Here is a 57,671-nt window from a genome sequence, read left to right as displayed (position 1 = left end):
CAGCATTTTCACGAATCGCACAAGTATTTAATAAAACTACATCTGCATCCTCAGTTGAAAAAGTTGGTTCATATCCAAGTGTTGTGAAAATACCTGCCATTACTTCCGTATCATGCTCATTCATTTGACAACCATATGTACGAATATAGAACTTTCGGCCTGTACCAAAATTGCGAAACTCTTCAGGTAATCCAAAATCCCGTTCAATTTTAACTTCTTCTTTCCCGCGCTTTTTCGCATCCTTTAAGGAAGGTGGTTGATATACACTTTCAAAGTATTTACTATAATCTTTCTCTTCTTTTTTCGTAGAGGAATTTGCTTGTTGACTTGCTAATCGTTGTTGCTCGTTCATCGGTAATCTCCTTTCACCCTTAACTATACACACTCTATAGTCCATTTTAATGCGCTTAGACTCACCTCAAAAATGGTTAGATAGCTTGGAGATAACTTGTCCTTTGAAACTTGAGTAATCAATCTAATCATTCATAAGAATGAAGTCTTCCCCACGCAAATAGACATTCCCTTTTTATCATTTCTTGTTGTCCTACCCAAAAGCATATTGCTTTATCCCTATAAACATTACCATAGTATGACGTGTTTCGCCAATTTTAACAATTCAGAGGCCCTTTATTATCTTACATTTCATAAGCAATGAACTTGCCATTTTCATACAACGATTTACATATTATTTTACCATTCTGAATTTTCTAAGTAAATAAAACTACCCTATATTTTTTGCACATAAAAAGGTTGCCAAATCGGCAACCTCCTCTTCTTACATTACATAAATTCAGCAACAAGCTCATCAAACATTTTCTGATCCATATTTAAATCAGATTTCACTAAAGGCTCTTCACTATAGCCTTTAACAAGTTCTTGATATGATGGTTGCTTAGTATTTTGATAAATCAAACCTGTTACTAAACCGTTATTTTCCATTAACGTTTGCATAGCCATCATGCGATTAGATGGATCATATCCCTCTACTGTGCTTAGTTTCGTTAAGTTCTCTTTAAACCAATCGTAAGTATTTACTTTATTATAAGTAACACATGGACTGAATACGTTAATTAATGAAAATCCTTTATGGTTAATACCAGCTTCAATAATTTGTGTTAATTCTTTTAAATCACTCGAAAAGCTTTGCGCCACAAATGTCGCACCAGCTGTTAAAGCCATTTCCATTACATTTAGTGATGGTTCAATTGAACCTTGTGGTGTGCTTTTCGTTTTAAATCCCGCTTCACTACGTGGTGAAGTTTGCCCTTTTGTTAACCCGTAAATTTGGTTATCCATTACGATGTAGGTAATGTCGATATTACGACGAATAGAATGGATTGTATGTCCCATACCAATCGCAAATCCATCACCGTCACCACCTGAAGCGATAACTGTTAAATCACGATTTGCCATTTTCACACCTTGTGCAATTGGAAGGGCACGACCATGAATACTATGCACACCATATGAATTAATATAACCTGAAATACGGCCTGAACAGCCGATACCAGAAATAACAGCAAGTTCATCTGGATTTAAGCCAACGTTAGCTGCTGCACGTTGAATTGCAGCTTGCACTGAGAAGTCTCCGCAACCTGGGCACCAGTTTGGCTTTACACTGTTACGAAAGTTCTTAAATGTTGCCATTTAATACAACCCCTTTTTTGCATTCGTTGTAAATCTCTTTCGGCAAGAATGGGTTTCCATCATATTTTAAAAGACTAGAAATTTTCTCACCATTACCAAGATTCATTTTCATAATGTTAGCAAGCTGACCTGTTGCATTGTTTTCTACTACTACAACACGCTTCGCCTTTTTCACAAGTGGATCGATTTCAGCTGTTGGGAACGGGTGAATTAAACGCACATGAGCATGGTTTACTTTCATACCCTCTTGTTCTAAACGCGTCATTGCCTCTTCGATCGCACCACGAGTTGAGTTAAATCCAACAAGCAATACATCTGCTTCTTCATGCTTAACATTTTTATAAACAGGGGTATTAAACTTCAAGTTCTCCATTTTACGGAAACGTTTGTCCATTTGATCTTTACGGTTTATTGCTGATTCCGATGGCTTTCCAGTTTCATCATGTTCTACACCTGTAACATGGTGAACACCATTTTTCATACCAGGTAAAACACGCGGCGAAACGCCGTCTTCAGTTACTTCATAACGCTTGAAGTATGCTTTATTTTCACGTTCTGGTAATTCTGCTTCTAAATCAAGCTTACCACGACGGATTTCCACTTTATCTAATTTAAGTGGTTCTACTGTTTGTTTTCCTAACGAAAGCTGTAAATCTGTTAAGAAAATAACAGGAACTTGATATTCTTCAGATAAGTTAAATGCTTCTACAATGTCATAGAAAGCTTCTTCAACTGTACTTGGCGCCATTACGATTTTTGGAATTTCACCATGCGTACCGTAAATCATCGCCATTAAGTCAGACTGTTCTTGTTTCGTTGGTAATCCCGTACTTGGACCACCACGTTGTGTATCAACAATTACTAATGGGGTTTCTGTAATACCTGCTAAACCGATTGCTTCCATCATTAATGACAGACCAGGACCAGCAGATGCAGTTAATGTACGAACACCAGCATAGTTTGCGCCGATTGCCATTGTACAAGCTGCAATTTCATCCTCAGTTTGAATTACTGTTCCGCCGACTTTCGGTAATTTTTTAATTAAGTATTCCATAATTTCTGATGCAGGTGTGATTGGGTATGCTGACATAAAACGAGCACCACCAGCTACCGCACCAAATGCGATTGCATCGTTTCCAATCATAAACATGCGTTTTTTACCATCAGCTTTTTCAAGCTGCATCATGTTTACTTTCTCACCTAGTAATTCTTTCATATATTGAGAGCCGCGTTTAATTGCGTCCATATTCTTTTGAACGACTTGCTCTCCTTTACGACCAAAGATTTCTTCAACAACATCTAAATAAGCTGTTTCGTCTAATCCTAATACTGCACTTGATGCTCCAACAGCAACCATGTTTTTCATTAATGATGTGCCTAATTCTGAAGCAATATCTGTAAACGGTATCACATATAGATTTACATCTGTATTGTCGGGTATTGTTGGATTAAATTTCGCATCCGCAACTACAATTCCACCTGGACGTAGTTCGTGGAAGTTAAAATCAATTGTTTCTTGGTCAAAAGCAATTAAAATATCTAAATCATCTGAGATCGCGCGTACTTCTGTTGTACTTACACGAATTTTATTATTTGTATGGCCGCCTTTTATACGTGATGAGAAGTGGCGGTAACCGTATAGGTAATATCCTAATCGGTTTAATGCAATACAGAAGATTTCTCCTGTACTTTCAATTCCTTCACCTTGTTGGCCTCCAACTTTCCATGAAAGTTGACTAATCATCTCCTACACCCCTTTTGGCTGCATTCATTGTAGTGTATTTTTTTACAGTAATAGTTTAGCATTTTTTATGCAAATAAACTACAACGGACGCAAATTATGCCTCTTCTGATTTCCCTGAATCTTTAGTATAAAGCTATTTTGTTTTTCATTCTAGTATTAGGTCTTAAAAAAAGCAATAAAATCAAATGAATTAATTCCGAGTTTTCTGTATTTTTAAAACAAAAATCTTAAAAGCTTATATGTTCAACAAAATTTTCATATAAAAATCGCTCTACAGTAGATGCAGAATAGTGTTTACAAAGCTCATTCATTACATTTTCATAATCTCGATAAGCTGATACATTTACAACTGTTTCTAAAATCCCATCAAAATCTGAACCAAATCCTATATTGTACTCTCCACCTAATGAACAAATATATTCGATATGTCTTACTATATCTGTTATATTTGCTTCATTTTCATTCGTTAGAAACTGCGGTACAAAAGTGACACCGATCATGCCATTTTTCTTTATAAGAGCTTTAAGTTGTTCATCGTTTAAATTACGTGGGTGCTCGCAAAGTTTCATACAATTTGAGTGGGAAGCAATAGGATTTTTTGCAATCTCTATAACATCCCAAAAACTTCTTTCATTCAGATGAGACACATCAGTCCATACATGTAGCGCATTCAGTTCTTGTACAACCTGTTTACCAAAATTCGTTAAACCCGCCCGACGTGTCTCTAGCGCACCATCAGCTAAGAGATTGGCATAATTCCATGTTAGTCCAAAAGAACGTACTCCTAGGCGATACAACAACCGTAATTTCATTGCTTCTTTTCCAATTGCTTCGCATCCTTCTAGTGTTAATATCGCTCCAACCTCGTCCTGTTTTAACATGTTAATATCCTCTTTTGTCTGAATAAACTTTACACCCGATAGGGATAAAATTTCATTATAAAAAATATCTACCATTTGTAATGCTGCTTCAAATCGGTTTTCATATGCCACTGTTTCTGGTACATATATAGCAAAACATTGTATACTTCCTTTTCTTCTCTTTAACTGTTCAAATGTAATATGTAATTGTGAATCATCGTTAAAATTCCTTTTCCCTTGTGCACTCCATAACTGAAGAAGCACGTCACAATGAGCATCAAAAATTTTCATTTTCATTCCTCCATTATAAAAACAACCTGTTTGCATACTGCAAACAGGTTGTTTAAAACTTAACGAGGTTCTACAATTAATTTTATTGCTGTACGCTCTTCGCCATCAATCATAATATCTGTAAACGCTGGGATACAAATCAGGTCCAAACCACTAGGCGCTACAAATCCTCTTGCGATTGCTACTGCCTTTACCGCTTGGTTCAATGCACCTGCACCAATAGCTTGAATTTCTGCTGTTCCGCGTTCGCGAATAACACCTGCAAGTGCACCAGCTACAGAATTAGGGACCGACGTTGCTTTAACTTTTAATATTTCCATTCCGCGTTTCCTCCTCGTTTCTTTAAAAAGTATTAGCAATTATTTCACTTTAACTTATATTCACGAGGAATGGCGCGTATTCCTGCTAAATTTTCGTAATTTTTCTAAAAAATTAAAATATAATAACTTATCTAAAATTTAACGGAAATTTACTCAAAAAATGGTTGATCGTCATTAATTAAAATGCGCTCAATTTTCTTTGCTTTTCCTGTATTTGGATCCACATCAATTAACACTGCACTTAATTGCGTTCTGCCATTTGTTACTTCAAATCGTACTGGTAAGTTTGTTAAAAACTTCTTCAATACTGCTTCTCTGTCCATACCTAATATTCCGTCATATGGCCCTGTCATCCCAACATCTGTAATGTATGCTGTTCCGCTTGGTAAAATACGGTTATCTGCTGTAGGGACATGCGTATGCGTACCTACTACTGCTGTAGCACGCCCATCTACATACCAACCTAGCGCTTGTTTTTCACTTGTAGTCTCCGCATGGAAATCAACAAAGATAATATTCGTACGTTTTTTCGCAATATTAATTAATTCATCCACTTTACGGAATGGACACTCAATCGGAGGAAGGAAAGTACGTCCTTGTAAGTTAATAACTGCAACTTCTGTTCCATTACAGTTCACAAAGATAAGTCCTTTTCCTGGAGTTCCTTCTGGGAAGTTAGCTGGTCTTGCAAGATATTTTGCATCATCGATGAATTCAAATACTTCACGATTATCCCAAGCGTGGTTTCCAAGTGTAACTGCTTGCGCCCCACATTCTAAAAAGTTTCGATATATTTTTTCTGTAATCCCACGGCCACCTGCTGCGTTTTCTCCATTAATGATTGTTACTGTAGGTGTATATTTTTTCTTTAATGCCGGTACGTATTGTTGAATCATACCTCTACCAGGAGATCCTACTACATCCCCAACAAATAATATTCTCATATGTCTTACCCTTTCTATGTACTGCATTTTTTATTGCTATAGCATTAAGGAAATTCCTTATAATATGTTTATTATAAGTTTGTTTCACTTTTACGCTATATAACTAACTGTCTTTATTTTATCCAATTCCAACACAAAAAAATAAAGTGGTGTTTCACCACTTTATTTTGCGTATTCCACTGCACGTGTTTCACGAATAACAGTTACTTTAATATGTCCTGGGTAATCCAGTTCATTTTCAATACGTTTTCGGATATCACGAGCTAAACGATGAGCTTCTAAATCATCGATTGTATCTGGTTTTACCAAAATACGAACTTCACGTCCTGCTTGAATTGCAAATGATTTTTCAACGCCTTCATAAGACTCTGAAATCTCTTCTAACTTTTCAAGACGACGAATGTAGTTTTCAAGCGTTTCACTACGAGCTCCCGGTCTTGCAGCTGATAAAGCATCTGCTGCTGCAACTAAAACTGCAATGATAGAAGTTGGTTCTGTGTCACCATGGTGAGATGCGATACTGTTTATAACTACAGGATGCTCTTTATATTTCGTTGCGAGTTCAACACCAATTTCAACGTGGCTACCTTCTACTTCATGGTCAATCGCTTTTCCGATATCATGTAATAGACCAGCACGTCTTGCTAGTTTTTCATCCTCGCCAAGCTCTGCTGCCATAAGTCCAGTTAAATATGCAACTTCCATAGAGTGTTTTAAGACGTTTTGTCCATAACTTGTACGGTATTTTAAACGACCTAAAATTTTAATTAAATCTGGGTGTAATCCATGAACACCCACTTCAAACGTTGTTTGCTCTCCGACTTCACGAATATACTCGTCCACTTCACGTCTTGATTTTTCGACCATCTCTTCAATACGCGCTGGGTGAATACGTCCGTCCTGTACTAGTTTATCAAGAGCGATACGAGCTGTTTCACGACGAATTGGATCGAATCCAGAAAGGATTACCGCCTCTGGTGTATCATCGATAATTAAGTCAATACCCGTTAACGTTTCTAACGTACGAATATTACGACCTTCACGCCCGATAATACGTCCCTTCATTTCGTCATTTGGAAGATTTACAACCGAAACGGTTGTTTCAGCAACATGATCAGCTGCACATCTTTGCATTGCAAGAGATAAAATCTCTTTTGCTTTCTTATCCGCTTCTTCTTTCGCGCGAACTTCACTTTCTTTTACCATAACAGCGATTTCATGAGAAACTTCATTTTCTACTTTACCAAGAATAATTGCTTTCGCTTGTTCGCGTGTCAGATTGGAAATGCGCTCTAATTCTGTTTGTTGCTTTTGAACTAACTCTCCCACTTTGCTTTCCAACTCTTCAATCTGTTGTTGTCTCGCTACAAGAGAATCCTCTTTCTTCTCTAACTGCTGCTCGCGTTTATCGAGCGTTTCGTCTTTACGATCAAGGTTCTCTTCTTTTTGCATTAAACGATTTTCTTGTTTTTGTAATTCGCTTCTACGGTCACGAATTTCTAATTCAGCTTCTGTACGAAGTGTATGAATTTCATCCTTTGCTTCTAAAAGCGCTTCTTTCTTAAGTGCTTCAGCCTCACGATTCGCTTCGTCTAGAATACGTTTCGCTTCATTAGCCGCACCATTAATCTTCGCTTCAGCAATAGACTTTCGAACAAAAAAGCCAACAACTGCACCGACTGTTGTTGCAAGCAAAATGGAGATGAGTATCCAAACTGTACTACTCATGATTTCACCTCCCCTTGCTATGAATGAAAAAAGACTGTCGGCATGTACATTAAATTACAACATACAGCAAAGACCGTCGTCCCGCTTTTTTAAGGGACTTTCTTCATTTCACAATTAAAATGTCATATTATTATTTCGGTAAGTTTTAAACCTTACTCCGAATATTACTTCTCTTCTTGAGAAGAGTATATCGTATATAAGAAAAAATATACATTCTCATTGTATCTATCGTAATTTTCATTGTCAAGCGTTGTCTACTTTTACTTTCTTTACCTTCAGTCCTGAATGTTATCTGAATTTGAAAAATTGATAGCATATTATCCTGGAAAACCTTAGTAAATACCATTTTATTCCCTTAAAACGCATGAATATTCCTCTTTACACATCCCATTTGAGTCAAAAAAATATTTTAACCACTACGATAGATACCCCTTTAATAGAAGGTAAAAAATAAAAGACACGGGACCCGTGTCTTTTATTTTTTAATCTTGAAGAGTTGAATCTTCCGTGTCTTCCACACCAGAATCTTCACCAATTCCGTGATGATCACGAACAAAGAAGGCAATTTCCTCTCTTAAGTCCGTATTCTCTTTTAAGAATTGCTTCGAATTTTCACGACCTTGTCCTAAACGTTCTTCATTATAAGAATACCAAGCACCGCTCTTTTGAACGATATCAAGCTCAGAAGCCATATCCAAGATTTCACCTTCTCTTGAAATACCTTCTCCGTACATAATATCAACTTCAGCAACACGGAATGGTGGCGCTACTTTATTTTTCACTACTTTTACTTTTGTTTTATTACCAACGATGTCGTTACCTTGCTTTAATTGCTCCGCACGACGCACTTCAAGACGGACAGTTGAATAGAATTTCAACGCACGACCACCTGGAGTTGTTTCTGGGTTTCCGAACATAACCCCAACTTTTTCACGAATTTGGTTAATAAAGATTGCAATTGTTTTTGATTTGTTGATTGCTCCTGAAAGCTTACGAAGTGCTTGTGACATTAAACGTGCTTGTAAACCTACGTGTGAGTCACCCATGTCTCCTTCAATCTCTGCTTTCGGTACAAGAGCTGCTACAGAGTCAATTACGATAATGTCAACCGCACCACTTCGTACAAGTGCTTCTGCGATTTCTAATCCTTGCTCCCCTGTATCAGGCTGTGATAATAGTAATTCATCTATGTTAACGCCTAATTTTTGTGCATATACAGGATCCATTGCGTGCTCCGCATCGATGAATGCTGCTTGTCCACCTTGACGTTGTACTTCTGCAATTGCATGTAATGAAACTGTCGTTTTACCTGAACTTTCAGGTCCGTAAATTTCGATAATACGGCCACGTGGGTATCCGCCTACCCCTAGCGCCACATCAAGTGCTAAAGAACCACTTGAAATTGTAGAAATTCTACGTTCCGCTTGTTCTCCTAATTTCATAATTGAACCTTTACCGAATTGCTTCTCTATTTGTTTTAACGCCATATCTAATGCCGCTTGACGATCACTCATTCAAAATTCCTCCTTAACTGAATTGCTAATCTTATTATACCTATTTTCAATTCAATTTGCCAACAAAAATCGAACGTTTATTCGATTTTTTTATTTTCCATCACACAAATACGGAATTTAACTATAAAAAAGCTAGAAGAAACTTATATCTCTTCTAGCTTTTTATATAAATGATAAAATCCATATTTTGCTGATCGTTCTCTAATTTGTTGACGACTTCCACTTAAATTAAGAGGAAAGACTGCAGTTTGTTCACCTTTAATCGCTAATCCAACAAATACTGTTCCTGGCTCTTTCTGTTCTGAAGCATCTGGCCCTGCTACCCCAGTGAAACTAATTCCGATATCCGCTTTTAATAAATCCTTAACATTTTCAGCAAGATAACGAGCACATTCCTTACTAACTGCACCATCAGTATGCAATACTTCTTCAGGCACACGTAAAACATGTTGCTTCACATCATTATGATAACAAATGACACCGCCCTTAAATACAGAAGAAACACCAGCATTTTCAGTTACTTGATTTCCAAAAAGACCACCTGTTAAACTTTCTGCACATGCTAAAGTTAACCCTTTTCTCTTCAATAACTCGATTGCCTTATAATGCAAAAATTCTTGGTCATATCCGTAGAAAAATTCTCCTACTCTTTCTAAAATCAAATCTTCCACATGTTGAATTAGTTTCTCCGCTTCGCTAACATTTTGATGCTTAGCGGTTAAACGTAATGTCACTTCTCCATCATTTGCTAGCGGGGCAATTGTTGGGTTTGTTTGTCCATCAATTAAATCTTGAACTTTCACCTCTAATTGGGACTCCCCAATACCGAAGAAACGAAGCACACGTGAATAAATGTTTTCTCCTGTTGTAAAATTACGTAAAAAAGGCTCTACGTAACTTACATACATTGGTTTCATTTCTTTTGGCGGCCCTGGTAATAAAATATAAACTTTTCCGTTCTTATTTACCCCCATACCCGGCGCCATACCGTGGTCATTTGCAAATACTGTTGCTCCATTTAAAACGAGCGCTTGCTTTTTATTATTCTCCGTAAATTCACGGCCTGTACGCTTAAAGTAATTACTTATTAAGGCTAATGCCTTTTCATCATACACAAGCTCTTCATCTAAACTAGCAGCTATCGTTTCTTTCGTTAAATCATCTTTTGTCGGTCCTAATCCACCTGTGAAAATAAGTATATCAGCACGTTCTTCCGCAGCTTCAATCGCCTTTTGCAGTCGCTTATTATTATCACCAACAACAGTATGATAATACACGTTAATTCCGATTGAAGCTAACTTTTCAGATAAAAACTGGGCATTTGTATTTGCAATTTGTCCAAGTAATAATTCAGTTCCAACCGCAATAATCTCAGCATTCATCCCAATTCCCCCATAAACTTCTATTTTGAGTTTACAAAAGCAGCTCTATTTTTCCAGAAATAATCCCATCCTGAAATAACAGTAAAGATTAATGCAATCCATATGAAGATATCAGCAACTGGAATATGGATTAAATTTAAAGGTACATCGTGTAATAAATATGCTGCAATCGCAATAATTTGTGTCCATGTCTTAATTTTCCCTAGCTGATTTGCCGCAACTACTTCCCCTGTTCCAGCAAGTACAAGACGTAAACCTGTTACAGCAAACTCACGACTGATAATTACAATAACAATCCAAGCCGGTACATATTGCATCTCTACCAATGTAATAAGTGCTGCCGAAACAAGTAATTTATCAGCTAACGGGTCAAGAAACTTCCCTAAATTCGTTACAAGATTATACTTTCTTGCGTAATGTCCATCAATCCAATCTGTAGCTGAAGCAATGATAAAGATAAGTGCCCCTACTAAATGTTGAATTGGCAAATCAACATCACCAATTTTGTATGAACCCCAATCAAAGGGCGCTAACATAATTACCATAAAAATTGGAATTAAGAAGATTCTAGATATTGTAATTTTATTTGGTAAATTCACAGCTATTCCTCCATCATATCAAAAACATTTGTTCATCGAAAAAAAGTCATCGAAGCGATGACTGTTATTGTGCAGGTTGCTCTATCCCTTGGTTTTTAATCACCAATCTTTGGTGATATTCTTTTTGTGGATCTAACGGGAAAGCAAGCACTTGGCCATTCAGTTTAATTTCAACATTCGGTGCACTTCCAATATTAAGTCGTACTTCTTTTAATGTTGATACATCGCGTTTTTCTGTTTGACCGCTTTGTACTGTAGTGTTTAGAATTTCGTTACCCGCATCATCCTTAACATCTACATAACTTGCACCCTTCGCTGAAATTTCCAATTCTAACGTTTTATTATTATGAATTTCCAAAGTAGATACCTTACCAGTTGTTCCAACTACTTTCACTTCTTGCTGTCCAGTTGGTGGTGCTGGTTGCTCCTCTTTCTTTGGTTCTTCTTTCTTTGGTTCCTCTTTTTTCGGCTCTTCCGCTTTCGCTTCATCTTTCTTCGTATCTAACGGAGAATCTTTTGCTTTTTGAACTTCAATTTTCTCACTTTGAGCACTCGGAACTTTTTCATCATCTTTTCCAGTTAACGCTTGAAACACAAACCAGATTACGACTCCAACTGCGATTACTAACAGCGCAACTAAGATTTTCGGCATGTGATCTGCAACTGGCCATGATGAAGATTTTTGCATTGTTTCTTGTGTTTTTTGTCCCGTTGATACTTGTGGAACTTCACGCTTTTCAGATTGTGGTATCGTACTCTGATGTTCTACAAGCAGTTCCTCTCCATGTAATCCAACCGCATCTGCGTATTGTTTAATGAATGCACGCGCATAAAAAGCTCCTGGCAATACATCATAATTGCCTTCTTCAATTGCCACTAAATGGCGTTTTTGAATTTTTGTAATCTCATGCAGCTGATCAATAGTCAAGCCTTTTGCTTCTCTTGCTTCTTTCAGCTTTTGTCCCAATTCCGTCACTACTAACACCTCAATATTTCTTTAAAAGTCAAACATAGAGAAATTATTTTGCGTACCTTGCTCAATTTCATCTACTAAATTATATTGAATTTCTTCATCATAATCGTTACGCAACTCGATAATATAATCAAAATCATCCAATGTGTATTCTGACTGACTCACAAATACATCAGGATGTTCTACAACTTTCGTTGCAGGCAATCTCATAATTTCACGAACGAGCTGCCAATGTCTTTCGTTAGCACGCTTCGTTGACACAATTCCATCTAGGATGAAAATATTGTCATCGCTATACTCATCTTCAATTAATTGACTACGAACAGTTTGCTTAATAAGAGTAGATGATACAAATAACCACCTTTTATTTGCACAAACACTTGCAGCAACAATGGATTCTGTTTTTCCGACACGAGGCATTCCGCGTATCCCAATTAGTTTATGGCCTTCTTTTTTCATAATTTCTGCCATAAAGTCTACCAGTAAGCCTAATTCATCACGCACAAATCGAAATGTTTTCTTATCATCTGCATCTCGTTGTATGTACCTACCATGCCTAACTGCTAGCTTATCTCTTAGCTTGGGCGGACGATATTTCGTTACCGTTATGTTATCCATCGTATTTAAAATTGATTCAAGTCTAGAGATTTGCTCTTGATTATCACACATAAGAAGTAACCCACGTCGTGCATTATCTACACCATTAATTGTGACAATATTAATGCCGAGCATACCGATTAACGAAGAAACGTCACCAAGCAAGCCAGGTCGGTTTTTATGTATTTCATATTCAAAATACCATTCAATCATCCAAGATCACTCCCCTTGCTTACTTTACACCTACGTACTATATTATATGATTTCACCTTAATAGGGAAGCTAAATGTATAATCTATCCTGTGTAATTATTATACAAAAAAGTAGAGAGGAGAATCTCCTCTCTACTTTTACTTATGTTGTACAAACTTAACCATTAAGTTTGCGATTGTATGTTGCTCCTGTTCATCAGCAACTTTCCAAAGCTCAGCTAATAATTTCTCTTGGTCATTGCGTCCTTCTACTTCATTAGCAAGGTAGTCGCCAACACGAAATGCCATATCTGATACCGCACCGCCGTCTAAACCTTTTCCTTGCGCTTGCTCTAAACGATCTCCTAAAAAGCTCTTCCACTGATCAAAATTATCTAATACTGACATAATTAAGCACCTCACTATTGAGTAATAAAATCATGCTTAATTTGTGCAACTATTCATTTTTTATGTAAGAAATTTTTAACAATGCCAACCGCCATTCACTCCGATGATTTGTCCAGTTATGTAAGATGCTCCTGGTGATACGAGGAATGCAACTGTTTTTGCTACTTCTTCTGGTAACCCTATTCTACCTAATGGTATATCTTCAGCAATTCCCATTTTATCTTCTTCAGAAAAAACACTTAACATTTCCGTTTCAATTGCTCCTGGTGCTACCGCATTCACACGTAATCCACTTAAAGACACTTCTTTCGCTAAAGCTTTCACATATGAATTTTGCGCCCCTTTTACCATTGAATAAAGCACTTCACAAGAAGCCCCTATTTGTCCCCATATAGATGAAACAATTACAATATTACCACTTCTCCTCCCAATCATAGGCGGAAGTGCCATTGAAAGTAATTTATATACGTTCTTCACTTGAAGTTCTACCATATAATCCAATTCATCGTTTGTTACATCTGTTACTAGTCCAAAAATACTCTTCCCAGCTGCATATACAATAACATCAATAGGATGTTCAATTTGTCTCCACAATTGCTCAGCTCCATCACTAGAAGCCAAATTCGCTTGCACAGGGATAACTTCCCTCCATGCTTTCTGCAATTCCAATACCTTTCCTTCACTGTTATTGTAATGAACATAAACTGTATATCCATCTTGAATTAATTGTTTCGAAATAGCAGAGCCAATCCCTCCGCTCCCTCCAGTTACTAACGCATACTTTTTCATAAATTCCCTCTCTTATCTCTACAAGTTCACTTTTTACACAACTAAATAATACCCTCATCTTACAATTTTTCAATGATAAGATGAGGGTATCTTTAAAATGTTATTTTTTCGGTAACACCTGACAAACACTCATTTTTTCTTCTGATAACAATAATTTTGCTACTTCTTGTAAGTCTTGAACGGTTAGCCCTTCTAATACAGTCAATGCATCAAATAGACTAGATTCATTAAACGCATATCGTGTAAATTGATTTGCAATATATTCTGGTGAATTCAACGAGCGTAAAAAACCACCAATTTTCTTTTTCTTCACTCGTTCTAATGCCGCCGCATCTAATTGATCATAATCTGTTTTTAATAAAATATCTTTTAAACGATCTGCCAATTCATCAGGTTGTTTCGTATCACCGCCAACCATTGCAAAACCGAAGTTATTTTCTTCTGTATAGTCATACGAGAATGAATCATCAATAAGCCCTTCATTATATAAAGCTTCGTAATGAACAGAACTTTTTCCAAATAAATAATCTAAAAGTAACGTAAGCGCAATTTCTTGTTTTAAAAGCGCTTGCCCTTTTTCTTTTAAATTAGTCGCTTTAATACCAACTAAACATTTCGGTGTTTGCACAGGCATTGATATAATTTTTTTCTTTTCATTTACCTCATTTGGTTCCTCTTCAAATGAACGCACAATTTCTGGCTGGTTTTTATAATCTTTTTTCGCTTGATTTTCACGTACTAAATCCATTGTTTTCTCTGGATCAATTGCACCCACAACAAATAATAACATATTGCTCGGATGATAAAATGTTTCATAACATTCATATAATAAATCTTTCGTAATTTTACTAATAGATTCGATTGTCCCTGCAATATCAATTTTAATTGGGTGTTTTACAAACAAGCTATCAATTAACCCAAAGTACAAACGCCAATCTGGGTTATCTTGATACATTTGAATTTCTTGCCCAATAATCCCCTTCTCTTTTTCAACTGTTTTTTCAGAGAAATAAGGCTCTTGCACAAAGTTTAGTAATGTATTTAAATTTTGTTCTACGTTTGAAGTACATGAAAAAAGGTAAGCTGTTCGTGTGAAGGATGTAAAAGCATTTGCCGATGCTCCTTGTTTACTAAACAATTGGAAAGCATCGTGATCTTCTTTTTCAAATAATTTATGCTCAAGAAAATGTGCAATCCCATCAGGTACACGAATCATTTCTTCTTTCCCTAATGGTACAAATGTATTATCTACTGAACCATATTTCGTCGTAAACGTCGCAAATGTTTTATTAAATCCTTGTTTCGGTAAAACATATACATCTAATCCATTAGGAAGTTTTTCATAATAGAGTGTTTCTTTTAATTGCTCATAAATAATTTTCTCCATTTACTCTCCCTCCGTTCCTTGTAAAAAGTAAATTGTATCTAGTTCAATATTTTTAGCAACTTTTACAATTTCTTCTTTTGTCACACTTTCTATACCTGTAAGCCATTCTTCAACTGGACGTGTACGATCTGAAATAATACCATGATATAGCATTTCTACAAATCCACGCGGTGTATCAATCGCCTCTAATATTTGATTTTGGATGACACTTTTTGTTTGATGTATTTCTTCTTCAGAAAACTCTCCGTTTTGCATCGCAAGCATTTCTTCTTTAATAATTTCAACTGCTTTTTCATAATTTTTCGCTTCAATTCCTGACATAACAAATAATAAACCTTTATGACTTTCAAAGCGCGATGCTGCATAGTACGCTAAACTATTTTTTTCACGCACATTTACGAATAACTTCGAATGAGAAAAACCACCAAACAATCCATTGAACAATTGCAATGCAAAATAATCTTCATCTTTATATGTGACAAATGTACGATAACCGATGTGTAATTTACTTTGTTTTAATTCTTGTTTTTCAACAACTTCTTTTTCTTCATTATTTCGTCTATGAAGGAGTACATTTCTTTCTCTCACTGGACGAGCTGAAATAGAAAAATACTTACTTACAAGATCAACAGCATTTTCTGAAATATCACCAATAATATATAGATCCATTTCATCTTCCGCTAACACCTTTTGATAATATTGATACAGACTTTCATTTGTAATAGAAGTAACACTCTCTTTTTTTCCATTTGCACTTAAACGATACGGTTCTACTTTGCACATTTCTTCAATTAAACGTTCGTTTGCATAACGCATTTTATCATCATAAGTAGCTTCAATGCGCTGTAAAAGTGCTCTTTTTTCACTTTCTACGATAGAAGGTAGGAAACCGTTCCCCTCCGTTGCTGGATGTAACACAATATCCGATAACATAGAAAGCGCTTTTTCAAATAACGGTGGTGCATCATGTAAATATACTTCATTTGCAATGTCTACATAAATGGAGATGATATGGTCTTCTCCTTTTTTACTTACATCTACCGCTAAAGAAGACCCGTATAATTCTTCTAAATATTGACGAAGACGAATTACAGAAGGTAATTTTTCTGTCGCACTTTGCAATACGTATGGCAATAGGGCACGCTCTGTCACCGTCTCTTCATTTAAAGGCGCTTTAAAACGAAATACAAACGTATTCGTTTTATATTTATCAGTCGGAATAATATGTACGCGTAAACCACCTAACTCATGTAGTTGTTGTTCCATTAGTTTCATTTATAGCCCTCCTTTACGTATATAGGAATATTCCTCTTCAATATACAGTTTTTAGAAATGAAAAATCAACTTTTCTTCCTTATTATGCTTACATATGATCTTTCTAAAAACTTTAATATGTAAGGAACATAGTAAAATTCCGTATTAAATATATTCTATGTAAAAAAGCCCACACTAATGTGCGAGCTTTTTTATACTTATAAAATACTTATCGTTTTCCTTTTTCATAAGGAGTTCCTAATGCTTTCGGAGCTTCAGAACGGCCTACAAAACCGACAAGTGCTAATATTGTGAATACATATGGTAATATCGTTAATAAAACACTTGGAATTTGATCTAATACAGGAATTGTTCCGCCCGTTACACTAAGAGATTGCGCAAAACCAAAGAATAGAGCTGCACCTAGTGCGCCTAGTGGATTCCATTTCCCAAAAATCATAGCCGCTAAAGCTAAGAAACCTTGTCCTGTAATAGTTGCCCCTGAGAAGTTATTAGAAATTGACATTGCAAATATCGCTCCACCAATTCCAGCAAACACTCCTGATATACAGACTCCAATATAGCGCATTTTATATACGTTAATCCCCATCGTATCCGCTGCCATGGGGTGTTCACCAACAGCACGTAGACGAAGACCGAACGGTGTTTTATAAATAACATACCAAACAACGAATGCTAAAATAATGGCAATATACGAAGTTATTGGTACGTTCGAGAAAAATATTTTCCCTAAAACCGGAATATCCGAAAGGCCTGGAATATCAATCTTTTCAATACGATACTGAATAAAGTCAGTCTGCCCTTTATCAAAAATCTTCTTAATTGCAAATACTGTTAAACCAAGAGATAAGAAGTTAATTGCTACACCACTTACAACTTGATCCGCTCGGAATGTAATAGAGGCTACCGCATGAAGTAATGCAAATAATCCACTACCAATTGCCGCAAATAATAACGCAATCCATGGAGTCATCGTTCCCCAAGTATCACCCATTAATAAGTTTGTAACTACTCCAATAAATGCACCAAATAGCATTAGTCCTTCTAATCCGATATTTACAACACCCGATCTTTCACTAAATACACCACCTAATGCTGTGAAAATTATAGGTGCTGATGTATATAACGTACCCGTCACAAGAATGGCTAATATATCTAAAAAGCTCATTTATTTCCCCTCCTTGCTCATGCGTGTAAGCGCCCATCTTAACACATAACTACATGCAACAAAGAAGATGATACATGCAATAATTACATTAATAAGCTCTGATGGTACATCTGCCTCAAAGTTCATTTGAGGGGAAGCACTTTTCAAACCACCAAATAATAAAGCTGAAAGGATTATACCAAACGGATTATTCCCTCCAAGTAATGCTACAGCAATCCCGTCAAATCCTACTCCTGTAAACGAAGACATCGCTGTCATACTCTGGAATGTTCCTAACCCTTCCATCGCTCCACCAATCCCCGCAAATGCACCAGCAATTGTCATGGAAAATACTACATTACGAGAAACTTTCATACCCGCATATTGAGAAGCATGCTGATTAAATCCTACCGACTTTAATTCGTAACCTAAAGTTGTTCTATCTAATAAGAACCACATTAAAATAGCGATTAAAATTGCTACAATAATTCCCCAGTGTAGACGTGAACCATCAGTAATAGAAGCAAGCCAGTCTGAAGATAGTGACGCACTCTCTTTAATATCATACGTTTTGTCATTACCCGCATGTAAGAAACGCTTAATAATGTCATATGTTACATACAACGCGATATAGTTCATCATAATGGTTACAATAACTTCATTCACTTGAAACTTTCCTTTTAAATATCCCGGAATGAAGCCCCAAATTCCGCCCACCAATGCTGCGAATAAAATAGATAATGGAATATGAAGGAAAGCTGGTAGTGAGACTGCATAACCGAACCAAACCGCCGCAAGCCAACCAACTAACAATTGACCCTCTACCCCGATATTAAATAAACCTGTACGAAATGCAAACGCCACCGATAAACCAGCAAGAATAAGCGGTATCATTGTACGAAGCGTTTCACCAATCGCACTTGCGCTACCGAACATACCTGTCCAAAGTGCACTATAACCAACAATTGGGTCATAGCCACTAACTAGCATTACAATTGCTCCTACAAGTAAGCCGAAAATAACGGATAGTACTGGGACTAAAATATTTATCGTTCGCTCTGTTAAAAGTTTTTTAGCCATTGGTACCCACCTGCTCCTTCTTTGTTCCTCCAGCCATTAACAATCCAAGCTGTTGTTCATTCGTTTCTTTCGCATCAACTATTGCTACAATTTTCCCTTCATAAGTAACAGCAATTCGATCGCTAACATTTAAGATTTCATCTAACTCTAGTGATAAAAGTAGTACACCTTTTCCTTTATCCCTTTGCTCTATTAATCTCTTATGAATAAATTCAATTGCTCCTACATCTAAACCACGTGTTGGCTGTGCCGCGATTAATAAATCTGGATCACGGTCTACTTCACGTGCAATAATTGCTTTTTGTTGATTCCCCCCAGATAGAGCGCGTGCTAACGTTTGCTCACTAGGTGTACGTACATCAAACTGTTCAATAAGAGCCTTTGCTTTTTCTGTAATTTTGCTGAAATTTAAAATCCCTTTCTTTGAAAACGGATTTTTATAGTACGTTTGCAGAACTATATTATCTCTAACAGAAAAATCAAGAACGAGTCCGTGTTTATGACGATCTTCTGGAATATGACCAATTCCCTCTTCTGTTATTCTTCTAACAGGCCAATTTGTTATTTCTTTTCCTCTAATTGCAATAGAACCTGACTCAACTTTTCGTAAACCAGTAATTGCTTCTATTAATTCACTTTGTCCGTTTCCATCAATTCCTGCAATCCCAACAATTTCCCCCGCACGAACAGTTAAGTCAAGGCCTTTTACAGCAGGTAGTTGACGTGCATCGTGAACAACAAGGTTTGCAATTGAAAGTACCTCTTCTTTTGGCTTCGCGTCTATTTTTTCTGTTTTAAAATTCACTTGACGTCCGACCATTAATTCTGCAAGTTTATTTTCATCCGTATTTGCAACGTCAACCGTTCCAATCCCTTTTCCTTTACGAATAATCGTACAACGATCGCAAACTTCCATAATTTCTTTCAACTTATGTGTAATAAGAACAATAGATTTTCCTTCTTGCACAAGCTTTTTCATAATTTGAATTAGCTCATGAATTTCTTGTGGTGTTAACACAGCTGTCGGTTCATCAAATATTAAAATTTCTGCACCGCGGTAAAGAGTTTTCAAAATCTCAACACGCTGTTGCATACCAACTGAAATATCCTGTATTTTCGCATATGGATCTACAGCTAAGCCGTATTGTTCAGACAGCTTTTGAATTTCTTTAGCAGCTTCCTCAACAGCAATTTTCCCTTTTTTCTTCGGTTCATTTCCGAGAATAATATTCTCTGTAACTGTAAAATTATGAACAAGCATAAAGTGCTGATGAACCATTCCAATACCAAGGTCATTTGCCACATTCGGATTGGTAATGTTTACAGACTTTCCTTTAATTTTAATTTCACCTTGTTCTGGTTGGTACAAACCAAATAGTACATTCATCAATGTGGATTTCCCTGCACCATTTTCTCCAAGTAAAGCATGTATCTCACCCTGCTTTACTTGCAGCGTAATATCATCATTCGCTACAATGCCTGGGAATACTTTCGTAATATTATTCATTTCAATTACGTATTCCATTGTGTTCCTCCTTTTAACAGGGAACATTCCCCTATTACACTATTAACTTATTAAGCAATTCGGAAGTTTTATACATACAAAGGTTAGTTCTATGAACTAACCTTTGCTATTTCTCTATTTATTTTTTTAGAGAAGCTTCATATTCTTTATACTCTTTATCTGTAGCCGGTACTTTAATTTCACCGTCTGTAATTTTCTTTTCAAATTCTTCTACTTTTGTTAAAATTTCAGGGTTAACTTTTTTCACGTTATCAGTTGTTTTTGAAATACCAATACCGTCATCTTTTAAGCCAAACGCTTCAATTTTTCCACCTTTTAACTTTCCATCTTTTGCTTCTTTAGCTACTTTTTCTACAGCTACATCAACGCGTTTTATCATTGAAGTTAATGTTACATTTTCAGGCATACCTTCTTGATGTTGGTCACGGTCAACACCGATTACCCAAACATTTTCACCTTTTTTCTTACGGTTTTTCGCTTCAGTGAACACACCGTTACCTGTACCACCAGCAGCATGATAAATTACATCTACGCCTTGACCATACATTGCTGAAGCAAGAACTGTACCTTTTTCAGGCTTATCGAATGCTTCTGCATATTCAGATACGATTTCAATGTTTGGATTTACTGCCTTTGCACCAGCCTTAAATCCATTTTCAAATTTACTAATTAAATCACTCTTCATTCCACCAACAAATCCTACTTTATTCGATTTTGTTGACATAGCCGCTACTGCACCTACAAGGAATGATCCTTCATGATCTTTAAATGTAATGCTCGTTACGTTCGGTGCATCTACAACAGTATCTACGATTGCAAATTGTTGTTTTGAAGATTCTTTTGCAACTTCTTTAATTGCACCTTCTAATTTATAACCAATTCCGAAAGTTAAATCATATTTATCTTTTGAGAATTTTTTCAAATTCGGAATATAATCAGCTTCTTTTTCAGACTGAAGGTAACGATAATTTGTCTTTTCTTTTAAACCATTATCTTTACCAAACTTTTGTAACCCTTCCCAAGAAGATTGGTTAAATGATTTATCATCAACGCCCCCAACATCTGTTACGAGACCAACCTTGAAGTCTTTATTGTCTTTCGTGTCTTTCTTATCACTGCTCGCCTTATCCGAGTTACCACATGCACCTAAAACTGTACTTGCTGCTAATGTTAATGATAATAAAAGGCCTGCTTTTTTCTTCATACTAGAAACCCCTCCAAAAATGATATATATTTATTTATTCTTACGCTGCTGTCCCTTACTTCTTGCTGTCACCTCCCTAAAAAGGAATTTACCTACATACGCTTTCTTAATACGTGGAAGCTAAATTTATCAGCTCTAAAGTAATTGATAGAATATAAGATTGGCTCATCATTTTGATCATAGTGCATTTGTTTTAATACAAGCAGTGCTGTTTCAGGCTCACATTCTAAAATCGGTGAGATTTTCGGATGATAGCCAATTGGCTCAATGTGAGCAACCGCATATGTTATGCGCTTATGCGTGTTATTATGTATCACCGTTAATAATGATTCCTCATTGTAACCCGATAAATCTGGCAATATTTCTTTTGCAAGTTTATCGATACAATACACAACAGGTTCCCCATCTGCTGTACGCACGCGTTCAATCATCACTGCATTAAAACCATCTTCACTATTAAACTTCTCTTTTTCCTCTTCAGTTAAAGTTGTAGTAGATGATGATAAAAAGATTGTTCCTGGTGTTTTCCCCACACTAGAAATCATATCTGTAATACTAGAAAGTTGTTCTATTCCAGAAGAAAATAATGGCTTTGCATTTACAAATGTCCCTACACCATGTCTACGAATGACAACATTTTCTTCTTCTAAAATACGTAATGCTTCCCTTAAAGTCGCTCTACTTACGCCAAGTTCTTTCGCTAAATCAAACTCTGATGGTAACTTTTGTCGTTCTTTATAAGCCCCATCTTTAATTTTTTCTTTGATGTGATCAATCACCCGTAAATATAGGTGACGACTATCGGATTTTACTGACATAAGACTCCCCCGCATTTCAATTATTCGACCTCTGATGTAAGACTTCTTTTCTCTTTTTTCAACTTACAACATAGTACAAATGACTAACTACTAAAAATAAGCGCAATTGTCGAATAAATAATAATAATTTTTTAAGATGAAATTTTCACTCTTTACTGTATAAAAAAAACTTTGCACCATAAACATTCCTCATTTCGAGAAAAAGTTCGGCACAAAGATCCTTTACATCCTTTGTTACACACTTTTCCCCTCATAGTCTAGCAATTCATGGTTGCCAGGTAGAAACTTATGGACCTTATCTCCAAGATTATATGAGGCAGTGATTCTTTTCGAAGTAATCTTACCACTTGCTCTCATACGTGTCAACAAAATCCAACATTTTTCTGCATTAAATATCGAACATTTACATAAAACATACTCAAAGTATTCGTATTCTATAGGGACCCTATAAATGTAAGCCCTTTCTTTATTGCTGAGTATAGTATATAACAAAAACACTATATAAAAAAGCCTAATTGTAAAAACAATTAGGCTTTTTTTAAGAACTTTTTTCTTGTACATCATTAATGAGTACTTCTCTCGGTTTACTACCTTCATATGGACCTACTACACCATTCATTTCCATTGCATCAATTAGACGAGCAGCTCGCGTATAACCTACTCTAAACCTACGTTGTAGCATAGAAACAGATGCTGTTTGCATTTCCACTACAAGTTGAACCGCTTCATCATATAATTCATCTTCTACTTCCTGCTTCGTATCAGGAACATCTTGCGGAATCATATCTTCTTGATATTGTGCTTTTTGCTGTCCAATAACATATTCTACAACTCTCTCAACTTCATCATCTGATAAAAATGCGCCTTGTACACGTACAGGTTTCGATGCACCAATTGGTATAAACAGCATGTCGCCACGACCTAGTAGCTTTTCTGCACCACCACCGTCAAGAATTGTACGAGAATCTGTTTGAGAAGATACAGCGAATGCAATACGTGATGGAATATTTGCTTTAATAACACCCGTAATAACGTCAACTGACGGACGTTGCGTTGCAATAATTAAATGAATACCAGCAGCACGAGCCATTTGCGCTAGACGCATAATCGCATCCTCTACATCAGACGAAGCAACCATCATTAAATCTGCTAACTCGTCCACAATTACTACAATATACGGTAATTCGGGTTGTTTCGCTTCTGATTGACTATTATGTTCTTTTATATAATCATTGTATCCTTCAATGTTACGTGTACCACTATGAGCAAATAATTCATAACGACGTTCCATCTCACTCACAACTTTTTTCAATGCTTGCGATGCTTTTTTCGGATCAGTTACAACTGGCGTTAACAAATGAGGCACACCGTTATATACATTTAACTCTACCATTTTCGGGTCAATCATCATTAATTTTACTTCATGCGGTTTTGCACGCATTAAAATACTAACAATAATACCATTAATACATACACTTTTCCCGCTACCTGTCGCACCAGCTACGAGTAAATGGGGCATTTTATTTAAACGGGCTAATACAGCTTCACCTGTAATATCTCGGCCAAGACCAATTAACAACTTCTCTTCCGGATGATTATTAGCCTTAGAATCAAGAACTTCCCTCAGCGTTACCATCGAAACTTCTGAGTTCGGAACTTCGATCCCTACAGCTGATTTCCCGGGAATTGGCGCCTCAATACGAATGTCCTTTGCAGCTAAAGCAAGGGCTAAATCATCACTTAAACTGACAATTTTGCTTACCTTTACCCCCATATCAGGATACACTTCATATTTTGTAACTGCAGGACCTCTATGCACTTTGGTTACTTTCGCTTTCACTCCGAAACTTTGGAATGTACGTTCTAATTTACGAGCATTCTCATAAATTTCCGCGTTTTCATTTGTAACTTGCTTATTCTTTGGAAATTTTAATATATCAAGTGAAGGAAGCTTGTAATCTTTATTTTCTACATTTGAAAATTGCATAGGAGGTGCTTGCGCTTCACTCTCTAACGATTCAACGATTTTTTCTCCACGCTTTTTCTTTGATTCTTCAATTGGTGGAGTCTCTTCAATAAACGGTGAAGTGATCAAATCTTCTTGCTCTACTTCAATTCGTTTATCCTCTTCTTCATTTACAGGATAATTCTCAGTGAAATTTGAAATAATTGGCGGATCAATTTGGATTTCTTCCATCGGCTCAATAACTTCTTCTTGTTCTGCAGCACGTTTGCTTCTTGTACTTCTTGTTGTTTTTTTCTTTTCTGTTTGTTCAGCCGTTCTTTTGGATCTCCAATCTTTATAATCCCCTTGTATCACTTGAAATTGACTTCTAAGAATTCTACCAACTGGAGCTAACACTTCTCCAATATGTTTATTTGTTATACAGAGTACCCCGAGAATAACTAAAATAATTCCAATGATATAGGCTCCTACTTCGTCGAATAGGAAGTAACATGTCGCGAACATAAGCGCACCAAACATACCACCACCTAAATGAACGCTATCTGGCCCTTTTTTCATTTCAAGAAAGAAGTTATCTTTCGTACTCACAATAACAGAAGTATTTTGCACTGCTCCATCTTTTGTAAGAAGGTTAAATAATGTAATATGACTAAACATTAATATTGCCAATACAATTAAATAAAATCCAATTAACCGTTTATTTAAAAGGTTCGGCCATCCGCGTTTTATAACAAAGGAAACCGATAAAGCTATTACACCTAACACACCAATTATGTACCACTCACCAAAGAAGAAGCGAAAAAATAACACAAACGATTTCCCTACAACGCCTAGCTGTAAAATCGTAATGATTGAAAGTGCAAAAAGAGTTAAACCGACGATTTCATAATACAAAGTTGGCTTTATCGTACGTCTTGCCTTTGCCTTCGTCCCTCTTTGCTTTTGTTTTGCCATTTCTTCACCTCGTGTTCTACATATAAGTAAAGCTCTCCTAAAAACGCTCTATTTATATGTCTGTTTTCTCTATTTTTCAGGTCTTTATATCTTCTATTTTTACACTTCTTGTAAAATGCTAAATAAACAGAAGAAAGCAGCCTACTCATGGCTGCTCAACCGTCTTGTTTTTTATATTATACCATAGCTTCTAAACAAAATCCTTCTTTTTGCTAAAAGGTTATTTTCTGACCTGGCTCAAACTCTAAATAGTGAAGTGGGTCCGTACTTAGCACACGTACAATAGAATAACACCCATGTTCCTCTTCAGAAACCATTAATTCCACACCATTTATATTTACAACTTTTTGACTTTCACATTGTGAATAATCGGCCGGATACACAAGTTGCTCTGGCATAATTGTATATAAAATCATTGTAACATTGTCCCTTCTGCACTACCTTCCGCGCGAACATCGATTAATTCGTTTAATTTTCGAATTGCATTTCCAATACCACCAACATCATCTATAAGACCGTACTTTACTGCATCCCCACCAATTACATTCGTCCCAATATCTCGCGTTAAATTTCCTTTCGCAAACATAAGCTCTTTAAAACGATCTTCTGTTACTTTCGAGTGCTTCGTCACAAAACGAATGACTCTTTCTTGCATCTTATCCAAATACTCAAATGTTTGTGGCACACCTATGACAAGACCTGTTAAACGAATTGGATGAATTGTCATCGTCGCAGTTTCCGCAATAAACGAATAGTCAGTAGAAACAGCAATCGGTACACCAATGGAATGTCCCCCACCTAAAACTAAAGATACTGTTGGCTTTGAGAGTGAAGCTACCATTTCAGAAATTGCTAGTCCAGCTTCAACGTCACCTCCAACCGTATTTAATATTAACAGCAAACCTTCAATTTTTGGATTTTGTTCAATCGCAACAATTTGCGGAATGATATGCTCGTATTTTGTTGTTTTATTTTGCGGCGGTAATTGAACATGACCTTCCACTTGTCCGATAATCGTTAAACAATGAATACGTGATTCATTCATCTGTGGTACATTTGTCTGTCCAAGCTGTTGAATTTTTTCTACTATTGAAGCCTCTTTTCCAGCTTCTTTTGGCTCAGCTTCTTTTTCTTCATTTGTATATCGATCACGTTCTGTCATTTCGCATCCCCTTTCACTCGTATATAACTATTATTTCTTAAGTTATAAATTTCATTCGATAGGGTTAAAAAGAAAAAAAGATCACCCATAAGGGTGATCTTTTTTATACTTCCATAATAATCGGTAAAATCATAGGTTTTCTCTTTGTCTCTTCGTACAAGAACTGTCCTAATAATTCACGAATATTTTGTTTTAACATTGACCATTCAATCGAATATTCTTTAATTGACTGCTCAACAATCATACGTACAATCTCTGTAGATCGTTCAATTAACGCTTCTGATTCACGAACATATACGAAACCACGTGAAATGATTTCTGGACCAGAGATAATTTTCTTTTCATCTTTACCAAGTGTTACAACAACTACTAATATTCCATCTTGAGATAACATCTTTCTATCTCGAAGAACGATATTACCAACGTCACCTACACCTAATCCATCAATTAAAACATTACCAGCTTGTACTTTACCGACTAAGTTCGCTTCATCGTCACCAAAAGCAATTACATCGCCTTTTTCTACGATAAAGATATTTTCTCTTGTAATACCTACATCTTCAGCTAAATACGCATGTGCTTTTTGCATACGAAACTCACCATGTACGGGTACAAAGTACTTCGGTTTCATTAAATTTAACATTAATTTTAATTCTTCTTGGCTACCGTGACCTGAAACGTGAACTTTTCTTTCGCCGTAATAAACAACTTCAGCTCCAGCTCTAAATAACAAATCAATAATTTTTGATACAGATATTTCATTACCCGGAATTGGCGAAGCAGCAATGATAACAGTATCACCTTTACGAATTGAAATTTGTTTATGTGCTTGTTTTGCCATTCTAGATAGAGCAGCCATCGGTTCACCTTGACTACCTGTCGTTAAAATAGCTACCTTTTTCTCTGGGAAGTTGTCTACTTCTTGTAATGAAATAACCATACCTTCTGGAACATCTAAATAACCAAGACGTCTTGCAATGTCTACTACTTTCACCATACTACGTCCTACTACGGCTACTTTTCGCCCTGTTTCGGCAGCTGCATCAAATACTTGTTGAATACGATGTACATTCGATGCAAATGAAGCAACGATAATACGACCTTCTGCACCGTAGAACACTTTAGAAATTTCTACACCAACTTCTTTTTCTGAACCTGTATACCCTGGACGCTCTGCATTTGTACTATCAGATAATAGGCAAAGTACACCTTCATTTCCGATTTGCGCCATTTTCCCAAGATCTGCTCCACTATTTCCAATTGGAGTTTGATCGAATTTAAAGTCTCCCGTATATACGATTGCACCTTTTGATGTATGGAAACAAACGCCAACAGAATCCGGAATACTATGTGTCGTTCCGAAGAATGACACTGTTGTAGTGTTAAACTCTACTGTTGAATTTGAATCGATTGTTTTTAGGTCTACACGGCCTAACATGCCCGCTTCACCAAGTTTTTCTTGTATAAGTCCTACTGTTAATTTCGTTGCATAGACTGGAATAGATAATTTACGAAGCACATACACAATTCCACCAATATGATCTTCATGACCGTGAGTAATAAATAAACCTTTTACTCGCTCTTGATTTTCCACTAAATATGTAATATCAGGAATAACGATATCAATTCCAAACATTTCATCTCCCGGGAACATTAACCCCGCATCTACGATAAAGATTTCAGAATCAATTTCAACACAGTACATGTTTTTCCCGATTTCACCTACTCCACCAAGAGCAAATACTTTAACAGACTCATTCTCTTTTCTCTTCATGTTGTTGCCTGGTTTAAAAATCTTGCAAACACTGATTTCACTAAAATTGCAGAGACACCAGGGGAAACTCTACAACCACCATATTTTCACCGTCCAAGACGAATGTCCTTACCGTTATGCGATATCATGTCCTTGTTTATTTTTTAAACCAGGTTTCACCTCTCTTTCATTATATAAATCAAATATCTTATTCGATATGATATGAAAATTTAATTAAATTATAATTTTTCCCAATTTTGCTAAGCATACCCGTACTAAGCTACTTAGCCATATTATACCTGATACAAGAAATAGAACACAAGTTAAATCGTGCGAAAGAAAAAGTAAAAGAAAGGAACAGCACTAAAAGTATATGGCTTATTTCCGCTGCTTTTATACTCCATGTTATTTGAAAAAAAACTTAAACACTTTAAATTACTTTCATTTGATGGATTTCCTAGATTTTTTTCTTGAATTGCACAAAAACACTTATAAAATGAAGCTTTTTTATAGATTACGTCATATTTGAGGCAATTCCTATAAAAACATAATCGAAAGTATTTTCTGTACTAGCAAATACTTTTCAACAAAATTAAAGATGTAAGATCCTTTTCTTATAAACATTGCATTACATGACAAAAGGCTATGAATTACAAAATCTAATAGAAATTTAATAAGCTTAAATTTTTAGCAGGATTTGACAGCCATTATCGAGAAAAAGATGTTGGAACCAAATTAATGAAAGAACAATATCATACTTTAACAAGTAGAGAACGCGTAGCGTAATATACTCGTTTTCAACATAAAATGTTTTCTATATTATAGGGTCATATACAGACGAGAAAGGCGATCCTAAAATCATTTTACAAAAGATTCACTTTAAAACAGATTCAAACATTTTCATATCAATAAAAAAATGACCTAGTTTCACACTAGGTCATTTTTATTAACGAGGAATAGATTGCATTACAGATTGTAACGTTACTCTTTCTTCTTCTGTTAATGGAAGAAGTGGTAAACGTACAGAACCTACATCTAATCCAACCATTTGTAACGCTGTTTTTACTGGAGTTGGACTTGGCGCCATAAATAACGAATCAGTTACTCTTACAAGTAATTGATGTAATTTTTGTGCCTTTTTAAACTCTCCTGCTTGAAATGCTGTAATCATTTCTTGCATTTCATTTCCGATAACATGAGATGCTACCGAAACGATACCTTTAGCCCCAACTGCCATAGCCGGTAACGTTAAACCGTCATCACCGCTGTATACCGCAAAGTCGTCCGCTGTTTTTTCAATGATTTCTGTCATTGTCAACACATCGCCGCCGGCATCTTTAATAGCAACAATGTTTTCTATTTCTGATAAACGAACAACTGTATCAACGGAGATTTGTACAATAGATCGTCCTGGAACGTTATATAGCATAACCGGAAGCGGCGTACTTTCAGCAATTGCTTTAAAATGCTGATACATTCCTTCTTGACTCGGCTTATTATAATACGGTGCTACTAGCATTACTGCATCCACACCAACTTCTGTTGCCTTTTTAGTTAAGTCAATAGAAGCATGCGTATTATTGCTACCTGTTCCAGCGATTACGGGCACTCTTTTATCGACAACAGATACGACATGGCGATATAACGCTACCTTCTCTTCTGAAGTTAATGTAGGAGATTCTCCTGTCGTTCCTCCTACCACGATTGCTGTTGTACCGTTATCAATTAAATAATTTACCAATTTCGTTGTCTTTGCAAAATCGATATTCCCGTTTATATCAAACGGTGTTACCATCGCGGTTGCAATTGTCCCAAAATCTATCATGGTCTCACTCCTTATTGTTCCAGTTGCTTTTCTTTTGAAAGCTCAAACGCACTATGTAATGCATTTACAGCCTTCACTAAATCAGTTTCTTTTACAAGAACCCAAATTGTTGTATGACTATCTGCCGATTGCAGGATTTGAATACCTTTTTCTGCTAAAGCTGTAACGATTTTCGCAGTAACCCCTGGGTATCCTGCCATTCCAGCTCCAACGATAGATACTTTCGCACAATGCTCTGTCACAATTGGCTCATATCCAAGGTTCTGTAATAATTTAACTGCATGACTTGATACATTATCACTCACCGTATATGCTACACCAGTAGGTGAAATATTAATTAAATCGACACTTATTCCTTCGTTCGCCATCTCTTTAAACACATGTTGTTGCAAATCATATGCCGTTTCTTTTGCAAGCACTTTAATTTGCGTTACGTTTGATACGTGGGCGATACCTGTAACAGGACGTTCTTCTACATCACGACCTCTTGTAGCACCGTCATATGCTGAAATAAGCGTACCTTCACTATCAGAATACGTAGAACGTACACGAAGTGGCACTTTTGCATGCATCGCAATTTCAACTGCACGTGGATGAACGACTTTCGCACCTTGATAAGCCATGTTACAAATTTCGTTATACGTTACAGTTTGAAGATGACGTGCATCTTTTACAATACGAGGATCCGCAGTCATAACACCTTCTACATCAGTGAATATATCGATGTATTCAGCATGAAGTGCAACACCTAATGCTGAAGCTGAAGTATCACTACCTCCGCGTCCAAGTGTTGTCGTATCACCTTTTTTCGTTTGCCCTTGGAATCCTGTAACGACGATTACATCTACATTTTCTAACTCTTCATGTATACGATCGCAATTCATTTCAATAATCTTTGCATTCGTAAAGTCATCATTCGTTACAAAACCAGCTTGTGCACCATTTAATGCTGCTGCTTTTATACCGTTCTCATTCAACATATTAGAGAAAACAATTGCAGAGATTAACTCTCCGCACGATAATAATAAATCTTGCTCACGTTTAGAAATAGTAGATTCCTCTTGATTTACAAGACTTAATAACGTATCCGTTGCATATGGTTCACCTTTACGACCCATAGCAGATACGACAGTAACTACTTTATAACCAGCAGCTAATGATTTCTTTATATGATGAAGCGCATGCTTACGTCCATTGTCATCACGTACTGATGTGCCACCAAATTTTTGAACAATTATTTTCATATTTTGCACCTTCTCTTAGCCGTTTACACTAATTGTAATTTTACTAAGCGCTCTGCAATTTGAACAGAATTCCATGCAGCGCCTTTTAATAAGTTATCAGATACGACCCAAAGATGGAATCCTTTATCGTTATTTAAATCTTTACGGATTCTTCCAACGAATACTTCGTTTTTACCTACTGCAGTAGCTGGCATTGGATATAACTGCTCTTCTGGATTATCTTGCAGAACAATACCTTCCGCATTTGCAAGTAAGCTCTTTAATTCTGCTACTGTTACGCCTTCTTTTTCTACTTCGATGTAAACAGACTCAGAGTGTCCTGATACAACTGGTAAACGTACACATGTTGCCGCTACTTCTAATTCAGGCATATGCATAATTTTTTTTGTTTCGTTAATCATTTTCATTTCTTCAAATGTAAATCCATTATCTTGGAACTTATCAATCTGTGGAATCGCATTAAAAGCAATTGGGAAATGCTTCTTATCACCTGATACAGGAAGAACATTTGCCTTAACTTCTTCGCCATTTAAGATTGCTTGTGATTGTTCATGAAGTTCTTCAATAGCTGCCGCACCAGCACCTGATACAGCTTGATATGTGGAAACGATTACTCGTTTTAAACCATATTGCTGACGAACTGGCTCAAGAGCTACTACCATTTGAATTGTAGAACAGTTTGGATTTGCAATAATACCATTATGTTCTTTTAAGTCGTTTTCATTTACTTCAGGTACAACAAGTGGCACGTTTTCTGTCATACGGAATGCACTTGTATTATCAACAACAATCGCACCGCGTTTTGCTGCTTCTGGCGCTAATTGTTTCGATACAGATCCACCAGCACTAAATAGTGCGATATCTACTCCTTCAAAGCTTTCAGGAGTTGCCTCTTGAACTGTAAATTCTTCGCCTTTAAATACAAGTTTCTTACCTGCAGATCGTTTAGATGAAAGTAACGTTAATTTCCCGATTGGAAATTCTCGTTTCTCTAAAGTATTTAACATTTGTTCACCAACTGCGCCGGTTGCTCCAACTACAGCGACATGAAAAGTTTTTTGCTTTTCCATCACTATGCCCCTTTCTAGATACCAATCCTTCTATAACTTAGAATCAGAAGGAGTATACAATACCCCTTCTAATCTTAATAACGTTAATTTTATCATATTCTACAGTAAGAATGATGGTTTCATCAAAAATTGTCCGTTTTTTTCGTTTTTTAATTCATATATCTGAATTTTTCTACGACCACCGGTTGCAATTGCTTTCCTTGCAGCGCTTCTAATACTGTATCTTCCAGTAACTCCATACGAGCTACCATTGAGTTCGGTTTTTTCTCTGGCGCATCTTGACCGAATGGGACGAAATAGATATTTTTTGTGGCCATTAGGCGCATGAGATTTACCCCATTTAATCCTAAAGCATCATTCGTCGAAACTGCCAATACGACAGGCTTGCCATTTCTTAGCGTCGCTTTTGCTGCCATTAGTACTGGAGAATCTGTCATTGCATTTGCAAATTTACTCATAGAATTTCCTGTTAAAGGAGCGATTACCATGCAGTCTAATGGAATTTTAGGTCCAAGTGGCTCTGCTCCAACAATTGAATTAATTGCTTTAAAACCTGTTATTTCTTCAATCTTCTTAATCCACTCTGCTCCTTCTCCAAATCTAGTATTTGTTGATTGAACAGTGTATGAAACAACGGGACGTACTTCTGCCCCTTCAGCAATTAATTTTTCTAAGTGCGGCATAACTTCCTCATACGTACAATGTGAACCCGTAAATCCGAAACCAATTCGTTTCCCCTTCAAACTCATTTCTTTTCCTCCTTTGCAATTGCATCTGCTGCTAATAACTGAGAAAGAACATTTGCTAAAATTTGCCCAGCCGTTTTGGGAGCAACAATACCTGGTAATCCAGGTGCTAGCAACGCTTTGACTCCTCTTTTTTCCGCATATCTAAAGTCAGTACCACCTGGTTTAGAAGCTAAATCAATCACTAACGTATGAGCTGGCATTTTTGCAATAACATTCGCTGTTACAACGAGGTGCGGAATTGTATTGATTACAATATCGATATTCCCTACTTCTTTCTCTATGTCTTGCATATGAAAAGGAGAAAACATCATTTCTGTAATACGTGCAATATGTTCAGATCGTCTTGCTCCAACTTTGACATGGGCTCCTAATGATTGAAATGCTCTCGCAACACTCATTCCTGTTCTACCAAATCCTAGAACCATTACATTGGACCCATGAATTGTATAGTCGGTATGTTGAATTACCATCATTAATGTACCTTCTACAGTTGGAATAGAATTGTATATTGCCACATCATCACGATCAAATAATTTAACAAGTTTTCGGTTCGTAGTAGATACGAGATTTTCCAAGTAAGGTGTACCAATACCCGAATATATAGTAAAGTGTTCTGGTGTATTTTCAATTTGTTCTTTCGTTATTGAAACTTTTTCATTTGAAAAAATAGTATCTACTTCTCCTTTAGCATTTGTACCTGCAACCGGCAAAATGATTGCGTCTACAGAAGTGAAATCTAAATTTTGTATACTTTCTTTTGCTGCCCCTGTGAAACCATGATCTAACTGATCAAACCCTATCAAAGAAAGTTTCGCATCTAATTCAACTAGCTTACGAATTACTTCGAGCTGCCTTGCATCTCCTCCTATGACAGCAATATGCATCTCAGTCAACATTCCCTAATTCACCTTCTTTTTCTGTCATTTATAAGAAAAGTGCCTACTTTTTCTTTTTCCTCCACATCATATGTAATGTACGAGTTTATGGTGATTGAAAATCCAAATGCACATATGATTTATCAGGTTTCTATGTAGATACAAAAAAAGATGACCAAAATAGCCATCCTTCACTCCGAATTTGAACGATCTATACTATCACAAAGAAGCATATCATGTCCGACTTTCTTTATTTGACTCCATGCCACCCTTACTTCTTGTGGTTCCTTTTTAAAACCTCCCCACTTCCCTACAGGTATTATAAGTGTTTGTATTCGTCCGTCTTTCTCATTAATCTCTAAATCCATATAACCTAAGACTCCCATTTTTTCCGCTTTTTCTATATCTACAACCTCTTTACCACTTAATTCACTTAATCGCATACATACTCCACTCCCCTACCGAATTTTTCATTTGCATTGTCTATAATTAGTACCTATTCTATATGGATAAAAAAAATAACCTTCTCTCATTTAAAAAGAGAGAAGGTTATTATCAGATACATCATAAAAATCGATTATAGTTTTATTCCTTTTGGAAGTTTTCCGTCTGGACTAATAAGTGCCGCAGAGAATTCATCAGTAAACATGTTGCGAATTAATCCGTCCACATTTTCTTTTGTTACAGTGTTTACACTTTCAATAATCTCATCAAGTGAACGATGTTTACGAAGAAGCAATTCATTTTTACCGTTACGACTCATACGGCTATTTGTACTTTCTAAACTTAACATTAAGTTTCCTTTTAATTGCTCTTTACTATTCATAAGCTCTTTTTCTGTAATACCTGTATTTTTCAATGTCTCTAATGTTTCTTGCATTGTTTCATACAGTGTATCTAATTGTTGGCTACCTGTTCCACCGTAAAGTGTTAACATACCTGTATCTTCATAAGAAGAGTGGTAAGAAAATACCGAGTAAGCTAATCCACGTTGCTCACGTACTTCTTGGAATAAACGGCTACTCATGCTACCGCCTAAAACATTATTTAATACAATTAAGTTATAAATATCTTCGTGTCCCATTTGTAAGCCTTTATATCCTAGACATAAATGAGCTTGTTCCGTTTCCTTTTTACGGGCTACCTTATTGAAATGGAAAATTGGGCTATGTACTTGTTCACGGTTTGTTGTTCCTTCATAACTACCGAAATATTGCTCCACTGTTTGTAAAAATGCTTCATCAATATTTCCTGCAACTGATACAACTACATTTTCAGGTGTGTAATGATCTTTTATATATTGACGTAACGTATCACCTGTAAACGTATTAAGCGTTTCTTCTGTTCCTAAAATAGGATATCCAAGTGGATGCGTTTCATATGTTGCTTTCGTTAACATATCATGCACAATATCATCTGGCGCATCTTCGTACATTTTAATTTCTTCACATACGACATTCTTCTCTTTTTTCAGTTCTTCCTCATCAAATGTTGAATTAAAGAACATATCTGCTAAAACATCTAGAGCATATTTAGCATGCTCATCTAATACTTTTGCATAGTAACAAGTATATTCTTTTGAAGTAAATGCATTCACTTGACCACCAATGCTATCAAATGATTCTGCAATCTCTCGTGCACTACGTGTTTCTGTCCCTTTAAAGAACATATGCTCTAAAAAGTGAGAAATCCCATTATTTTTTTCATTTTCATTTCTTGATCCCGCATGGATCCAAATACCAATTGCAACCGATCTTACAGTTGGTATATTCTCCATAACTATTCTTACACCATTTTTACAAGTATATTTTTTAATCAAAAACTTTCCTCCTACTGCCAGTTTCTCTAAATAAAACGCTATTATTTAATGATAACAAGTTTAAGGATGAATGTCATGCAAATGTATTTAATCCACACGTTTTTCATCCAGTAATTCAGTTATATTCCCCACTTTATATCCTTGTTCCTTCAATTTTATAATCATTGTTTCTAAAGCCTCTGCTGTAGACGAAGTAGGATGCATTAATATGATAGCACCTGGATGTATTTTTCTCATTACTCTCTGCAATAGTACATCCGGCTCAGGTCGCTTCCAATCAATCGTATCTACAGTCCACATAATCGTTCCCATTTGAAAATCATCTGCAATCTTTACGACTTCATCTCGAAAGCTTCCACTCGGCGGGGCAAACCATCTTACTTTTTGATTCGTTGCTACTTCTATCATTCGATTTGTTTTTTGTAACTGATCTCGTATTTCATCTGACGATAACGTTTTCATATTAGGGTGTGTGTATGAGTGATTTCCAACTTCTTGTTTTGCATCGACAATCATTTTTGCAAATCGCAAATTTTCTTTCACCCAACGTCCTTCTAAAAAGAAAGTGGCCTTCACATCATGCTTTTTCAAGATTTCTAATATGCGAGGCAAATACTCATTTCCCCATGCCACATTTATTGTTAATCCTACCATCTTTTTATTTGGATGCCCTCTATAAATTGGAGCTGGTGATAAATCTTCCAAATGAACACTCGGTGAGACTTCTTTGAATTCAAGATATTTTTGATCAAATTCCTTTAGCTTCTTCATATTATTATACGATGCTTCAATATCCACTTGTCTTCCATTATATCCAGGTGTTGCCTTCCATATTTTATCAATCATCGCATTTTGAGGTGCAATCTCATACTGTTTTGCATGCTTTTGAATTTCTTCATGCAAGTTATCTTGTGCAAAAACAGAATAAGAGCCTAAACTGACATATAAAGAAAATATACATATGTATGCCAATATACGAACTTTCATATAAACCCTCCCAAATTAACTATATAAAAACATTTTCTTCTTATCTTTGTTAATTTGAGCGTTATAATGAAAACTATACCTATACCGACATAAAAATATATGAACATCATGTTTTTTACATAACAAAAAAAGCCAGTTTAACTGGCTTTTACTTATTGCTGCTCTTGTTTGTTTTCTTCTTTAGCAGCTTCTTTTTCTTGCTCTTCTTTTAGCAATACTTTTCTAGATAGATTTAAGCGACCTTGCTTGTCAATCTCGATAACTTTAACTGTAATTACATCACCGATTTTCACAACGTCTTCTACTTTACCTACACGCTCAAGTGCAAGTTCAGAAATATGAACTAATCCATCTTTACCGCTGAATAATTCAACGAAAGCACCAAATTTCTCAACACGTTTCACTTTTCCTTCGTAGATCTCACCTACTTGTACTTCGCGAACGATATCTTCGATAATCTTCTTAGCTTTGTCGTTCATTTCTTGATTTATTGATGAAATGAATACTGTACCATCTTGCTCGATGTCAATTTTAACGCCAGTTTCTTCAATAATTTTATTGATTTGTTTACCGCTTGGTCCAATAACGTCACGGATTTTATCTGGGTTGATTGTCATTGTAATAATCTTTGGAGCGTAAGCTGATAATTCAGTACGTGGCTCTGCAATAACAGATAACATATGATTTAGAATGTGCACACGACCAATTTTCGCTTGTTGTAATGCCTCTTCTAAAATCTCACGTGATAAACCATCGATTTTAATGTCCATTTGCAGCGCAGTTACACCTTGTGCTGTACCTGCTACTTTAAAGTCCATATCACCTAAATGATCTTCCATACCTTGAATATCAGATAAAATTGTGTAATGCTCACCAGATTTAACCAGACCCATTGCAATACCTGCAACTGGAGCTTTAAGTGGAACACCCGCATCCATCATTGCTAAAGTACTACCACAAATACTTGCTTGTGAAGTAGAACCATTTGATTCTAATACTTCAGATACAAGGCGTACTGTGTATGGGAAATCTTTTTCAGATGGAATTACAGGCTCAAGTGCGCGCTCTCCTAGTGCACCGTGACCAATTTCACGACGACCTGGTCCACGCATCGGTCTTGTTTCACCAACACTAAATGATGGGAAATTGTAATGGTGCATAAAGCGTTTTGATTCTTCTACACCAAGACCATCTAAAATTTGCACATCGCCTAATGCACCTAATGTACAAATACTTAATGCTTGTGTTTGTCCACGTGTGAATAAACCAGAACCGTGTGTACGAGATAAAATACCAACCTCTGATGCTAAAGGACGGATTTCGTCACCTTTACGGCCATCTGGGCGAATTTTTTCAACTGTAATAAGACGACGTACTTCTTCTTTTACAATTTTATATAAAATCTCATTTACTTGTCCTAATGTATCAGCGTCAGCTTCCTCAGCTTCGTAATGCTCAATTACACGCTTTTTCACTTCGTTAATTGCATCTTCACGTGCATGTTTCTCATGTACTTGAATTGCAGAATGCATATCCTTCTCAGCCATTTCACGTACAGCTTGATTAAGATCAGCGTCAACTTCATAAAGTTTCACTTCTGATTTCTCTTTACCTACAGCTTGTACAATCTCTTCTTGGAATGCAATTAAACGTTTAATTTCGTCATGACCAAACATAATTGCTTCTAACATTGTTTCTTCAGGCACTTGATCTGCTCCTGCTTCAACCATGTTAATCGCATCTTTCGTACCAGCTACAACTAAGTGGATATCACTTTGTTCTTGCTGTTCTACTGTTGGATTAATAACGAATTCGCCATTAATACGACCAACTGTCGCACCAGCGATTGGACCTTCAAATGGAATATCTGAAATCGATAACGCTAATGAAGAACCAAGCATAGCTGCCATTTCAGAAGAACAATCTTGATCAACACTCATTACAATGCTGACAACTTGTACTTCGTTACGGAAACCATCTGCGAATAGCGGACGAATTGGACGGTCGATTAAACGACTTGCCAAAATTGCTTTTTCACTTGGACGACCTTCACGCTTAATAAAACCGCCAGGAATTTTTCCGACTGCATATAAACGCTCTTCATAGTTTACTGTAAGTGGGAAAAAATCTACATTTTTAGCTTCTTTTGATGCAGTTGCTGTAGATAGAACCGCTGTATCGCCATATCTTACTAATACTGCTCCGTTCGCTTGTTTGGCAAGCTGACCAGTTTCAACTGTTAGCTGGCGACCAGCTAAATCTATCGAGAAGACTTGCTTTTCTTGACTCATTTAAGTACCCCTCTCAATTTAAAGTATTCAATTCTTCTATGTAAATGGATAGTATATCACAATATTCTACCTCTAGTATTGCCTAAAATTAAGTAAGCTATAAAGCGTAGAAGATATATTTTTACCTAACAAAAAAGCGGGAATATTCCCGCTTCTTTGACTATCGACGTAAGCCAAGCTTTGTGATTAATTCACGGTAACGTGTGATATCGCTATTACGAAGGTAAGTTAGTAAATTACGACGTTTACCAACCATCTTTAATAGACCACGACGTGAATGATGATCTTTCTTGTGAGTACGTAAGTGCTCGTTTAGAGTGTTAATTTGCTCCGTTAGGACAGCAATTTGAACCTCTGGAGAACCAGTATCAGTCTCATGAGTTCTAAATTGTGCAATGATTTCATTTTTACGCTCTTGTGTTAAAGCCATCCTATTTCACCTCCTATTAATTAAACCCCCAATTACCTAGCAAGCGTCGGTGAGTCGCAATGCCAAGCAATGGTTGTCATAAAGTACATAACATAGAATACTACTTTTCATTTGAAAAAGCAAGTATATTCTTTTCGCTCGCAAAATATTCTTGTGCTGTTTTCTTATCTTTTGCGATTTGTTCAACTAACTCATCAATGCCATTGAATTTCTTCTCTTCTCTTATACGCATATGCCACTCTACTGTAACATTTTGATCGTATATATCTTTGTTAAATTCAAATAAGTGCACTTCAATTGATAATTGACGCTCATCTTCTTTAAAAGTCGGTTTATATCCAATATTACATACACCATCGTACCATTCATCGTGAACTTTTAATCTCACTGCATAAACACCTACAGGTGGCAATAAATACTCATCACTTAAACCTACATTAGCTGTTGGAAAACCAATTTGACGCCCACGTTTGTCGCCGTGTATAACTGTTCCCGCTACAGTATAGGCTCTACCTAAAATAGATGGAATTTGTTCCATTTCGCCATTTCGAATTAACTTTCGTAATGCTGTAGAACTTACTTTCTCTTCTTGAAATTCAACTTTTTCAATCACAGTCTGTGTAAACTCCCCTCTTGCATGAAATGGTAAAGTCTCCATCTTTCCTTTTCCTAAACGTCCATATGAATAATCAAACCCTGCTACTACATGCTTTACATTTAAACCAATAATATAATCATCTACAAATTGTTGTGGTAATAACCCTGCAAATGATTCATCAAATTTAATCACATATAATATATCGATTCCTAAGCTTTCGACTATTTTTTCTTTATCACGCATTGGTGTAATATACTCCACATGCGCATCCTTTTTCCCTAAAACAACAGATGGATGAGGATGAAATGTCATAACTGCACTTTTATATCCTCGGTCGTCCGCTATTTTTTTCGCAGTTCGAATTACACATTGATGTCCTAAATGAATGCCATCAAAAAATCCTAATGCCATTACAGTAGGTGGTAATTCTAATTTATTTTGTTCATGTGGATGAGTTAAATGAATAAGTTTCACGCTTGAATTCACCTTTTTCTGTAATAATCCTTCCAATAATTCATTATAGCTTTAGTTCTTGATTATTCACAAGTACTTTCATCGGCTTTAACATGCCAGGATGTTTCGGATGATGTTCATAAATTGCTAAGCAACGATCATTTTTATCAAACACTGTAATAAATGGTGCTGTTATTTCTAATTCATTCTTTAAGAACATACCATTCTTGATTTTCTCTGCTTGCTTTTCATCTACAACCATTTTTGGAAACTTACTTAATGCTTCATCAATTGAAATGAAGATAGACTCTACTGTTCCATTTTGCACGTTTTCTTCAATTTCTTCAAATGATATGCAATCTTCTAATAAAAATTCACCAGATGCCGTTCTTACAAGGTGAGACATATGTGATGGGAAACCAAGTTTCTCCCCGATCATTACCGCTAACGTTCTTACATATGTTCCTTTACTACACGTTACACGGAAACGGAATGAAATATTTTCTCCTTCAAAAACTTCACGGTCATCAAGTAATACGAATTCATGAATCGTAATTGTACGAACTGGACGTTCCACCTCTTGTCCTGCTCTTGCATATTCATATAATTTTTTCCCGTTTACTTTTACAGCTGAGAACATTGGTGGCATTTGTTCAATCGTGCCTGTTAATTCCGCTAGTACCTCTTCTACTTCTTTACGTGTAATAACACGGTTTACATCTTGTTTCTCCACAACTTCACCAGATGCATCTTCTGTTGTTGTTGAAAACCCTAATGTTACTTCACCTTCATATGTTTTCGTTTCACTTGTTAAAAATTGTGCAATCTTCGTTGCTCTCCCCACACAAAGTGGTAATACTCCCGTTACATCTGGGTCTAATGTTCCCGTATGACCAATTCTCTTTTCTCGCAATATCTTTCTTAATTTAAATACACAATCATGTGATGTCATGCCTTTTGGCTTATGTAATAATACTACACCTTCCATATATGTTCACCTCATCATAATTCTTTCGTAGTAAATATCCAAAACTTATTTTGCATTGAAAAAATGGATAGACAAATGTCTATCCATTATTCTTCACGTTTACCGTCTTTATTAATTTCATGTAAAAGTGTATCAATTCGATGACCATATCCGATAGACTCATCAAACTCAAAGGTAATTTCCGGTGTTTTACGAAGACGAATACGTTGGCCAATTTCTGAACGAATAAAGCCTTTTGCCTTCGCTAAACCTTTTAACGTATTTTCTTTCTGTTCTTCGTCACCTAAAACAGAAATATATACTTTGGCAATTTGCAAATCACCACTCACTTGTACATCTGTTACTGTAACAAATCCGATACGTGGGTCTTTAATTTTACGACTAATGATGTCGCCTAATTCTTTTTTCATTTGCTCGCCTACACGGTTTGCACGTAATTTCATAACTCTTCACCTCATTCAATACCATTCCAATTGTGTTATCGTACGTTCAATTTCAGGAAATGAATCGATGTACTCCAGTACACGATTCATTTCTTTTTCACAGATAACACGATTTGAGGATACGGAAACAATCGCAATTTCTGTACGTTGCCATACATCTTGATGCCCAACTTCAGAAACAGCTACATTATAGCGCTGTTTCACACGAGTTAGCACTCGTTGCAAAATTGCCCGTTTCTCTTTTAAAGAATGCACATCGTAAATCATACACTCGAATGAGAGTGAAGCGACAATCATCGCTTCACTTCTTCCATAACGTATGCTTCAATGATGTCCCCTTCTTTAAGGTCATTATATCTCTCAATTGTAATACCACACTCATAGTTTTGTGCAACTTCTTTTACGTCGTCTTTGAAACGTTTTAACGTATCAAGTTGTCCTTCGAAAATTACGATACCATCGCGGATAATACGAACGCCACTATCGCGTGTAATTTTACCGTCAATTACGTAACAACCTGCGATTGTTCCAACTTTTGTTACCTTGAATGTTTGACGAACTTCCGCTTGACCGATTACTTTTTCTTCGAATTCTGGATCCAGCATACCTTGCATTGCTAATTCAATTTCTTCGATTACTTTGTAGATAATGCGGTGTAAGCGAACATCAACGTTCTCTAATTCAGCTGTACGCTTCGCGTTCACATCCGGACGTACGTTAAATCCAATTACAATTGCATTAGATGCAGAAGCTAAAATGATATCAGATTCTGTAATCGCACCTACACCAGTGTGAATGATTTTAACTTTTACGCCTTCAACATCAATTTTACGAAGTGACGCTGCCATCGCTTCAACAGAACCTTGTACGTCTGCTTTTACGATTAAGTTGATTTCTTTTACATCGCTCTCTTGGATTTGTTGGAATAAATCTTCAAGGCTTAATTTAGATTTCTCACCACGTTGTGCAACTAACGCTTCTTGTGCACGTGATTCACCGATTTGACGAGCTTTCTTCTCATCAGCGAATGCCATGAAACGATCTCCAGCTTGTGGTACTTCATTTAAACCTGTAATTTCAACAGGAGTTGATGGACCAGCAACTTTTACACGACGACCAATATCACTTACCATTGCACGAACACGCCCGAATGAAGTTCCAACAACGATTGGATCTCCAACTCGAAGTGTACCGTTTTGAACTAATAATGTCGCGATAGTTCCTTTACCTTTATCAAGCTGTGCTTCAATTACAGTACCCGTTGCATAACGATTTGGGTTTGCTTTATATTCTTCTACTTCACTTACAAGAAGAATCATCTCTAGCAAGTTGTCAATTCCCTCGCCTTGGATTGCAGAAATTGGTACGAAAATTGTATCTCCGCCCCAAGCTTCTGGAACTAATTCATATTCTGTTAATTCTTGCATTACACGATCAGGATTCGCCGCTGGTTTATCCATTTTATTCACAGCAACAATAATTGGTACTCCAGCTGCTTTTGCATGGCTAATCGCTTCAACTGTTTGAGGCATAACACCGTCATCAGCTGCAACAACAAGGATTGTAATATCAGTTACTTGCGCACCACGAGCACGCATCGTTGTAAATGCCGCGTGACCAGGCGTATCTAAGAATGTAATTTTCTTATCATTTACTTCAACTTGGTATGCACCAATATGCTGAGTAATTCCACCCGCTTCGCCAGCAGTTACTTTTGAATTACGAATTGAGTCAAGTAATGTTGTTTTACCATGGTCAACGTGTCCCATAATCGTAACAACAGCTGGACGCTCTTTTAAGTTTTCTTCATCATCTTGCTCATCAATGAATGTTTCAAACTCAGTTTCACTTACAACTACTTCTTCTTCTACTTCAATACCGTAATCAGTAGCAATTAACTCAATTGTATCTTTATCCAAGTCTTGGTTAATTGTTGCCATAATTCCAAGCATGAAGAGCTTTTTAATAATTTCAGATGGCTCTTTACTTAACTTTTTAGCAAGTTCACCTACTGTAAGGCTTCCAGAGAAAGTAATTTTATCTGGCGTTTCTACTATTTGCGTTTGTTGTCTTCCAGCAAAGTTATCTTGACGTTTGTCTTCATTTCCTTTGCCTTTTTTCTTTTTCTTATTGCTGTTCTTTTTACTGCGAACAACTTTCTCTTCTACTTCAAACTCATCTGCAACAGAAGGTTTTTCCGCTCCAGTGTTATATTCATTATCTAATTTATTTACTACTTCATCTTCTAACATTGTCATATGATTCGAAACCTCGATATTCATCTCTTTAAGTTTTGTCATAAGATCTTTACTTGAGATATTATTTTTTTTTGCATATTCATGTACTCGAATTTTACTCATACCTTCACCCCCGGTAATTTGTATCGAGCATGCTACGTAGCTTTTTCGCAAAGCCTTCATCTAACACAGCTACAACGACTCGCTCGTCTCTCCCAATCGCATGCCCTAATTGTTGTCGATTTTCGACTTTTTTCATTGGTACGTTGTAGTACGTCGTTTTATCAGTGATACGTTTAGTAGTGTTCGCTGACGCATCTTCAGAAAGCAATACGAGCTTTGCTTTACCACTTCGTACTTCTTTTAAAACGAGTTCTTCACCCGAAATGATTTTTCGAGCGCGATTTGCTAGTCCTAAAAACGATTTCCAATCGGACACTTATTTCGACTCCTTCTCAACAAGCTCAAGAAGCTCTTCGTACAGAGAACTGTCGATTTTCGCTTTTAGATGATGTTCCAAAATGTTTTTCTTTTGGGCTTGCATAATGCATTCTTTATCTTTTGACAAATATGCACCTCGTCCTGATTTTTTTCCAGATAAATCAATAGACACTTCGCCCTCTTTGGAACGAACAATGCGAACGAGCTCTCGTTTTGATTTCATCTCTTGCGTCGCGATACATTTTCGTAACGGAACTTTTCGATTGCTCATACTCATCACCTCTATTCGATTTCGTCTTCAACTGAATCGAATCCGAATGCGATTACGCTATCTTCTTCTGTTACAATTCCAAGTTGTTTCGCATCAGACTCACTTTTAATATCAATTTTCCAGCCTGTTAATTTAGCTGCAAGACGCGCATTTTGTCCACGCTTACCGATAGCTAATGATAGCTGGTGGTCTGGAACAACAACAGTTGTTGCTTTTTCATCTTCATCTACAAGTACTTTAACAACTTGTGATGGGCTTAAAGCATTTGCAACATATTCAACTGGATCATTTGACCAGCGAACGATGTCAATCTTTTCACCTTTTAGTTCATCTACAACACGTTGTACACGTTGTCCTTTCGGTCCTACGCAAGAACCAACTGGATCAACATCAATGTTTTCTGCATGCACAGAGATTTTAGAACGATCTCCTGCTTCGCGCGCTACAGAGCGAATTTCTACAGTTCCATCATAAATTTCTGGAACTTCCATTTCGAATAAACGTTTTAAAAGACCAGGATGTGTACGTGATACGTAAATTTGTGGTCCTTTTGTTGTCTTTTCTACTTTTGTAATAAATACGCGAATACGATCATGTGGCTTATATTGCTCATTTGGCATTTGCTCACTTACAGGTAATAAAGCTTCTACTTTACCTAAGCTTACGTAGATGAAACGAGCATCTTGGCGTTGTACAATACCAACCATAATGTCTTCTTCACGATCACTAAATTCTGAGTAAATAACACCACGTTCTGCTTCACGAACTCGTTGTGTTACAACTTGTTTTGCAGTTTGCGCTGCAATACGACCAAAATCTTTTGGCGTTACTTCAATTTCTAGTACGTCGCCATCTTGGTAGTTTGGATTAATTTGTCTTGCCTCTTCTACAGAGATTTCAAGACGTGGATCAAACACATTATCAACAACGTCCTTACGTGCTAAAACTTGAATTGTTCCCACTTCTGGGTTAAAGCTCACACGAACGTTTTGTGCTTGGTTAAAATTGCGTTTATAAGCAGAGATTAACGCTGCTTCAATCGCATCAATAATAATATCTTTACTAATACCTTTTTCTGACTCTAATACGAGCAAAGCATCTAACAACTCAGTGCTCATGAAGATCCCCCTTCTTACTAAAACGTAACAGCAAGTCGCGCATTTGCAACTTTATCCATTGGAATTTGGATTTCTTTTTTACGTGTTTTAATTGTTAATAGTAGTGTAATTGTAGTACCGTCGTAGGAAAGTAACTTTCCTTCAAACATCTTTTCGCCATCAATCGGCTCATATGTTTTTATTGCCACTTGTTTTCCTACCGCTTGCTGGAAGTCTTTCTCTTTCTTTAATGGGCGTTCTGCTCCAGGAGATGATACATCCAAAAAGTAAAGGTGAGGAATTGGATCCTCTTTATCTAAAGCTTCGCTTAAACGTTCACTTACCGCACCGCATTCTTCAATGTCGACTCCCTTTTCAGAATCGATGAATACGCGTAAGAACCAGTCTTGTCCTTCTTTCACATACTCTACATCTACAAGTTCAAGATTTAACTCTTCAACGATTGGCTGCGCAAATGCTTCTACAACTTCTGTGACTTTCTTATCCATAAACAGCCTCCTTCCTGCCGCCATGTACCATTTACAAGAAAAGATCCCGTTCATAAAGACGGTCTATCTTATTCTTTCTCGTTAGCTAACAAAAGCCCCTGCCGTTAAGCAGGGAATATCTGTCTTAGTATTACCAAATTTAAGAAGTAAAACTTGTAACAAAATATGTATATACGACAGAAATGTCTTTACTATCTACATGAATAAAATGTAGATAGTAACACGAAAGAGTGGGTTTCCCCACTCTCTTTTTCACAAAATATACATGACATGGTTATCTCGGTTTATAGTATACCATAGCAAATATTGATTTGCAAAGACTTTTCCTACCTATTAGAACAGTGATAATTGGTTTTGATCCGGCAAATCTCCTAAACAACCTTGGCTATCTAAATACTCAATAATTGTTTTCGAAACCTTACTTCGTTGCTGTAAGTCTTCTTTTGATAAGAAGTCTCCATTTTTGCGCGCTTCCACAATACTTAAGGCTGCGTTCGTACCAAGACCAGGCACTGCATTAAACGGAGGGATTAATGAGTCCCCATCAATAATAAATTCCGTTGCATGCGAACGGTATAAATCAACCTTTTGGAATGAGTATCCACGCTCACACATTTCAAGTGTCATTTCTAGTACCGTTAATAAACTCTTCTCTTTCGGCGCAGCATCGAGTCCCTTTTGAGCAATTTCATCAATTCTTGCACGTATAGATGCTGAACCTTTCGCCATCGCCTCTACATCAAAATCATCTGCACGGACTGTAAAATATGCCGCATAGAATAAAAGTGCAAAATGTACTTTAAAGTATGCGATACGCACAGCCATAAGTACGTAAGCAGCCGCATGGGCTTTAGGGAACATATATTTAATCTTCTTACATGAATCAATATACCAACCTGGTACATTATTACCTTTCATGTCATCTTCCCATTCTTCCGGTACACCTTTACCTTTACGAACCGACTCCATGATTTTGAAGGCTAATGATGGATCTAAACCTTGATAGATTAAATATACCATGATGTCATCACGACAACCGATAACTTCACTCAGCGTACATGTACCGTTATAAATTAACTCATTTGCATTACCCAGCCATACGTCAGTACCATGTGACAGCCCAGAAATTTGGACCAATTCTGAGAATGTCGTTGGTTTTGTCTCTTCTAACATCTGTCTTACGAATTTCGTACCGAATTCTGGGATACCAAGTGTACCTGTTTTACAGTTAATTTGTTCTTCCGTTACCCCTAACGTTTCTGGACCAGAGAAAATTTTCATTACCTCTGGATCATCCGTTGGGATTGTTTTCGGATCAATACCACTTAAATCTTGTAACATACGAATAACGGTCGGATCATCGTGTCCTAGTATATCAAGTTTCAATAAATTATCATGAATCGAGTGGAAGTCAAAATGCGTTGTTCTCCACTCAGCACCAATTGAATCAGCAGGAAACTGTATTGGGGAGAAATCAAAGATATCCATGTAATCTGGCACAACGATAATACCACCTGGATGCTGTCCAGTTGTACGTTTTACCCCTGTACATCCCGCTACTAAGCGGTCAATCTCTGCATTCCGAATTGTTAAATTGTGATCATTTGCATAACCTTTTACATATCCATAAGCTGTTTTTTCCGCAACTGTACCAATCGTTCCAGCACGGTATACATAATCTTCACCGAACAGTACTTTCGTATAGTTATGTGCACGTGGTTGGTATTCCCCGGAGAAGTTCAAATCGATATCAGGTACCTTATCTCCTTTGAATCCAAGGAACGTTTCGAATGGGATATCATGTCCATCTTTTACATATGCCACATTACATGTCGGACAATCTTTATCTGGTAAGTCGAAACCAGAGCCTACCGAACCATCATTAAAGAATTCAGATTGCTTGCATTTTGGACAGACATAGTGTGGTGGTAATGGGTTTACTTCTGTAATTTCCATCATCGTTGCAACGAACGATGAACCTACTGAACCACGCGAACCTACTAGATATCCGTCGACTAACGATTTTTTCACAAGCTTATGTGAGATTAAATAAATAACGGCAAATCCATGTCCAATAATACTTTTCAATTCTTTTTCTAAGCGAGCCTCTACAATTTCTGGTAGTTCTTCACCGTATATACTGCGTGCCATTTTATAACTCATATCACGTGTTTCATCATCGGCACCCTCAATTTTCGGTGTATATAGATCATCTTTTACCGGACGAACATCACCAATTAATGACGCAACTTTTTGTGTATTCGTTACAACAACTTCTTTCGCTTTGTCCTCACCTAAAAATGAAAAACACTCTAGCATTTCATCAGTTGTACGGAAATGTACTGGCGGTAATGAATGTCGATTTAACGGATTTGCCCCGCCCTGTGAACTAACTAAAATTTTACGATACATTGCATCTTCTGGATCTAAGTAATGCACGTTCCCTGTAGCGACAACTGGTTTATCTAACGTCTCACCTAGTTTTACTAAGTTAGAGATAATTGTTTTTAATTGTCCTTCATCTCGAACGAGTTCACGCTCTACTAAATGACGCAACACCTCTGGAGGCATTACTTCAATGTAATCATAGAACTGTGCAATTTCTTCTACCTCTTCAGGAGCTTTTTGCATCATTGCCTCAAATACTTCACCTTTATCACAAGCCGTTCCTACTAAAATTCCTTCACGGTATTTTTTTAATAGTGACCTCGGTACTCGTGGTACACGGTAAAAGTAATTAAGGTGAGAATATGAAACAAGTTTATATAAATTTTTCAACCCAACATCTGATGTGGCAAGTAACGTCATATGACTTGGACGGCCACGCTTATACGCATCCCCTTGTCCCATGCTATCATTTAATTGATCGTGATATTCAAATCCCTTTTCAATTACATCTTTCAACATTTTCACAAGTAAATATCCCGTCGCTTCTGTATCATAAATCGCACGGTGATGTTGCGTTAATTCAATATCAAGTTTTTTACACATCGTATTTAATCGATGATTTTTCATTTCTGGGAATAAGAATCGTGCAAGTTCTAACGTATCAATAACGGGGTTATTCGTTTTTTCTAACCCAGCCTTTTTAAAACCTACGTTAATAAAGCCCATATCAAAGCTTGCATTATGGGCAACAAGTGTATGGTCACCCATCCATTCCTCAAATTTTTTAAACACTTCGTCCACTTCTGGTGCATCAGTTAACATATCATCTGTAATACCTGTTAATTCAATAATCGTCGCTGATAATGGTTGATGTGGATTTGCGAAAGATTCAAAGCGATCAATGATTTCGCCACCCTTTACTTTTACGGCAGCCAACTCAATGACTGTGTCGTATACAGCTGATAAACCTGTCGTCTCAACATCGAAAACAACATACGTTTCCTCCGCAAGTAAACGATGCGCCTCGTTATACGCTATCGGTACACCATCATTAACTAAATTCGCTTCTACACCGTATATAACTTTAACTCCAGCTTTTTTCCCCGCAGAATATGCCTCCGGGAACGACTGAGCCACAGCATGGTCTGTAACCGCAATAGCTTCATGTCCCCATTTACCAGCTTGGGCAACAAGCCTAGAAACAGGAGTAACAGCATCCATTTGGCTCATCGGAGTGTGAAGATGAAGTTCTACACGCTTTTCGCCTTCTGGCGCTTTATCTTTACGAGACGGCCCTGTTATTTCATTAATATCATTTGCAATCATTACTAAATCTCGAACGAATGTATCGTTTTGAACAGAACCACGCGCTTTCACCCACATTCCTTTTTTCAAGGATTGCAGCATTGGAATATCTTCTTTGTCACGCGAGAACATTTTGATCATAATAGAATCCGTATAATCCGTTATTTTTAAAGTTAATAACGTACGCCCACTACGAAGCTCTTTTGTTTCTACATGGAAGACATATCCTTGAACCGTTTTTCTTCTTTCTTCATCTTGAATTTCTCGCATCGGTGTAATCTCTTCATCCGGCTTAATAAGATACCCGAGTGTAATCGGTCCTTCATGCACAACGCTACTTTCTTCAGCTTGCTTCTTCGCCATTTCTTCCATAGCTTGTATAACACGCTCGCGGTCTTCTTGCTGAGTTTGCTCACGAAACTTTTGCATTTCTTCTGCATTTTGCTGTATATGTGTGTCTAACTGGAAACGCGGGAATCCAAAAACTTCGTATTGATCCCCCACTGGTTTCGCAACGTTTTTCTTTAAAGCAGTAGACTCCAACTCGTTATTTACATTTATCAACAACTTCACTCCATTCACCTGCGGAAGTTGCTTCTTTAAGTACGCGAACATGGGTGAAAATGTAATTCGTTCCGTACAAAGTGGCCAATACGCCCTTACTTCTTCTTCTGTAAATTGTTTATTCTCTGTTTCTAATGCAAATGTTGTTCTTGCAATATGAGAAAATGATTGCTTAAGCTTTGTTTCTAGCAATTCATATAATTCTGTAGGCAAAATACGTGGCACTTGTAAATCAAAATGCCAACTTTTATTCGCTTTATCAATAACGAGCCTTTCAATACCACCGCCTTGTAAATATTGATTTATAAGGTCGTCTGGTATTTGCAACTGCTGGAGCAAAATTTGAAATCGCTCTTGTTGTTCATTTGTTAAAGACATAAGCACTCTCCTTCCATTTGCTATTATAAATTGAAACGTACTACAAAGAAAGATTTCTTCCTTCTTCTTTTACAAAATACGTTTACAAAGAAAGAGAAGGTACCCCATTACGAGGTACCTCTTCTTATTTTAAAATATTTGTAATATATGTTTGAAGTTCTTCTACTTTTACTTCTTCAGACTCACCTGTAGCACGTACTTTCACTTCTACAATACCTTCGTCTGCTTTTTTACCAACTGTAACGCGAACTGGAAGACCGAATAAATCTGCATCTGCAAACTTAACACCTGCACGTTCTGCACGATCGTCTAATAACACTTCATAGCCTTGTTCTTGTAATGAGTTGTAGATATTTTCACCCATTTCACGTTGTGCATCAGATTTCATATTTACTGGAATTACATGCACATGGAATGGTGCTACAGCTTTTGGCCAAACTAAGCCGTTCTCATCGTTAAACTGCTCTGCAATTGCTGCCACTGTACGAGATACACCGATACCGTAACAACCCATAATAAGTGGTTGTGTTTTTCCGTTTTCATCTAGGAATGTCGCGTTCATTGCTTCACTATAACGAGTTCCTAATTTGAATACATGACCAACTTCAATTCCGCGTGCGAAAAGAATTGTTCCGTTTCCATCTGGAGATTGGTCTCCTTCTTGAATGAAGCGTAAATCTGTATATTGACTTACTTTAAAGTCACGTTCTGGATTTACATTTACATAATGGAATCCTTCTTCGTTCGCTCCTGAACATCCGTTAACAATTGATGCTACAGCGTGATCAGCAATAATTTCAATATCACCTGTTACACCAATCGGCCCTAATGAACCAATTTCACAATTTAATAATTCTTTTACTTCTTCATGAGAAGCAAGCTCAACAACTGAAGCGCCGTATACATTTTTCACTTTCACATCGTTTACTTCGTGATCACCACGAACAAGTACAACTACTAATTTCTCATCTACTTTAAATACCATAGACTTAATGCACTTGTCAGCTACAATGTTTAAGAATGCAGATACTTCTTCAATTGCTTTTTGGTCTGGTGTTGCTACTTTTTCAAGAGCTTTTTCTGCTTCGTCACTCTTCGTATACGTATCTACAACAGGAGCCATTTCGATGTTTGCTGCATAATCAGATGTGTCAGAGTATGCAATTGTATCTTCACCAACATCAGATAATACCATAAATTCATGTGTATCTTTTCCGCCCATTGCTCCAGAATCAGCAATAACTGCACGGAAATTCAAGCCACAACGAGCAAAAATGTTAGAGTATGCTTTATATAAGCGATCGTATACTTCATCTAAGCTCTCTTGTGTAGCATGGAAAGAGTATGCATCTTTCATTAGAAACTCTCTTCCACGTAATAAACCGAAACGAGGTCTTTGCTCATCACGGAATTTTGTTTGAATTTGGTATAATGTTAACGGTAATTTTTTATATGATTTCACTTCATCACGCACAAGATCCGTAATTACTTCCTCATGTGTCGCTCCTAATGCGAATTCACGAGCGTTACGATCTTTCATACGCATTAATTCAGATCCGTATGAATACCAACGACCTGATTCTTGCCATAATTCTGCAGCTTGCATAGCTGGCATTAATAATTCTACAGCTCCTGCACGCTCCATTTCTTCTCGAACGATACGTTCTACTTTGTGTAATACTTTTAATCCAAATGGTAGAAAACTATAAATACCAGAAGCATTTTGACGCATAAAACCTGCGCGAAGTAATAATTGATGACTCTTAATTTCAGCATCAGCTGGAACTTCACGTAATGTAGGACTGAATACCATACTTTGTTTCATTTATTTGCACCTCTTCATTTTACTCTTACACGCAGTAAAACCCCTCACCTCGAATTAGGTGAGGGATTTTATTCTACGAGCTCTATTTCATTATTAGTTTCATTCTATTTTACAAGAAAAACTTACGAATGTCATTCCATGTTACAACTAACATTAATAACATTAATAATGCAAAACCAATAAAATGAACCATTCCTTCTTTTTGACGGTCAATTGGTTTCCCTCGTAACGCTTCAATTAAGAAGAAGAATAAACGGCCACCATCTAAAGCAGGAACTGGTAATAAATTAAATAAACCAAGATTAATGCTTAGAACTGCCGCTAAACTTAGTACACGCGTAAATCCATAATCTACAACTTGATCTGTTAGATTATAAATTCCTACTGGACCTGACAACTCATTAATAGAAAATTGACCAGTTACTAATTTCACAAGAGATTCAAAAATTAGTTTCGTCCATTGGTACGTTTGTTCAAATCCTGATTTAATAGAACCCATTACTGTTTTCTCTACAGGAGAATAAACACCAATTCTACCAACTTCGTCTTTTCCTTCTTTATCAAGTGTTGGCGTTACTTTCACATTAAACTGTTCATTATCACGCTTTACTTGTAACGTAATTTCTTTATTCGGGTTTTCACGTACAATAGTAACAACATCTTTCCATGTACTTGTGTTTTTCCCATCAATCGCTTGAATTGTATCATTCTCTTTCAGGCCAGCTTGCTGTGCTGCACTATTATCCATCACTTTTCCGACCATTGGTTTGTCAATAGGAACCCCTTGTACAAATCCAAGAATCACAAAAATAACAAATGCTAAAATGAAGTTCATTGCAGGACCCGCAAAGATTGTTAAAGCGCGTTGACCCAATTTTTTAGAGCCAAATTGCCTGTTATATGGAGCAATTTGAATTTCTTCTCCAGCAGTAATGATGCGAGCCTTTTCATTCACTCGGAATGTTTGAAGCTCTTCCTCATACTCTTCATAGCCTGAAATCGTTAGATTATGCTCTAAATCAGCTTGTTCGACTTCAATAACACGAACATTTGGATATTTTTCATATCCATCAAAAACTAATTTCACAGCTTCGTCTTTTTCATTTAGCACAAGGCCAACCTTTTTCCCTGGCTTTAACTCAACTGTGTCTGCATCCTCGCCAGCCATTCTTACATAGCCACCCAGAGGCAGTAATCGAATCGTATACACCGTTTCATTCTTTTCAAATGAGAATATTTTCGGACCAAAACCAATCGCAAACTCGCGGCATAAAATGCCTGCTCTTTTCGCGAAGTATAGATGCCCTAGCTCATGGAAAAATACGAGTGCACCGAAAATTAATATAAAGGCAATCGCTGTATTCAATTCCATAACCACCTTTGCTAAATTTGTTCCATCACAAACCGTCTTGTGGCTGCATCAATTTCCAGAATTTCCTCTAAGCTCGGACGTGCAATGACATTGTGATGGTTCATTGCTTTTTCAATGAGGTCTTCCACTGTTAAGAAACCAATTCTCTTTTGTAAAAAAGCTTCAACAGCTACTTCATTCGCTGCGTTCATTACAGCTGGCATACTTCCACCAGCTTTTCCAGCTTCATACGCAAAACGTAAACAACGGAATCGTTCTTGGTCCATTTTCTCAAAATGCAACGTCCCTATTTCCCATAAGTTTAACTGTTTTGTGTCTGAAAGAGGCAATCTATCAGGATATGTAAGTGCGTATTGAATTGGTACTCGCATATCAGGTGAACCAAGCTGCGCCATTACACTACGATCTTCAAATTCAACCATAGAATGGATAATACTTTCTTTATGTAAAACAACATCGATTTGCTCATAAGGGATACCAAAAAGCCAATGTGCTTCAATTACTTCTAGTCCCTTATTCATCATTGTAGCAGAATCAATTGTAATTTTCGAACCCATTGACCAGTTTGGATGTCGAAGCGCATCTTCTACGGTCACATGATGCAATTCATCTCTCGTTTTATCACGGAAACTTCCACCAGAAGCCGTTATAATAAGACGAGAAATTCTTTTTTCATTTTCACCATTCAAGCATTGAAAAATAGCCGAATGTTCACTATCTACTGGAAGTAACGAAACATTATGTTTTCGCGCTGCTTCCATTACAAGATGTCCTGCAGTTACTAACGTTTCTTTATTTGCAATTCCAATTGTTTTTTTCGCCTCAATCGCACGAAGTGTCGGTAACAACCCTACGCTACCTACAACAGCATTTACTACAATCTCCGCATCTGGATGTAATGCTACTTCTAAAAGTCCTTCACTACCATATACAATTTTTGTATTACCAGAAACAGTTTGTAATTTTAAAACATCTTCCTCTCTTTGCACAGAGACGATTTGCGGAGAAAATTCTTGAATTACCTTTACTGCGTAGTCAATATTTTTCCCTACAGAAAAAGCAACGAGACGGAATTGGTCTGGGTGCGAGCGTAATACATCTAAAGTTTGTGTACCAATCGATCCGCTTGCACCTAATAAACTAATGTTTTTCATGACTCCAACCCCTCGTTCATTTATTAATTGTATTGTAATAAGAAGTAGAGAATTGGTAAAACGAATAACCAACTATCTGTTCGATCTAATATACCACCATGCCCAGGTAAAATTGTACCTGAATCCTTTACGCCATAATGACGTTTAAAAGCAGATTGTACTAAATCACCAATTTGTCCAAAAATAGAAATGATAATTGTCAGCACAATTAAAATTACTACATTCGATTCGACTGGGAAGAACACGTTGTAAACAAGTGCCACAATAATTCCACAAACGATGCCGCCTAATGAACCTTCAATCGTTTTATTTGGACTAATTTCTGGCCACAATTTTCTCTTGCCTAATGCTTTTCCTACGAAATATGCGCCTGAATCAGTAGCCCATATAACAAATAATGCACAAAACACATATTTAATTCCTAATATTCTCGTTTCATTTAAATATAAGAATCCCATTGCTACATATGTCGTTGCCATTAGTAAAAATGAAGCATTATCAAAAGTAAATGTATTCTTAGAAAGGACTGTATATGATAAAAGTAATAAAACAATCACAAATGTGATTTCCAATTTACCTAATCCAATCCATGTAAACAGTTCTGATGCACTACTTGGAATTAAAAGAATCCACAATAATACTGCAGCTAAAACTGTCGGTACTGAAATAAGCGTAAGCTTATTCATACGAATTAATTCATATAAACCTATAGAAGCAAGTGCATACACTAAAACCGTAAAAGGCACGCCACCGTATATTACGATGGGAATGAATAGCGCGGCAGCAACCACTCCAGTAATAATTCTCTGTTTCACTACCAAACCCTCTCTTTCTACACGCCTCCGAATCTGCGCCCTCTATGTTGAAAGTCAGTAATCGCATTTAGCAAATGTTCTTCTTTGAAGTCTGGCCAATACACATCCGTAAACCAAAACTCCGAATATGCAATTTGCCATAACATGAAATTACTAATACGTAGCTCTCCGCTTGTTCGGATTAACAACTCTGGATCGGGTAAAGAACTCGTCATTAAGTAGGAGGAAAGCATTTCTTCACTTACCTCTTCAGAACGAATTTTTCCTTCCTCATTATCTTTCATCATATGTTGCACAGCAGAAACGATTTCATCTCGACTTCCATAGTTTAACGCGAAATTAAGAATTAATCCCGTATTCTCTTTCGTATCTTCCATGGCTTTCTCCATCGCTCTGCGTGTATGCGTAGGAAGACGATCTTTTTGCCCTATTACTCGGACTTGTACGTTTTCTTCAATCAATTCTGGTAAAAATGTACCTAGAAATTCTTCTGGAAGCTTCATTAAATAATTAACTTCCTTTTTCGGTCTTTTCCAGTTCTCAGTTGAAAAAGCATAAAGAGTTAACACTTTCACATTAAGTTTACTTGCAAATTTTGTAATTTTCTTTACAACTTGCATACCTTCATGATGTCCCGCAATACGAGGCATTGCTCTCCTCTTTGCCCATCTTCCATTCCCATCCATAATGATGGCAATATGTTCTGGGATATATCCTTTTTTCACTTCTTCAACGAGATGATCAAACGATGTGTCCTTTTTACCTTTAAAAAAAGGAAAGTTTTTAAACATCATTCATACCCTCCAACAAGCAGACGTATGCCTAAAAGTGTAAAAAGACCCCCTTAAGAAGAGGGTCATATTTGCGAAGTTATCGCTATTACACTTCCATGATTTCTTTTTCTTTGTTTTTTGCGATTTCGTCAACTTTTGCAATATATTTATCTGTTTCTTTTTGGATATCTTCAGTATATCCTCTTAAATCATCTTCTGTAATCTCGCCAGCTTTTTCAAGCTTCTTAAGATCATCATTTCCGTCACGACGTACGTTACGAACAGCTACTTTTGCTTCTTCAGCATATTTTTTCACAACTTTAACAAGATCACGACGACGCTCTTCTGTTAATGCAGGGAATGCAATACGAATTACAGTTCCATCATTAGAAGGGTTTAAGCCTAAATCTGCTTTTAAAATTGCTTTTTCGATATCACCGATAGAAGTTTTATCATAAGGTTGAATTACAAGTAAACGTGCTTCTGGAACTGTAATGTTCGCTAATTGCACA

The 57,671-nt window shown here is 36.7% G+C and carries 51 protein-coding genes and 1 riboswitch (2 of these 52 running past the window's edge); all 51 genes read right to left on the bottom strand.

Annotated features, from left to right (window positions below):
• Positions 1–352, bottom strand: partial view of a tRNA (N6-isopentenyl adenosine(37)-C2)-methylthiotransferase MiaB gene (gene miaB, locus ACQRBL_RS19010; protein WP_411996012.1) — the 5' end (the start) only. Its footprint begins 1,178 nt before the window's first position; the window shows 352 of its 1,530 coding nt (coding positions 1–352); it begins with the start codon at positions 350–352; its stop codon lies off the left edge, out of view.
• A 428-nt stretch (positions 353–780) separates the two neighbouring features.
• On the bottom strand, positions 781–1,647 hold the full coding sequence (locus ACQRBL_RS19005; protein ID WP_411996011.1) for a 2-oxoacid:ferredoxin oxidoreductase subunit beta: 867 nt from the start codon (positions 1,645–1,647) through the stop codon (positions 781–783).
• Positions 1,634–3,391, bottom strand: a complete 1,758-nt coding sequence (locus tag ACQRBL_RS19000) for a 2-oxoacid:acceptor oxidoreductase subunit alpha (protein WP_000625417.1) — start codon at positions 3,389–3,391, stop codon at positions 1,634–1,636. The genes ACQRBL_RS19005 and ACQRBL_RS19000 overlap by 14 nt, the downstream gene beginning before the upstream one ends.
• A 227-nt stretch (positions 3,392–3,618) precedes the next feature.
• The gene (locus ACQRBL_RS18995; RefSeq protein ID WP_000688049.1) at positions 3,619–4,542 is read right to left on the bottom strand and encodes a dipeptidase; all 924 of its coding nucleotides are present in this window, start codon (positions 4,540–4,542) and stop codon (positions 3,619–3,621) included.
• Positions 4,543–4,601: 59 nt separating this feature from the next.
• A complete protein-coding gene (gene spoVS, locus ACQRBL_RS18990) occupies positions 4,602–4,862 on the bottom strand; it encodes a stage V sporulation protein SpoVS (protein ID WP_000404341.1) in 261 nt (86 codons plus the stop codon).
• 149 nt (positions 4,863–5,011) lie between these two features.
• The gene (locus tag ACQRBL_RS18985; RefSeq protein ID WP_411996010.1) at positions 5,012–5,806 is read right to left on the bottom strand and encodes a TIGR00282 family metallophosphoesterase; all 795 of its coding nucleotides are present in this window, start codon (positions 5,804–5,806) and stop codon (positions 5,012–5,014) included.
• A gap of 162 nt (positions 5,807–5,968) precedes the next feature.
• A complete protein-coding gene (gene rny, locus ACQRBL_RS18980) occupies positions 5,969–7,534 on the bottom strand; it encodes a ribonuclease Y (protein ID WP_000099769.1) in 1,566 nt (521 codons plus the stop codon).
• Positions 7,535–8,016: 482 nt separating this feature from the next.
• A complete protein-coding gene (gene recA, locus ACQRBL_RS18975) occupies positions 8,017–9,048 on the bottom strand; it encodes a recombinase RecA (protein WP_001283854.1) in 1,032 nt (343 codons plus the stop codon).
• A gap of 143 nt (positions 9,049–9,191) precedes the next feature.
• Complete coding sequence (gene cinA, locus ACQRBL_RS18970; RefSeq protein WP_016080551.1) at positions 9,192–10,430, bottom strand: competence/damage-inducible protein CinA; 1,239 nt, start codon at positions 10,428–10,430, stop codon at positions 9,192–9,194.
• A 20-nt stretch (positions 10,431–10,450) separates the two neighbouring features.
• On the bottom strand, positions 10,451–11,029 hold the full coding sequence (gene pgsA, locus ACQRBL_RS18965) for a CDP-diacylglycerol--glycerol-3-phosphate 3-phosphatidyltransferase (RefSeq protein WP_001052967.1): 579 nt from the start codon (positions 11,027–11,029) through the stop codon (positions 10,451–10,453).
• Positions 11,030–11,093: 64 nt separating this feature from the next.
• Entirely contained in the window at positions 11,094–12,005 is a 912-nt protein-coding gene (locus tag ACQRBL_RS18960) for a helix-turn-helix domain-containing protein (protein WP_000137473.1), read from the bottom strand.
• Positions 12,006–12,026: 21 nt separating this feature from the next.
• Entirely contained in the window at positions 12,027–12,812 is a 786-nt protein-coding gene (locus tag ACQRBL_RS18955) for a DUF3388 domain-containing protein (RefSeq protein WP_000574107.1), read from the bottom strand.
• Positions 12,813–12,949: 137 nt separating this feature from the next.
• Positions 12,950–13,198, bottom strand: coding sequence for a DUF3243 domain-containing protein (locus ACQRBL_RS18950; RefSeq protein ID WP_000114444.1), 249 nt, complete (start codon positions 13,196–13,198; stop codon positions 12,950–12,952).
• A gap of 75 nt (positions 13,199–13,273) precedes the next feature.
• Positions 13,274–13,987, bottom strand: coding sequence for an elongation factor P 5-aminopentanone reductase (gene ymfI / locus ACQRBL_RS18945; RefSeq protein WP_023522827.1), 714 nt, complete (start codon positions 13,985–13,987; stop codon positions 13,274–13,276).
• Positions 13,988–14,087: 100 nt separating this feature from the next.
• On the bottom strand, positions 14,088–15,374 hold the full coding sequence (yfmH, locus tag ACQRBL_RS18940; RefSeq protein ID WP_000411277.1) for an EF-P 5-aminopentanol modification-associated protein YfmH: 1,287 nt from the start codon (positions 15,372–15,374) through the stop codon (positions 14,088–14,090).
• Positions 15,375–16,649, bottom strand: coding sequence for an EF-P 5-aminopentanol modification-associated protein YfmF (gene yfmF / locus ACQRBL_RS18935; protein ID WP_411996009.1), 1,275 nt, complete (start codon positions 16,647–16,649; stop codon positions 15,375–15,377).
• A gap of 208 nt (positions 16,650–16,857) precedes the next feature.
• Complete coding sequence (locus tag ACQRBL_RS18930) at positions 16,858–17,817, bottom strand: ABC transporter permease (protein ID WP_000008857.1); 960 nt, start codon at positions 17,815–17,817, stop codon at positions 16,858–16,860.
• Positions 17,818–18,876, bottom strand: coding sequence for an ABC transporter permease (locus ACQRBL_RS18925; RefSeq protein WP_001085254.1), 1,059 nt, complete (start codon positions 18,874–18,876; stop codon positions 17,818–17,820).
• Entirely contained in the window at positions 18,869–20,401 is a 1,533-nt protein-coding gene (locus ACQRBL_RS18920) for an ABC transporter ATP-binding protein (protein WP_411996008.1), read from the bottom strand. The genes ACQRBL_RS18925 and ACQRBL_RS18920 overlap by 8 nt, the downstream gene beginning before the upstream one ends.
• A 118-nt stretch (positions 20,402–20,519) precedes the next feature.
• Positions 20,520–21,605: a BMP family lipoprotein gene (locus ACQRBL_RS18915; RefSeq protein WP_000725769.1), complete on the bottom strand. Its 1,086-nt coding sequence runs from the start codon at positions 21,603–21,605 to the stop codon at positions 20,520–20,522.
• A 92-nt stretch (positions 21,606–21,697) separates the two neighbouring features.
• Positions 21,698–22,423 carry a GntR family transcriptional regulator gene (locus ACQRBL_RS18910; RefSeq protein WP_000114182.1) on the bottom strand — a complete coding sequence of 242 codons (726 nt, stop codon included), beginning with the start codon at positions 22,421–22,423 and terminating at the stop codon, positions 21,698–21,700.
• 233 nt (positions 22,424–22,656) lie between these two features.
• Positions 22,657–22,758: riboswitch (purine riboswitch) on the bottom strand.
• A gap of 203 nt (positions 22,759–22,961) precedes the next feature.
• Positions 22,962–25,343: a DNA translocase FtsK gene (locus tag ACQRBL_RS18905; RefSeq protein ID WP_001118792.1), complete on the bottom strand. Its 2,382-nt coding sequence runs from the start codon at positions 25,341–25,343 to the stop codon at positions 22,962–22,964.
• Positions 25,344–25,555: 212 nt separating this feature from the next.
• On the bottom strand, positions 25,556–25,759 hold the full coding sequence (locus tag ACQRBL_RS18900; RefSeq protein WP_000605020.1) for a YlzJ-like family protein: 204 nt from the start codon (positions 25,757–25,759) through the stop codon (positions 25,556–25,558).
• Positions 25,756–26,505: a translocation-enhancing protein TepA gene (tepA, locus tag ACQRBL_RS18895; RefSeq protein WP_000139807.1), complete on the bottom strand. Its 750-nt coding sequence runs from the start codon at positions 26,503–26,505 to the stop codon at positions 25,756–25,758. The genes ACQRBL_RS18900 and tepA overlap by 4 nt, the downstream gene beginning before the upstream one ends.
• Positions 26,506–26,608: 103 nt before the next feature.
• Entirely contained in the window at positions 26,609–28,279 is a 1,671-nt protein-coding gene (locus ACQRBL_RS18890; RefSeq protein WP_000823089.1) for a ribonuclease J, read from the bottom strand.
• Between the two features lie 925 nt (positions 28,280–29,204).
• On the bottom strand, positions 29,205–30,083 hold the full coding sequence (dapA, locus tag ACQRBL_RS18885; RefSeq protein ID WP_000564763.1) for a 4-hydroxy-tetrahydrodipicolinate synthase: 879 nt from the start codon (positions 30,081–30,083) through the stop codon (positions 29,205–29,207).
• A gap of 11 nt (positions 30,084–30,094) precedes the next feature.
• Positions 30,095–31,327 (bottom strand): aspartate kinase, encoded by a 1,233-nt coding sequence (dapG, locus tag ACQRBL_RS18880; RefSeq protein ID WP_411996007.1) that lies wholly within the window; start codon positions 31,325–31,327, stop codon positions 30,095–30,097.
• Positions 31,328–31,350: 23 nt separating this feature from the next.
• Positions 31,351–32,397, bottom strand: a complete 1,047-nt coding sequence (asd, locus tag ACQRBL_RS18875) for an aspartate-semialdehyde dehydrogenase (RefSeq protein WP_000414846.1) — start codon at positions 32,395–32,397, stop codon at positions 31,351–31,353.
• A gap of 149 nt (positions 32,398–32,546) precedes the next feature.
• Positions 32,547–33,146: a dipicolinate synthase subunit B gene (gene dpaB / locus ACQRBL_RS18870; RefSeq protein WP_000053596.1), complete on the bottom strand. Its 600-nt coding sequence runs from the start codon at positions 33,144–33,146 to the stop codon at positions 32,547–32,549.
• Positions 33,143–34,042, bottom strand: coding sequence for a dipicolinic acid synthetase subunit A (dpaA, locus tag ACQRBL_RS18865; RefSeq protein WP_063548471.1), 900 nt, complete (start codon positions 34,040–34,042; stop codon positions 33,143–33,145). The genes dpaB and dpaA overlap by 4 nt, the downstream gene beginning before the upstream one ends.
• A gap of 170 nt (positions 34,043–34,212) precedes the next feature.
• Entirely contained in the window at positions 34,213–34,464 is a 252-nt protein-coding gene (locus tag ACQRBL_RS18860; RefSeq protein WP_023522832.1) for a YlmC/YmxH family sporulation protein, read from the bottom strand.
• A gap of 134 nt (positions 34,465–34,598) precedes the next feature.
• Positions 34,599–35,840 (bottom strand): M16 family metallopeptidase, encoded by a 1,242-nt coding sequence (locus tag ACQRBL_RS18855; protein ID WP_000593001.1) that lies wholly within the window; start codon positions 35,838–35,840, stop codon positions 34,599–34,601.
• A gap of 87 nt (positions 35,841–35,927) precedes the next feature.
• On the bottom strand, positions 35,928–36,827 hold the full coding sequence (locus tag ACQRBL_RS18850) for a polysaccharide deacetylase family protein (protein WP_053563762.1): 900 nt from the start codon (positions 36,825–36,827) through the stop codon (positions 35,928–35,930).
• Between the two features lie 152 nt (positions 36,828–36,979).
• Positions 36,980–39,118 carry a polyribonucleotide nucleotidyltransferase gene (gene pnp, locus ACQRBL_RS18845; protein ID WP_411996006.1) on the bottom strand — a complete coding sequence of 713 codons (2,139 nt, stop codon included), beginning with the start codon at positions 39,116–39,118 and terminating at the stop codon, positions 36,980–36,982.
• A 160-nt stretch (positions 39,119–39,278) separates the two neighbouring features.
• The gene (rpsO, locus tag ACQRBL_RS18840; RefSeq protein WP_001229392.1) at positions 39,279–39,548 is read right to left on the bottom strand and encodes a 30S ribosomal protein S15; all 270 of its coding nucleotides are present in this window, start codon (positions 39,546–39,548) and stop codon (positions 39,279–39,281) included.
• A 100-nt stretch (positions 39,549–39,648) separates the two neighbouring features.
• Positions 39,649–40,620, bottom strand: coding sequence for a bifunctional riboflavin kinase/FAD synthetase (gene ribF, locus ACQRBL_RS18835; protein WP_000766703.1), 972 nt, complete (start codon positions 40,618–40,620; stop codon positions 39,649–39,651).
• A gap of 43 nt (positions 40,621–40,663) precedes the next feature.
• Complete coding sequence (truB, locus tag ACQRBL_RS18830; protein WP_000399362.1) at positions 40,664–41,587, bottom strand: tRNA pseudouridine(55) synthase TruB; 924 nt, start codon at positions 41,585–41,587, stop codon at positions 40,664–40,666.
• Positions 41,588–41,673: 86 nt separating this feature from the next.
• Positions 41,674–42,030, bottom strand: a complete 357-nt coding sequence (rbfA, locus tag ACQRBL_RS18825; protein ID WP_000776437.1) for a 30S ribosome-binding factor RbfA — start codon at positions 42,028–42,030, stop codon at positions 41,674–41,676.
• A 15-nt stretch (positions 42,031–42,045) separates the two neighbouring features.
• Entirely contained in the window at positions 42,046–42,327 is a 282-nt protein-coding gene (locus tag ACQRBL_RS18820) for a DUF503 domain-containing protein (protein WP_000634349.1), read from the bottom strand.
• Complete coding sequence (gene infB / locus ACQRBL_RS18815; protein WP_000036347.1) at positions 42,324–44,390, bottom strand: translation initiation factor IF-2; 2,067 nt, start codon at positions 44,388–44,390, stop codon at positions 42,324–42,326. The genes ACQRBL_RS18820 and infB overlap by 4 nt, the downstream gene beginning before the upstream one ends.
• Positions 44,391–44,394: 4 nt before the next feature.
• A complete protein-coding gene (locus ACQRBL_RS18810) occupies positions 44,395–44,706 on the bottom strand; it encodes a YlxQ family RNA-binding protein (RefSeq protein WP_001286522.1) in 312 nt (103 codons plus the stop codon).
• Positions 44,707–44,979: an RNase P modulator RnpM gene (gene rnpM / locus ACQRBL_RS18805; RefSeq protein WP_000071125.1), complete on the bottom strand. Its 273-nt coding sequence runs from the start codon at positions 44,977–44,979 to the stop codon at positions 44,707–44,709.
• Between the two features lie 11 nt (positions 44,980–44,990).
• Positions 44,991–46,097 (bottom strand): transcription termination factor NusA, encoded by a 1,107-nt coding sequence (gene nusA / locus ACQRBL_RS18800; protein WP_000102598.1) that lies wholly within the window; start codon positions 46,095–46,097, stop codon positions 44,991–44,993.
• 17 nt (positions 46,098–46,114) lie between these two features.
• Positions 46,115–46,585, bottom strand: a complete 471-nt coding sequence (rimP, locus tag ACQRBL_RS18795) for a ribosome maturation factor RimP (RefSeq protein ID WP_000359095.1) — start codon at positions 46,583–46,585, stop codon at positions 46,115–46,117.
• A gap of 333 nt (positions 46,586–46,918) precedes the next feature.
• Positions 46,919–51,220 carry a PolC-type DNA polymerase III gene (locus ACQRBL_RS18790; RefSeq protein WP_000060002.1) on the bottom strand — a complete coding sequence of 1,434 codons (4,302 nt, stop codon included), beginning with the start codon at positions 51,218–51,220 and terminating at the stop codon, positions 46,919–46,921.
• A gap of 124 nt (positions 51,221–51,344) precedes the next feature.
• Positions 51,345–53,045 (bottom strand): proline--tRNA ligase, encoded by a 1,701-nt coding sequence (locus ACQRBL_RS18785; RefSeq protein WP_411996005.1) that lies wholly within the window; start codon positions 53,043–53,045, stop codon positions 51,345–51,347.
• Between the two features lie 109 nt (positions 53,046–53,154).
• Positions 53,155–54,411, bottom strand: a complete 1,257-nt coding sequence (rseP, locus tag ACQRBL_RS18780; protein ID WP_001090233.1) for an RIP metalloprotease RseP — start codon at positions 54,409–54,411, stop codon at positions 53,155–53,157.
• Positions 54,412–54,428: 17 nt separating this feature from the next.
• Positions 54,429–55,571 carry a 1-deoxy-D-xylulose-5-phosphate reductoisomerase gene (gene dxr / locus ACQRBL_RS18775; RefSeq protein ID WP_000790379.1) on the bottom strand — a complete coding sequence of 381 codons (1,143 nt, stop codon included), beginning with the start codon at positions 55,569–55,571 and terminating at the stop codon, positions 54,429–54,431.
• 23 nt (positions 55,572–55,594) lie between these two features.
• Positions 55,595–56,386, bottom strand: coding sequence for a phosphatidate cytidylyltransferase (cdsA, locus tag ACQRBL_RS18770; RefSeq protein WP_000813592.1), 792 nt, complete (start codon positions 56,384–56,386; stop codon positions 55,595–55,597).
• Positions 56,387–56,403: 17 nt separating this feature from the next.
• Entirely contained in the window at positions 56,404–57,180 is a 777-nt protein-coding gene (gene uppS, locus ACQRBL_RS18765) for an isoprenyl transferase (RefSeq protein ID WP_411996004.1), read from the bottom strand.
• A gap of 85 nt (positions 57,181–57,265) precedes the next feature.
• A protein-coding gene (gene frr, locus ACQRBL_RS18760) for a ribosome recycling factor (protein WP_000531505.1) crosses the window boundary here: on the bottom strand, positions 57,266–57,671 show its 3' portion. Its footprint extends 152 nt past the window's final position; the window shows 406 of its 558 coding nt (coding positions 153–558); the start codon falls outside the window, past its right edge; its stop codon occupies positions 57,266–57,268.

The organism is Bacillus sp. AF62 (genome assembly GCF_050312695.1).
Lineage (GTDB): Bacteria > Bacillota > Bacilli > Bacillales > Bacillaceae_G > Bacillus_A > Bacillus_A cereus.
Note: the sequence above shows the minus strand (reverse complement) of the source record. Positions and strands in the feature narration are given on the sequence as shown.

Excerpts from the sequence above, each read along its gene's own strand:
- ACQRBL_RS19005 (WP_411996011.1), bottom strand. The coding sequence starts at position 1,647 with ATGGCAACATTTAAGAACTTTCGTAACAGTGTAAAGCCAAACTGGTGC.
- ACQRBL_RS19000 (WP_000625417.1), bottom strand. The coding sequence starts at position 3,391 with ATGATTAGTCAACTTTCATGGAAAGTTGGAGGCCAACAAGGTGAAGGA.
- ACQRBL_RS18995 (WP_000688049.1), bottom strand. The coding sequence starts at position 4,542 with ATGAAAATTTTTGATGCTCATTGTGACGTGCTTCTTCAGTTATGGAGT.
- spoVS (WP_000404341.1), bottom strand. The coding sequence starts at position 4,862 with ATGGAAATATTAAAAGTTAAAGCAACGTCGGTCCCTAATTCTGTAGCT.
- ACQRBL_RS18985 (WP_411996010.1), bottom strand. The coding sequence starts at position 5,806 with ATGAGAATATTATTTGTTGGGGATGTAGTAGGATCTCCTGGTAGAGGT.
- rny (WP_000099769.1), bottom strand. The coding sequence starts at position 7,534 with ATGAGTAGTACAGTTTGGATACTCATCTCCATTTTGCTTGCAACAACA.
- recA (WP_001283854.1), bottom strand. The coding sequence starts at position 9,048 with ATGAGTGATCGTCAAGCGGCATTAGATATGGCGTTAAAACAAATAGAG.
- cinA (WP_016080551.1), bottom strand. The coding sequence starts at position 10,430 with ATGAATGCTGAGATTATTGCGGTTGGAACTGAATTATTACTTGGACAA.
- ACQRBL_RS18955 (WP_000574107.1), bottom strand. The coding sequence starts at position 12,812 with ATGATTGAATGGTATTTTGAATATGAAATACATAAAAACCGACCTGGC.
- ACQRBL_RS18950 (WP_000114444.1), bottom strand. The coding sequence starts at position 13,198 with ATGTCAGTATTAGATAATTTTGATCAGTGGAAGAGCTTTTTAGGAGAT.
- ymfI (WP_023522827.1), bottom strand. The coding sequence starts at position 13,987 with ATGAAAAAGTATGCGTTAGTAACTGGAGGGAGCGGAGGGATTGGCTCT.
- yfmH (WP_000411277.1), bottom strand. The coding sequence starts at position 15,374 with ATGGAGAAAATTATTTATGAGCAATTAAAAGAAACACTCTATTATGAA.
- yfmF (WP_411996009.1), bottom strand. The coding sequence starts at position 16,649 with ATGAAACTAATGGAACAACAACTACATGAGTTAGGTGGTTTACGCGTA.
- ACQRBL_RS18930 (WP_000008857.1), bottom strand. The coding sequence starts at position 17,817 with ATGAGCTTTTTAGATATATTAGCCATTCTTGTGACGGGTACGTTATAT.
- ACQRBL_RS18925 (WP_001085254.1), bottom strand. The coding sequence starts at position 18,876 with ATGGCTAAAAAACTTTTAACAGAGCGAACGATAAATATTTTAGTCCCA.
- ACQRBL_RS18920 (WP_411996008.1), bottom strand. The coding sequence starts at position 20,401 with ATGGAATACGTAATTGAAATGAATAATATTACGAAAGTATTCCCAGGC.
- ACQRBL_RS18915 (WP_000725769.1), bottom strand. The coding sequence starts at position 21,605 with ATGAAGAAAAAAGCAGGCCTTTTATTATCATTAACATTAGCAGCAAGT.
- ACQRBL_RS18910 (WP_000114182.1), bottom strand. The coding sequence starts at position 22,423 with ATGTCAGTAAAATCCGATAGTCGTCACCTATATTTACGGGTGATTGAT.
- ACQRBL_RS18905 (WP_001118792.1), bottom strand. The coding sequence starts at position 25,343 with ATGGCAAAACAAAAGCAAAGAGGGACGAAGGCAAAGGCAAGACGTACG.
- ACQRBL_RS18900 (WP_000605020.1), bottom strand. The coding sequence starts at position 25,759 with ATGATTTTATATACAATTATGCCAGAGCAACTTGTGTATCCGGCCGAT.
- tepA (WP_000139807.1), bottom strand. The coding sequence starts at position 26,505 with ATGACAGAACGTGATCGATATACAAATGAAGAAAAAGAAGCTGAGCCA.
- ACQRBL_RS18890 (WP_000823089.1), bottom strand. The coding sequence starts at position 28,279 with ATGAAGAGAAAAGAGAATGAGTCTGTTAAAGTATTTGCTCTTGGTGGA.
- dapA (WP_000564763.1), bottom strand. The coding sequence starts at position 30,083 with ATGATAGATTTTGGGACAATTGCAACCGCGATGGTAACACCGTTTGAT.
- dapG (WP_411996007.1), bottom strand. The coding sequence starts at position 31,327 with ATGAAAATAATTGTTCAAAAATTTGGTGGCACATCAGTACGTGATGAC.
- asd (WP_000414846.1), bottom strand. The coding sequence starts at position 32,397 with ATGGAAAAGCAAAAAACTTTTCATGTCGCTGTAGTTGGAGCAACCGGC.
- dpaB (WP_000053596.1), bottom strand. The coding sequence starts at position 33,146 with ATGAGTTTGAAGGGGAAACGAATTGGTTTCGGATTTACGGGTTCACAT.
- dpaA (WP_063548471.1), bottom strand. The coding sequence starts at position 34,042 with ATGTTGACTGAGATGCATATTGCTGTCATAGGAGGAGATGCAAGGCAG.
- ACQRBL_RS18860 (WP_023522832.1), bottom strand. The coding sequence starts at position 34,464 with ATGCGATTAAGTGAATTAAGTGGTAAAGAGGTTGTAGATATAGAAAAA.
- ACQRBL_RS18850 (WP_053563762.1), bottom strand. The coding sequence starts at position 36,827 with ATGAAAGTTCGTATATTGGCATACATATGTATATTTTCTTTATATGTC.
- pnp (WP_411996006.1), bottom strand. The coding sequence starts at position 39,118 with ATGAGTCAAGAAAAGCAAGTCTTCTCGATAGATTTAGCTGGTCGCCAG.
- rpsO (WP_001229392.1), bottom strand. The coding sequence starts at position 39,548 with ATGGCTTTAACACAAGAGCGTAAAAATGAAATCATTGCACAATTTAGA.
- truB (WP_000399362.1), bottom strand. The coding sequence starts at position 41,587 with ATGGAAGGTGTAGTATTATTACATAAGCCAAAAGGCATGACATCACAT.
- rbfA (WP_000776437.1), bottom strand. The coding sequence starts at position 42,030 with ATGAAATTACGTGCAAACCGTGTAGGCGAGCAAATGAAAAAAGAATTA.
- ACQRBL_RS18820 (WP_000634349.1), bottom strand. The coding sequence starts at position 42,327 with ATGATTGTCGCTTCACTCTCATTCGAGTGTATGATTTACGATGTGCAT.
- infB (WP_000036347.1), bottom strand. The coding sequence starts at position 44,390 with ATGAGTAAAATTCGAGTACATGAATATGCAAAAAAAAATAATATCTCA.
- rnpM (WP_000071125.1), bottom strand. The coding sequence starts at position 44,979 with ATGAGCAATCGAAAAGTTCCGTTACGAAAATGTATCGCGACGCAAGAG.
- nusA (WP_000102598.1), bottom strand. The coding sequence starts at position 46,097 with ATGAGCACTGAGTTGTTAGATGCTTTGCTCGTATTAGAGTCAGAAAAA.
- rimP (WP_000359095.1), bottom strand. The coding sequence starts at position 46,585 with ATGGATAAGAAAGTCACAGAAGTTGTAGAAGCATTTGCGCAGCCAATC.
- ACQRBL_RS18790 (WP_000060002.1), bottom strand. The coding sequence starts at position 51,220 with ATGTCTTTAACAAATGAACAACAAGAGCGATTTCAAATTTTGCTCCAG.
- ACQRBL_RS18785 (WP_411996005.1), bottom strand. The coding sequence starts at position 53,045 with ATGAAACAAAGTATGGTATTCAGTCCTACATTACGTGAAGTTCCAGCT.
- dxr (WP_000790379.1), bottom strand. The coding sequence starts at position 55,571 with ATGAAAAACATTAGTTTATTAGGTGCAAGCGGATCGATTGGTACACAA.
- uppS (WP_411996004.1), bottom strand. The coding sequence starts at position 57,180 with ATGATGTTTAAAAACTTTCCTTTTTTTAAAGGTAAAAAGGACACATCG.